The organism is Xanthomonas hyacinthi, assembly GCF_009769165.1.
GTDB lineage: Bacteria > Pseudomonadota > Gammaproteobacteria > Xanthomonadales > Xanthomonadaceae > Xanthomonas_A > Xanthomonas_A hyacinthi.
In genome coordinates this window covers 1,918,381-1,976,051 of sequence record NZ_CP043476.1, presented here as the reverse complement: position 1 = coordinate 1,976,051, position 57,671 = coordinate 1,918,381, and the positions used below count along the sequence as shown (strand labels likewise).

Sequence of the window (57,671 nt, the reverse complement as noted above, 5' to 3'; positions counted from 1 at the left end):
CGGGTGTGGCTTCGCCGATGCCCGCGCCGGCGAAGCCGGCAGCGTCGACAGGCCGCTCGACGCTGCTGCGCAAGCCGCCGCGCGGTCCAGACGCAGTGCCCGCCGCGCCTACGTCACGCGCCACGTCGCAACCTGCGTTGCCTGCGCGCAACGGCAGTACCGCGGTCGCCGTGGCGCCGCCGATCGCGATCGAACCGTTCGCCCAGCGCGGCGCCGACGTCGCCTCGCTGCGGCGCCTGCTCGGGATGCGCGAACGCGCGGTGGCGCCGGCCGCGGCGCCACGCACGCCGCAGGCCGCCGACCGCCATCTGCCCGGCGTGGAGATCGCACCCGGCCTGCAGCTGATCGAGGCGTTCCTGCCGCAGCCGATCCCCGCCGCGGCGCTGTCGCTGGCCTTCGCCCGGCGCGAGGACGCGGTGCAGCCGTCGGACCTGCTGTTCTTCGACACCGAGACCACCGGCCTGGCCGGCGGCACCGGCACCCGCGCCTTCATGATCGGCGCGGCCGACTGGTACCTGCATCCCGTCGAAGGTCCCGGCCTGCGCATCCGCCAGCTGATGATGGCCACGATGGGCGCGGAAAAGGCCATGCTCGAAGCGTTCCGCGCATGGCTGGCGCCGACCACGGTGCTGTCCAGCTACAACGGCCGCTGCTACGACGCGCCGCTGCTGAAGACCCGCTACCGGCTGGCGCGCAGCGCCGACCCGCTGTCGGCGCTGGACCACGTGGACCTGCTGCATCCCACCCGGCGCCGTTATCGCGGCAGCTGGGAGAACTGCAAGCTCGCCACCATCGAACGCCAGCTGCTGCGCATCGTGCGCGAAGACGACCTGCCCGGTTCCGAAGCGCCCGCCGCATGGCTGAGCTACCTGCGCGGCGGCAGCGCGCGCAACCTGCGCCGCGTCGCCGCGCACAACCACCAGGACGTGGCGACCCTGGCGCTGCTGCTGCAGCGCCTGGTCGATGCCCAAGCCGAGGAGCGCGAGGTGGCGCCGTTCGTGGAAGCGCCGTAGCGCAGCGTGCATGGCCCCTCTCCCCCGGGAGAGGGGTTGGGGTGAGGGTAACCGGCCCTGCGGGCCACCACGAACGGCGACACCGAACCCTGCAAGGTCTTCTCGACGAAGCTGCCGACCGCGCTGCGCACCACGTCGTCCTGTCCGGCGGTGGCCGCGTAGCGGTACACGCCCTGCACCTGGCGCCGGCGCAGATAGGCCTTGGCGCGCAGCCGCTCCATCATCGTCAGCACGGTGGAGCGGGTCGCCGATGGTCTTGCGGCGCATGTTCGCCCCCTTGAGGACAGATGTCGTCAGGCGCTGCGCGCCGCAGCCGCCGGACCGATCCGGGGCAACGTCGTGCAGCACACGCGCCGCTTGCCTGCACCGCAGCGACATGGCGCCGCCGCTACTCCTTCGGCTCGGTCTGCTTGGCCTGCTCGTTGAGATAATGGCTCACCGGCGCACCGCGATAGCGGTCGGTCAGCAAGCCCAGCGCTTCGGCATCGTCGTCGATGGCCTTGCGTGCCGCCGCGTCCTGCAGCGGCGGCTCGTTTCGATCCAGCGTTGCGCCGCGACGTGCGGCCTCGACATGGGCCTGGTTCGGCGGCTGCTTGGCGTCCATGAACTGCTGGCGGCGCTCCTGGACAATGGCCGCATCGCGGCTGCGATCGAGCGCAGCATCCGGCGGCACGTCCAGCTCCAGCCCGGTATGCCCGCGTGGCAGCGTGCGATTCTCGCGCAGCGCCAGCACTTCTTCGTCCGGCTGGTCGGTGAGCACGCTTTCGCCACGATCGCGAAACGCGCCGGCGGTCCCGCGCAGCGGCTCGAAGCCGCTCCTGGGAACCGGATTGATCTCGCCGAATACGCCCCAGGTGAAATAGTCGCGGTTGCCGCCAGAACGCGGGATCGAGAAATCCTCATAGCGGTACGCGGAGCTGAAGGCCGCCTTTTCGTAGCCTGAGTCCGGCTGTTGCAGGCGTTTTTGCGCCAGTTGCATCGCCTTGCCGGCGTCGCTGCCGCGATCCATGATCATCATCTCAGCGATGATCGGGCGCATGCGGTTCCAGCTCTGCATCCAGTGGGTGGCGGTATCGGCCAGTCCTGCCGCGTCCTCGGCACCAGGGAAGAACCTGCGCAACTGCGTGTCCTGGAGCGTATCCTCGATCAGCAGCGGCACCACGCTGATCGCGCTCAGATCACGCCGCAATTTGGCGCGGCGCGGCTGATCTTGGGAATGCAGCGGATTGATCTGCAGCTTCTGGCACATATTGGAAAAGAACTCGTCGAAACCGCCCTTGTAGGCGCAGGAGTACAGCTTGAGCGCGGTGATCGGGCGCAGCTGCGGGCGCCGGATCAGCAGCAGCGCCACGTTCTCGGCAATGTGCTCCTTGCAGTCCAGCACGACCGACATGCCGGGCTTGGTGCGCAGCACGTTCTCCAACACCGGTTCGATGCCGGCGATGCGCTGCTCGGTACTGACGAAATTGCCGTCCATCGGATTGCGGATGACCAGGCGCTTGCGCTGCAATTCGGCATATCCCACCTGCGTGGCCAGGCGATTGTCGGGGTCGTCCGTCGTGCGTCCGATCGCGAAGTCGTGCAGCAGCACCGGTACGCCCTCAGCGCTCACCTGGACATCGAGTTCGAGCGTGCGATAGCCCTCGGCATAGGCGCGTTCGATCGCGGCGAGGGAGTTTTCCGGGATGCCGGCATGGGTGTCGAACAAGCCGCGATGCACCATCACGTCCTTGCCCAGCGCCATGGTGCTTTCTGCCTGGAAGTAGTTCGCATGCACGAACTCGGGGAGTTGCTTGCGCACTATTTCGCGCTTGTCGGCGAGCAGGCGATGGTCGTTGGCCTTGTAGAAACCGGCACCGCCGTTTTGTGCGGGTATCGCGTGGCCTTTGTAGCGCGGGGCCGTTTTCAGGCTTCGACGCGGCGTGGCGGGCTGAAGCCATTCGGGGGTCTGCAGTCCCTGGCCCGGCAGATCGAGCGCCTTGACCAGCGCGGCGACCGCCGCATCGCTGAGGCGGTCACCGGAGACGAAGGCGCGCTGCAGGTCGAACACGATGCGCTGGCCGTGCCTGTCCACCAGCAGCGGACCCGTCTTCCGGCCCGCGCCCTGGCCGGGCAGACTCTTTGCCATCGCGCGGAATGCGGGCGTATCCAGATAGACCGGGGTCAATTTCTGTGCGGCAAACTGCGCCGCGACGCTGCCCGGTTTCAGCGCCACCCCGGATTCCGCGCACAGTGTTCCCAGCCTGGTCTGCAGCGCTTGCACGGTGATCTGCCGCGCGTCTATTTCAGCCCGACGATCCTTGGAGAAATCGCCATCCAGCGCGACCAGCACCGCAGCGGTTTGTTTGTTGCCCGAATCCGGCGGCGGCAGCGGCAGCAGCGGCGGAGCTCCCGCGTTGGGCGGGCGCGGCCGCGGCCGCGCAGTCAGCTCGGACTGCGCGGCGGCGATCGGCGTGGACACAAAGGTTTCGGCGAAAGGAACATCGGCGGTTTTGACCGCAGTCGGTGCCGCAGCAATGGAAGAAACGCGCATGACGACCTCAGCAGGATGACGGGCCGCCAATACACCTTATGCAATATGACAATTCACGACAGAGGCGAAGCCGCGCGCACCATCTGCGAAGCGAGCCTGCAGCGCCGCGTTCAGCGGGCTTCGGACCCCGCAGCGACGCACCCGTCGGTGAGCGCTGAGCGTCCTGTGCCGCTGCTGATGCTGGACGCCGGCCGGGTCGGCCGGCTTGCCGGCGTCGCTGTCTTCATGCCGCGCAAACATCCGCCGCGACACCCTCGCGCTATCCGCAGAAGGAGACCGCCCATGATCCGCCACCCGCTCGCCCTCGCCATTGCGCTCGCCGCCAGCTCGCTGCTCGGCGCCTGCAGCACCACCCAGATCGCCCAGGTGCAGCCGATCGACGGCGTCATCTCCGGCCAGTGCCACATCGACAAGGTCCGCGGCGCGGCGGGCCTGGCCGCCGCGCAGACCACGGTGGAACGCGCCCGCGTCGACAGCGACAGCCTGAAGGTGCAGGTGGTGAACAGCAGCGTCGGCCACAGCGGCGCCACCTCCAGCGGCGTGGACAGCGCGACCCGCGGCGCCGGCGAGAGCGGCGGCGAGCGCCTGACCATCGAGATCGGCGCCTACAACAACATCACCACGCTGTATTGCGGTTGATGCCGCGCGCCGCCGGTCGAGCGGCGGACGCGGCGCGGTTTTGCCACGACCGCGGCGCGATGTGCCGTGATGGCGCAGCCGCGCCAGCGCTCCGATCAGGCGCGGCCGCGTGAACGCGCAGCGTTGCCGGTCGCCACGCCGCCGCCGGCCCGACGTGGCGCGGTGACGGTGCGGGACGCGTTGGACATTGCGACGCCCGCGGGTGAGGAGCCGGGATTGTCGGCAGCGAAGCGCCTGGGGCGTGTCCACAACGGACCGGTTAACGTGCGGCGAACACGGCTTGTCCGATTCTTCTGCGCTTATGCTGGACCCGTCTTCCCTGCCCCACCAGGAGCCCCGATGAGCACTTTCCTTTCTTCTCGTGCGTCCGCGCGTGCCGGCCTGCTCGGCACGGCCTGTCTGGCGCTGGCATTGGCCGCGTGCACCGCGCCGCCGCCGGACGAGCAGGAACGGGTGGCGGCCAAGGCCCAGGCTGCCGCGCAGCAGGCCGCCGCGCCGGCTCCGGCCAGCGCGCCGGAGCCGCCGCCGGTGGGCAGTTGCGACGCCTCGCAGGCGCAGGGCCTGGTCGGCCAGGCCGCCGAACAGGCGCTGCTGGAGCAGGCGCGCAGCGACACCGGCGCCAGGAGTCTGCGCGTGCTCAAGCCGAACCAGGCGGTGACCATGGAATTCGACGGCGAACGGCTCAATATCGAGGTCGATGCCAAGAACCAGATCACCGGCGTGCGCTGCGGCTAAGGCCCGTCCGGCGCCGCCTGCGGGCGGCGCACACGGCAACCGCGGCAAGACCGCTGCCGCCGCTACGGTTGCATATGCAACTTTGTGTTGCGGCACCGCACCAACATGTGCTTTAGTCGATGTTCCGGTGACCTCACGATGCGCTCCAGGATAGAGCGGGGGCGAGTATCGCCGCGTTCCTTCGGATCGCTTTCTCAGAGGCAGACATGGCCCCCCGCAACCGCCACGGGCTCTACGACCCCCAAGACGAGCGCGATGCCTGTGGTTTCGGCATGGTCGCGCAACTCGATGACCAACCCTCGCGGGCCTTGGTGGATACCGCCATTGCCGCGCTGTCGCGGATGACCCACCGTGGCGGCGTCGCCGCCGATGGCCTGACCGGCGACGGCTGCGGCCTGCTGATCCGCAAACCCGATGCGTTCCTGCGCGCACTGGCGCGCGACGCCGGCATCGCGGTGGGCGCGCGCTTCGCCGCCGGCCAGGTGTTCATGCCGCGCGACGCCGCCGCTGCCGCCGCGCGCTGCCGCCAGGTGCTGGAAGAGGAACTGGTCCGCGCCGGCGCGCAGCCGCGCGGCTGGCGCGTCACCCCCACCGACGATGCGGTGTGCGGGCAGCTGGCCAAGGACAGCTTGCCGCACATCGAGCAGGTGTTCGTCGATGCCGGCGCCGAGCAGGACGACGATGGCTTCGCCCTGGCCCTGTTCCTGGCGCGCCGCCGCGCCGAACAGCGCCTGCGCGACGTCGCCGACTTCTACGTCACCACGCTCTCGCCCAACGGCATCAGCTACAAGGGCATGGTGCTGCCGGACAAGCTCAGCACCTTCTACCCGGACCTGCAGCGCAGCGACCTGGCCTCCAGCGCGATCGTGTTCCACCAGCGGTTTTCCACCAACACGCTGCCGCGCTGGCCGCTGGCGCACCCGTTCCGGCTGCTCGCGCACAACGGCGAGATCAACACCATCGAGGGCAACCGGCACTGGGCGCAGGCGCGCAGCAAGGTGTGGAAGACCCCGCGCTTCGACATCGCCGAGTTCGATCCGGTGATCTCGATGCACGGCTCGGACTCGCAGAGCCTGGACAACATGCTCGAGTTGCTGGTCGCCGGCGGCATGGACCTGCTGCAGGCGCTGCGCATCCTGGTACCGCCGGCGACCCAGTCGCTGGAGTTCAAGGACGCCGACCTGGCCGCGTTCTACGAGTTCTACGGGCTCAACACCGAGCCGTGGGACGGTCCGGCCGGCATCGTCGCCTGCGACGGCCGCTATGCGGCGTGCATGCTCGACCGCAACGGGCTGCGCCCGGCGCGCTGGATGCTGACCTCCGACCGCCATTTCCTGGTCGCCTCCGAGGCCGGCGTGTGGGAACTGCCGGCCGAGCGCGTGACCCGCAAGGGCAAGCTCGGCCCGGGCGAGATGATGGCCATCGACCTCAAGCGCGGCGACCTGCTCGACTCGGATGCGATCGACCGCATCAACCGCGGCCGCGCCCCGTACAAGCAGTGGCTGCAGCAGGGCGTGACCTACCTGCAGACCGAACTGATCGACCCCTCGCTGGTCGAGGAGCCGTTCGACGAGCGCACGCTGCGCAGCTACCACAAGCTGTTCCAGCTCAGCACCGAGGAAGTGGAGCAGGTGCTGCGGCCGCTGGCCGAGACCGAGCAGGAAGCCACCGGCTCGATGGGCGACGACACCCCGATGGCGGTGCTCAGCCGCCACACCCGGCCGCTGTACGACTACTTCCGCCAGGCGTTCGCGCAGGTCACCAACCCGCCGATCGATCCGCTGCGCGAAGACTGCGTGATGTCGCTGACCACCCAGCTCGGCAAGGAGACCAACATCTTCCACGCCGGCCCGGAGACGGTGAACCACGTCATCCTCAATTCGCCGGTGCTCAGCCAGCGCAAGCTGCGCCAGCTGCTGAAGATGGAGCAGTACCAGACCCGCAACGCGCAGATCGACCTGTCCTACAGCGTCGAGGAAGGGCTCAAGGCCGGCCTGGAACGGATCTGCGCCGAGGCCGAACAGGCCGCGCGCGACGGCAAGGTCATGCTGCTGCTGACCGACCGCTACCCGGTACCGGAACGGCCGATGGCGCATGCGCTGCTGGCCACCGGCGCGGTGCACCATCATCTGTCGCGGGTCGGCCTGCGCTGCGACGCCAACCTGATCATCGAGACCGGCACCGCGCGCGACCCGCACCACATGGCCTGCCTGCTCGGTTTCGGCGCCACTGCGGTGTATCCGTACCTGGCCTACCAGACCCTGTTCGATCTGGGCCGGCGCGGCATCCTGCTGCTGAAGAAGGGCGGCGAACAGGCGCAGATCGGCCGCAGGTACCGCAAGGGCGTCTACAAGGGCCTGTCCAAGATCATCTCCAAGATGGGCATCTGCACCATCGCCAGCTACCGCGGCGCGCAGCTGTTCGAGATCGTCGGGCTGGATCCGGACGTGGTCCAGCTCTGCTTCCCGGACACCGCCTCGCGCATCGGCGGGGTCGACCTGGCGCGGCTGGACACCGAGGCGCGGCAGCTGACCGCACGCGCCTGGAACGACCTGCTCAAGCCGGAAGTGGGCGGGCTGCTGAAGTACGTGCACGGCGGCGAGTACCACATGTACAACCCGGACGTGGTCATGACCCTGCAGCGCGCCACGCGCAGCGGCGAGCAGGCCGACTGGGCCGCGTACGCCGAGGCGGTGCATGCGCGCCCGCCCTCGGCGCTGCGCGACCTGCTGCAGCTCACGCGCGCCGAGGTGCCGACCCCGCTCGACGAGGTCGCCCCGGCCGCCGACCTGCTGCGCCGCTTCGACACCGCCGCGATCAGCCTGGGCGCGCTGTCGCCCGAGGCGCACGAGGCGCTGGCGATCGCGATGAACCGCCTCGGCGGGCGCAGCAACTCCGGCGAAGGCGGCGAAGACCCGGCGCGCTACGGCACCGAGAAGCGCTCCAAGATCAAGCAGGTGGCCTCCGGCCGCTTCGGCGTCACCCCCGAATACCTGGTCAACGCCGAAGTGCTGCAGATCAAGGTCGCGCAGGGCGCCAAGCCCGGCGAAGGCGGCCAGCTGCCCGGGCACAAGGTCAACGAGCTGATCGCGCGGCTGCGCTACGCCAAGCCGGGCATCGGCCTGATCTCGCCGCCGCCGCACCACGACATCTATTCGATCGAGGACCTGGCGCAGCTGATCTACGACCTCAAGCAGGTAAATCCGACCGCGCTGGTGTCGGTGAAGCTGGTCAGCCATGCCGGCGTGGGCACCATCGCCGCCGGCGTGGTCAAGGCCGGCGCCGACCTGATCACCGTGTCCGGCCACGACGGCGGCACCGGCGCCAGCCCGGTCAGCTCGATCCGCTATGCCGGCGTGCCGTGGGAACTGGGCGTGGCCGAGTCGCACCAGGCGCTGGTCGCCAACAACCTGCGCGACCGCACCATCCTGCAGACCGACGGCGGCCTGAAGACCGGCCTGGACGTGGTCAAGGCCGCGATCCTGGGCGCCGACAGCTTCGGCTTCGGCACCGGCCCGATGATCGTGCTCGGCTGCAAGTACCTGCGCATCTGCCACCTCAACAACTGCGCCACCGGCGTGGCCACGCAGGACGAGCGGCTGCGCGCCAACCACTTCGTCGGCCTGCCCGAACGCGTGGAGAACTTCTTCAAGCTGCTCTCCGAAGAGGTGCGGCAGTGGCTGTCGTATCTGGGCGCGCGTTCGCTGGACGCGATCATCGGCCGCACCGAGCTGCTGCAGCAACTGGACGTGTCGCCGCGCGCAGGCGTGCGTGTGGACCTGTCGCGGCTGCTCAAGGACATGCGCTACGACGGCGGCCACTGCGCGGCGCAGCGCCTGTACGAATCGCCGGACAGCCTGGCCACGCAGATGGACGGCCTGCTCGCCGACGCGATCGCCAACAAGCGCGGCGGCGAGCATCGTTTCCTGATCCACAACACCGACCGCTCGATCGGCGCGCGCCTGTCCGGCGCCATCGCCCGCGCGCACGGCAACCACGGCATGGACGATGCGCCGCTGACCCTGCGCTTCCGCGGCTCGGCCGGGCAGAGCTTCGGCGCGTTCAACGCCGGCGGCCTGCAGCTGGAGCTGGAGGGCGAGGCCAACGATTACGTCGGCAAGGGCATGGCCGGCGGCCGCCTGGTGGTGCGTCCGCCGCGCGGCGCGCGCTTCGAGGCGCGCAGCACCGCGATCATCGGCAACACCTGCCTGTACGGCGCCACCGGCGGCGAGCTGTACGCCGCCGGCCGCGCCGGCGAGCGCTTCGGCGTGCGCAACTCCGGCGCGCTGGCGGTGATCGAAGGCGCCGGCGACCACTGCTGCGAGTACATGACCGACGGCATCGTGCTGGTGCTGGGCAAGGTCGGGCTGAACTTCGGCGCCGGCTTCACCGGCGGGCTGGCCTACGTGCTCGACGTGGACCGCGATTTCGTCGACCGCTACAACCACGAACTGATCGACATCCATCGCATCTCCGCCGAAGGCTTCGAGAGCCACCGCCAGCACCTGCACAAGCTGATCAGCCGCCACCGCGAACTGACCGGCAGCATCTGGGCGCAGCAGATCCTCGACGAGTTCCGCGACTACGTCGGCAAGTTCTGGCTGGTCAAGCCGAAGGCGGCGAGCATCGAGTCGCTGACCGAGTCGTTGCGGCGCGCCGCCTGATGGCTGCGCCGGGAATCGGGAATGGGGAATCGGGAATGGTCACAGCCCGGCTCCCCCGGTTCCCTACCGCGCACGCAGATCCGCTCTTGCCATTCCCCATTCCCCATTCCCGACTCCCAGCCCTATGAGCCGCAAGCAAGCCTTCCAGTTCCTCGACCTGCCCCGGCAGATGCCGCAGCGCATCCCGGTGGAGCTGCGCACGTCCGGCGACTGGAACGAGCTGTACGGCAAGTTCGACAAGGCCGACGCGCAGTACCAGGCCGGGCGCTGCCTGGATTGCGGCAATCCGTACTGCAGCTGGAAATGCCCGGTGCACAACGCGATCCCGCAGTGGCTGCAGCTGGTGCAGGAAAACCGCATCGAGGAAGCCGCCGCGCTGTGCCACAGCACCAATCCGCTGCCGGAAGTGTGCGGCCGGGTGTGCCCGCAGGATCGCCTGTGCGAAGGCAGCTGCACGCTGGAGGAATTCGGCGCGGTCACCATCGGCGCGGTGGAGAAGTACATCGTCGATACCGCGCTCAACAACGGCTGGCGCCCGGACCTGAGCCAGGTCCAGGCCACCGGCAAGCGCGTGGCGGTGGTCGGCGCCGGCCCGGCCGGGCTCAGCTGCGCCGACCGCCTGGCCCGCGCCGGCATCCATGCGGTGGTGTACGACCGCTACGAGCAGATCGGCGGCCTGCTGCAGTTCGGCATCCCCAGCTTCAAGCTCGACAAGAGCGTGATCGGCAAGCGCCGCGAGGTGCTCGAAGGCATGGGCGTGGAGTTCCGCCTGGGCGTGGAAATCGGCCGCGACGTGAGCCTGGAGCAGTTGCTCGGCGAATACGATGCGGTGTTCCTCGGCACCGGCGCCTACCGCTACACCGACGGCGGCCTGGCCGGCCAGGATCTGCCCGGCGTGCTGCCGGCGCTGCCGTTCCTGGTGCAGAACAGCCGCATCGTCGGCGGCAACGACCCGTGGGGCCGGCCGATCGCCGGCTGGGAAGACACCATCGCGCTGCCGGACCTGAGCGGCAAGCGCGTGGTGGTGCTCGGCGGCGGCGACACCGGCATGGACTGCGTGCGCAGCGCGATCCGCCTGGGCGCGGCCAAGGTCACCTGCGCCTATCGCCGCGACGAAGCCAACATGCCCGGCTCGGCGCGCGAAGTGGCCAACGCGCGCGAGGAAGGCGTGCGTTTCCTGTTCAACCGCCAGCCGCTGGCGGTGGAAGCCGATGCCGCCGGCAAGCTGGCCGGCGTGCGCGTGGTGCAGACCCATCTGGGCGAACCCGATGCGCGCGGCCGCCAGGCCGCGGTGCCGATCGAAGGCAGCGAATCGCTGCTGGACGCGGACGTGGTGATCATCGCCTTCGGCTTCACGCCGAGCGTGCCGGAATGGCTGGCCGCGCAGGGCGTGGAAGGCACCGCCAACGGCCGCATCCTGGCCGGCGGCAGCGATCCCGACGGCAGCGGGCGCCTGCCGTACCAGACCAGCAACCCCAAGCTGTTCGCCGGCGGCGATGCGGTGCGCGGCGCGGATCTGGTGGTGACCGCGGTAGCCGAAGGCCGCGACGCAGCCGCCAGCATCGCCGAATGGATCGGCAACCGCCTGCCGGCGACCACCCAGGCCGCGGCCTGAGCGAGATCGACCGCATCCAAGCAACGTCGTTGCATGCCCGGCGGCGAGCGGCCGGGCAGAGGGTTGCGCGGGTTGACGGCAATACAGCGGCATTCGCCCTGGGGACAGCATCCGTCGAACTCAACGGCGCCGGCATGGTCGGGTCGGGGCTGAAGCCCCTCCTACAAGTGCACTATCGGGCATAGAAGACCCCCTGTGGGAGCGGCTTCAGCCGCGACGAGCGGAGTCGGAACCCGCGTGGTTTCGGCTACCTGTCGGGGCTGAAGCCCCTCCTACAAAAGCCCCCAGTGAGTGGGGCCTCGGCTGCTCACGTAAGCAATTCGGACCACGCCAACCCCCCATGCGCCGCGGAGCGGCGATTGCACCTGAATCGCCACCCGCGCAACGCCTTTTTTGCGCGGGTGAATGCGGCGCTAACGCGCGAGCGCCTAGGCTGGCCGAGCGGGGTGCGATCCGCACACCCTCGCACCGCCGGCTGCTTCCCCCGATGGCAAAACGGCATCCTCCCCTCCCTCCAGGAAGCTCCCCCATGTCGCTTTCCTCTCTCTGGTCCTCGCGGCTGCGCCCGGTCGCTCCCGCCGTGTTGCTGCTCGCCGCCGCCTTCAGCGCGTCCGCCCAGGACGGCAAACGCGTGCTCAAGTACGCCGGCGTCAACCTGTCGGGTGCCGAATTCAATTCCGGCAAGAAGCCGGGCACGCTGTACAAGGACTACATCTATCCGGCGCCCTCGGACTACAGCTACTTCGCCGGCAAGGGCATGAACATCGTGCGCCTGCCGTTCCTGTGGGAGCGCCTGCAGCCCACCGCCAAGGGCGCGTTCGACCCCGCGCAGCTGGCGCAGATCAAGAAGGCGGTGGCGCAGGCCAAGGCCAGCGGCGTGCAGCTGATCCTGGACCCGCACAACTACGCCAAGTACAACGGCGCACTGATCGGCAGCGACGGCGCACCGGCGGACGTATTCGCCGACCTGTGGCGGCGCCTGGCCACCGAGTTCAAGGGCGACGACACGGTGATCTTCGGCCTGATGAACGAACCCAACGCGGTCTCCGCCACCGATTGGGCCGCGGCGGCGCAAGCGGCGATCGACGCGATCCGCAAAGCCGGCGCCAAGAACCTAGTGCTGGTCCCCGGCACCGCCTACACCGGTGCGCACAGCTGGCGCAGCACCTACTACGGCACCTCCAATGCGGTGGCGCTGCAGCCGCTGAAGGATCCGGGCAAGCGCATGGCCTTCGAAGCGCATCAGTATCTGGACAAGGACAACAGCGGCACCAAGGGCGAATGCGTCAGCGCCACCGCCGGCGCCGAGAAACTGGCCGGCTTCGTCAGCTGGCTGCGCGAGAACAAGAAGGTCGGCTTCATCGGCGAGTTCGCCACCGCCGATACTCCCGTCTGCAACCAGGCGCTGGAGGGCATGCTCAGCTACATCGAGCAGAACAACGACGTGATCGTCGGCTGGACTTGGTGGGCGGCCGGTGCGTGGTGGAAGAACGACTATCCATTCAACGTGCAGCCGAACAAGGACGGCAGCGACAAGCCGCAGATGTCGATCCTGTCCAAGCACGCACGCAAGATCACCGGGAAGTAAGCCATCAGGTGCGCCGGGCGGCACGACACACACGGCATCGCGCAAGTCGCCGCATCCGGCACCGCGGCGATGGCCGAGAGAGAACCAGCTCGCATTAGCATTGAAAAACCCTTCACAGATCCGCGCGTGCACGCATGTTGGCCTTGGGGGCGGAGCCGAGAATGCATTAGGGTGCGGGCAAGCACACCGTTTGCAATCAGCTCGACCAGCCCGCGATTCGCCTGGTCGGGCCTCCCCCCGCTGACGCACAAGTAGGCTCACCATGATCCGTTCGTTGCCGTGCCTGCACGCGCTGCGTCTGGCGCTGCTGCTTTCCCTGTTCGCCGCGCTGCCGCAGCTGCACGCACAAGGCGCGCTGAAATTCGCCGGCGTCAATCTGTCCGGCGCGGAGATCAGCTCCAGCAAGAAACCCGGCGTGCTCAACGTGGACTACGTCTATCCGCGCGATGCCGACTACGCTTATTTCGCCAGCAAGGGCATGAACATCGTGCGCCTACCGGTGTCGTGGGAACGCCTGCAGTCCAGCGCGCAAGGCCGGCTGGACGTCGCGCAGCTAGCGCTGATCAAGACCGCGGTGAAGCAGGCCAAGGCGCATCGGATGCACCTGATCGTGGACATCCACAACTACGGCAGCTACAACCAGGCCAAGATCGGCAGCGCGAACGTGCCGATCAAGACCTTCAGCGACCTGTGGCAGCGCCTGGCGCTCGAGTTCAAGAACGACAACGCCGTGGTCTTCGGCCTGATGAACGAGCCGAACAACATCTCGCCCGCGCTGTGGGCTAGCGCCGCGCAGGCCGCAGTGGACGCGATCCGCGCCACCGGCGCGCGCAACCTGATCCTGGTGCCGGGCGCGTTGTGGAGCGGCGCGCACAGCTGGTATGCGACCGTGGGCGGCGAATCCAACGCCGTGGCGCTGGCCTCGCTGTACGACCCGCTCGGGCGCACCGCCATCGAAGTGCACCAGTATCTGGACGGCAATTCCAGCGGCACCAGCCGCGCCTGCGTCAGCGGCAGCATCGGCGCCGAGCGCCTGGCCGCTTTCACCGGCTGGCTGCGCGAGACCCGACACATCGGCTTCCTCGGCGAGTTCGGCGCTGCCGACAACGCCACCTGCCGGCAGGCGCTGAACGGCATGCTCGGCTACCTCGAGCAGCACAGTGCGCTGTGGCTGGGCTGGAGCTGCTGGGCCGGCGGCGCCTGGTGGCGGCAGGACTATCCGTTCAACCTGCAGCCCGACGCGGACGGCCGCGACAAGCCGCAGATGTCGATCCTGTCGGCCAGGGCGAAGCGCATCGCGCGCTGACACCGGCTTCGCTGCGCGAAGCGCGGCCGCGCCGCCGATTGAGTCCATACCGCGATCCGGCGCAGACTGTCGCTCCTTCTCCGCACGGATCGACGTATGCGCCTGGGCCTGGCCGCCAACCGACTGCACCACCAGTACAGGGACGCCGCCCTGTTGCGTTGGCGGCGGCCTGAGCGATGCGTGCGAGCGGTTTCTCTCAGCGGCTTGCAAGCTGTGGGAGCGGCTCCCGCGAGTGCCATCCCCGAATCAAAATGCTTCAGCTGAACGCCGCCGCGACCCAGCCCGGCCGCGCAGCTCCAGGAACGGACCCTCGGTCCCGGGTTGGGTGTGCCGTTCGCACTGGCGCTATCCAAGGGCGGGTTTTCATCGCGCGGGCGTGAGCGCTCCTTCATTCCCTTTTCGCTTCGCTCTCGCGCACATGCGACAGCGAGCAGGCCTGCGCAGGGTGGACGACACGCCTGGAGGCCCCATGAGACCAGCGCACGCACGATCGCCGCGCGTCGTGCGCCCCCCATACATCGCGTGGCCGCGCTCACAGTCACCGCCATGTCACGGCTGTCGCCAACACTGCCGCCTGTCCAGATCCTGGGGGATCCGATGTCCCGTTTCATCTTGCGCCTGCTGTTGGCCGGTGCGGCAGCACTGTGCGCCATCCCGTCGGCCGCCGCGCAGCAGGCCGAACGCCTGCGCGTGCATGGCTCCAATAGCATTGGCGCGCAGCTGATGCCGGCCCTGGTCGAATCCTGGCTGCACAGCATCGGCTATCGGCAGATCCAGCGCCGCCGTGTCGATGCGGCGACGCTGGAGATCTCCGCGCTGCGCGACGATGCGCCGCTGGTGGTCGAGATCGGCAGCGCCGGTTCGGCCGCCGGCTTCGCCGATCTGGTCCGCGGCGACGCCGAGCTGGCGATGCTGGCGCGCGCACCCGATGCGCGCGAACGCGATGCCGCCTGGCAGCTTGGCGATCTGTCCTCGCCGGACCAGAACTTCGTCGTCGCCCTGGACGGCGCCCGCGTGCTGGTCGCCGCCGACAATCCGCTGGCCTCGCTCAGCGTCGCGCAGCTGCGCGACATCCTGAGCGGGCGGCTGACGCGCTGGTCGCAACTCGGCGGCGCCGACCTGCCGATCGAAGTGCAGCGCAACGCCGAGCGCAGCGGATTGGGCGATTTTCTGCGCGAGCGCCTGCCGCTGCCGGCCACGGCACAGGCCGCCTCGCAGCGCCTCCATTCCAACCTGGTCGGGACGGCGCAGGCCGTGGCCGGGCACCCGGCTGCACTGGCGGTCGTCGCGCTGACCACGCCGCTCCCGGCCGGCACCCGTGCGCTCGCCATCGCCGACGGCGGCATCGCGGTCCTGCCCACGCCGGCCAGCATCCGTGGCGAGGACTATCCGTTGGTGCAGCGCTATAGCCTGTACGGCGGGCAGATGATGTCGGCGCTCGGCCGCAGCCTGGCCCTGTATTCGGTCGCTGCGCAGGCGCAGCAGGTCGTCGGCCGGATCGGGCCGATCCCGATGCGCATCGCCCCCGACCCGATGCCGCAGGCCCACGCGAGCGGCGACACGCGCCAGGCCGACGATGCCTACCTGCAGGCCGGCGCCGGCGCGCAGCGCCTGACCACCACCTTGCGTTTCAGCCTGCAGTCGCTGAACTCGATGTTCGAGGCGCGCAGCGCGCAGGACCTGGACCGACTGATCGCCTTCATGCATCAGCCGGCAATGCGCGGCCGGGCCTTGGCGGTCATCGGCTTCGCCACACCGGATACGGCCAACCGCCTGTATCCGACCATCGCCAGCAACGACCGCGCCGACGTGATCGCCGCCTATCTGTCCCAACGCGGCATCGTGGTCGAGCGCGCGCGCGGACTGGGCGCGGCGCGCCCTCTGGTCGGCGGCGAAGATACGCCGGCCAAGCTGCGCAACGAGCGCGTCGAGATCTGGCTGCTGGACGCCGGGCGCTGACAGCTGCGGCAAAAGCGGAATCCGACGCGAGCATATTCACTCGCTGCAGCCGAGTTTGCGCGCACGCGTATAGCAGCCGATTGCCTTGCCATATAATTCAGTTTCCGCCTCGTACATCAGCCCAAGGCGCTGTGCAACGCGCAGCGATGACGTATTTCCTGGATCGATGAGGGCTCGAATCTTCGGCTCGCGTCGAACCTCGAGCGCATAATCCAGGACTATTGCTGCCGCCTCGCTCGCGAATCCTCGGCCCCACAACGCACGATAAGTGTTCCAGCCGAGCTCCATCGTCGTTGCTCCTTCACGAAAGAATGCTCCAACATTGCCTACAAGTCGACCCGTCTGCCGAACCTCCACAGCCCACCAGCCAGCGCCTTGCAAGAGCCAGAGTCCGGCCTGTGAACTGAATATCCGCCACGCAGCTTCCCGGTCGACCAACGCGAGATGCGCTGCGCTCTCAGGATCCGCGAGGTGGTCTGCGAATGCATCAAAATCCTTCAGCCTGTATTCCCGGAGAGTGAGGCGCTCCGATTGAAGATACGGAATGGCGATGGTGAATGCACGATTCATCTGGCCTCTGCTCCTGTTTCGTTGTTCGTCGATGAACGCCATCATGGCGTGAGCCGGCGGTCGAGTTCGGCCTGGGCAAAATCCACCGACGCCTTGCGCAGGATCGCGTTGGCTTGCCGCAGCTCGCGGTTCTCCCGCTCGCGCCGCCGGATCCGCTCAAGCTCCGCGGCCGTAGCGCCGGACCGCTTGTGCTTGCCGTGCTCAGCTTGCCGCACCCAGCGCCGCAGCGTCTCGGGCGTACCGCCGATCCTGCCGGCGACCGCACCGATGGCCGCCCACTGCGCGCCGTGCTCGCCCTGGTGCTCCAGCACCCGCCGCACGCCCCGCTCCCGTCCCTCGGGGAAAACATCGCCGACGTCCTCACGGCTCCCTCCCTCAAGTGCAGCTGCCTGCGGGAAAGCCGGGGCGGTTCAGCTCCAAGCGGCCCGGCAGATGGCGGCCGGCGCCGCGTGCCTTGATGGCCGCGCTCATCGGCGCAGGCGACGCCGCGGCCGGCGTGGCCGCGGCGACCGCGCCGGAACGGCGCTGAATCTTTCAGCGCCACGCGCAGCCGCCGCGCCAGCCCCGTAGAATCCGCCGATGTTCGTATTCGCGACCCTGCAGAACACCTGGGACTGGCTCACCGGCATCCCCCATTTCGGCGCCTATGTCACCGCCGCCTATCTGCTGTACATCCTGTGGCTGAGCGGCTGGATCGTGCTGCAGAAGCGCGAGCCGGCGGCGACGCTGAGCTGGGTGCTGTCGCTGGCCGCGCTGCCGTACCTGGGTTTCGTCATCTACTACCTGCTCGGGCCGCAGAAGGTGAAGCGGCAGCGCCTGCGCCGCGGCCGCTCGCGCTCGGGCATGGAGCACTACAGCAGCGTCTGTCCGCCCGACGCCGACTGCACCGAGCTGGCCAAGATCGCCCAGGCCACCACCGGGCTGGCGCCGAGTTCGGCGACCACCGCGCAGTGGCTGGTGGATGGCGCGGCCACCTTCGACGCGATCGTGCGCGACATCGCCGCCGCGCAGCACCATGTGCACCTGGAGTACTACATCTTCAATCCCGACCGCAGCGGCACGCGCATCCGCGACGCGCTGGTCGAGCGCGCCCGCGCCGGGGTCAAGGTGCGCCTGCTGCTGGACGCGGTGGGTTCCTCGCAGGTGCGCAGGCGCTTCCTGCAGCCGCTGCTGGACGCCGGCGGCGAGGCAGCCTGGTTCCATCCCACCCAGCTGCTGCGCCCGTTCAAGTTCAAGCGGCCGTGGGTGAACCTGCGCACCCACCGCAAGATCGTGGTGATCGACGGCCGCATCGGCTTCACCGGCGGCATCAACATCACCGACGAAGAGAACGAGGCGCTGCGCCCCGACGCCTACCGCGACCTGCACGTGCGCTGCGAGGGCCACGTGGTGCGCAGCCTGCAGCTGGTGTTCGTCGAGGACTGGCTGTACGCCACCCGCCAGGGCCGCGACACCTTCGACGTGGCGCAGATCTGGCCGCACGACATGCCCGGCCGCGACGCGGGCGCGATCCAGGCGCAGGTGCTGGCGTCCGGCCCGGATTCGTCGTGGGAGAGCATCCACCGCATGCAGGTGGCGGCGATCTACGAGGCGCAGCGGCGGGTGTGGCTGGTGACGCCGTACTTCGTCCCGGGCGAAGCCGCGCGCATGGCGCTGAGCTCGGCCGCGCTGGGCGGACTCGACGTGCGCCTGCTGGTGCCCAAGCGCAGCGATTCGCGGCTGGTGACGCTGGCCGCACGCTCGTATTTCGACGAATTGCTGCAGGCCGGGGTCAAGGTCTACGAATACGGCCCGCGCATGCTGCACAGCAAGGCGCTGATCATCGACGACGCACTGTGCATCGTCGGCAGCGCCAACTTCGACAACCGCAGTTTCCGCCTCAATTTCGAGGTGGCGGCGATGTTCCGCGACCGCCAGCTGACCCAGGAACTGGCCACGCTGGTCGGCCGCGAGATCGCCGATGCGGTGCAGGTACGCGACGACCGCAAGCGCTCGCTGTGGCGCTACCGGCTGCCCGAGGCGATGGCACGGCTGACCTCGCCGCTGCTGTAGGACGTGTCGTCAATCCCCAAGCAGATCGCGCCGCGCTTGCGCGAGCCAGGGGTAGGGAAGTAGGGAAGACCGGGGAAGCGGACGGTGCGTCAACGCCCGGGCGTTGACGCGGCCGCGGACGCACGCAGGCGTGCCCTGCGGGTCCGGCGTGGATGGCTGCGCCACGCCCGTCCTGGCGGTTCACCGTGGAACCGGTCGCCCGGGCGGCGCTACACTGCGTCCATCCTTGGGGAGGTCGTCATGTACTGGCTTTTTCTGCCGCTCGCGCTCGCTGCCTTCGTCCTGGCGTTCTCCACACCGCACATGTCGTTGCTGGTGCTGGCTTTGTTGGCGGCGCTGGGATTCCTGCTGGCCTGGGCGCGCGGCTGGTCCGTGGCCAAGATCGGCGACGCCAGCCAGCGCGATGCGGCGCCGATGATCGATCCGGCCGAGCTGCGCCGGCTGCGCGAACACGCCGAGGCGCGGCGTGCCGCGGCGGCCGCAGCCAGCGACGACGCGATCTCGTCGTGAACGCGTGCGGCCGATGACCCGGCTCAGCGTCAACGTCAACAAGATCGCGGTGCTGCGCAATTCGCGTGGCGATGCACTGCCGAGCGTGCTCGATGCGGCGCGCGCCTGCCTGGATGCCGGTGCGCACGGCATCACCGTGCATCCGCGCCCGGACCGGCGCCACATCCATGCCGAGGACGTGCTGGTACTGGCCGCGCTGACCCGCGCGCGCGGTGTCGAATTCAACATCGAGGGCAATCCGTTCGCGCCGCCGCGGCCCGGCTATCCCGGGCTGATCCCACTGTGCGCGCAGGCGCGCCCGGCGCAGGCCACCCTGGTCCCGGACGGCGACGGCCAGCTGACCTCCGACCATGGCTTCGACTTCGGCCGCGACAGCGAGCGGCTGCGCCCGTTGATCGCCGAACTGAAGGCGCTGGGCTGCCGGGTCAGCCTGTTCGTCGATGCCGACAACCCCGAGCTGGCACGCGCCGCCGAACTCGGCGCCGACCGCGTCGAGCTGTATACCGGCCCGTACGCAGAAGCGTTCGACCGCGGCGACGCCGCAGCGCCGGCCGCCTTCGCCGCGGCCGCGCGCCGCGCGCAAGCCGCCGGACTCGGCGTCAATGCCGGCCACGACCTGGCCCAGGCCAACCTCGGCGCGTTCCTGGCCGCGGTGCCGCAGGTGCTGGAGGTGTCGATCGGGCACGCGCTGATCGGCGAAGCGCTGTATGCCGGGCTGGACGCCACGGTGAAGGCGTATCTAGGGATACTGGATGCTGCGCGCTAGCGCGCGTTCGCGTTAGGCGGCGACCGGCGCTCGTGCGCGAGCGGGACCGGCGGTTCGCCTTCGGCCAGCAGCCGCGACAGAGGACGTCGATTGCAGCGTCGCGGCTGAAGCCGCTCCCACAACGGGGGCCGGCGCCGCACTGCCGAACCTGGAGGCGGTTGCATGCGACGCCGCGCCAAAAAAAACGCCACCGTTACCGGTGGCGTTTGCAGTCGCGTCATGACTGAGGTGTTGCGGTAAAGCTTATTGCTGCACGAAGCCGATCTTTTTCATGTCCGAATTCTTGGCGGCGGCCAGCACCTTGGCCATCACTTCGTATTCGGAATCCGGATTGGCATCGATGCGCAGTTCCGGCTGGTTGGTCGGATCGCGCTGTACTTCGTTTTCCATCATCTGCGGAAGCACCGTCACCGCCACCGGGCTGTTGTTCCAGAAGATCTGGTTCGACGCATCGATGCGCAGATCGATCGGCGGCGGCGGATCGCGCAACTGCGGCGGCGGGTTGATCACCCGCTGCGGCAGATCCACGTCGATCGGGTAGGTCATGATCGGCGCGGTCACGATGAAGATGATCAACAGCACCAGCATCACATCGACCAGCGGCGTGACGTTGATGTCGGCCATGGGACCACGGCCGCCTCCTGAGCTGAATGCCATGGCTCAGTTCCCCTTCTCTTTGGTCGCAACGAAACCGACGTCCAACATGCCCTGACCCTGCGCGATCTTGGTGATCTCGTTGATCGTACGCATCTTGGTGGTGCGGTCGCCACGCAGGTTGAGCGGCGGCTGCGGGGTCTGCTGGGCAGCGGTGGAGAAGCGCGATTCCAGGGCTTCCTTGGAGATCGGCTCGTCGTTCCAGTACAGCGACCCGTCTTCCTTGACCGCCAGCGTGATCGGATTGGCGCGTTTTTCGTCCTTATCCGGATCCTGCTTCAGGTTGGCTTGGGGCAGCTCCACCTTGACCTTGTGGGACATCAGCGGTGCCGTGATGATGAAGATGATCAGCAGCACCAACATCACGTCCACGAGGGGCGTGACGTTGATGTCGGCCATGGGGCCGCCGCTGTTACCACTACTGAAAGCCATAACGGGCTCCGTTAATCGTTGCGTGGACGACTCGACCGCGGATCAGCGAACGCGCGAACCAGTGGCGAAGAAGTCATGCAGGTCGTGGGCGAACGTATCCAACTTGGCGATCGTCGAGCTGTTGACCTTGCTGAAGAAGTTGAACGCGAACACGGCCGGGATCGCGACGAACAGACCGATCGCGGTCATGATCAGCGCTTCACCGACCGGGCCGGCGACGGCGTCGATCGAGGCGGAGCCGGTGGCACCGATCTTGATCAGCGCGCCGTAGATGCCCCACACCGTACCCAGCAGACCGACGAACGGCGCGGTCGCACCGACGGTGGCCAGCAGGGTCATGCCGGACTGCAGCTTGGTGCTTTCGCGGGTCACGGCCTGGCGCAGCGCGCGGTCGACGAACTCCGAACGGCTCAGGGTCTCGCCCAGGCCGGTACCGGCGCCGGCTTCGGCACGCTGGTGGTGCGCAGCGGCCTGTGCGGCGTCGAGCGCGATCTTCGAGAACGGCTCGCTGGCCGGCTGCTCTTCCATCGCACGGATGGCGTCCTGCGCGTTCGGCGTATCCCAGAACAGGCTGGTGACGCGGTCGGCCTGACTCTTCAGACGGGTGGCGCGGAAGATGTTGATGACGGTCCAGTACCAGGACGACGCCGACATGATGATAAGGGTGATGAGCACCACCCAGGAGACGGCGAAGTCACCCGGCTTGGAGGTCATCTCGGTGATCAGGTGCTCGAAGCCCATCTGCGACAGGGCGTTCGATGCGTTGTTGCCCCCCGCAGCAGCGGCGATGAAAATTTCCTGCAGCATGACGCTTACCTTTGTTGTGTGTGGTGATGAGGGTGGTGCAAAGAGTAGACAGGGCCCGCAGACCGGCGGGTGCGCCGGCCTGCTGCCTTTGTATCAGTTCAGCGCGAAGTTGACCGGTACGCGGACGCGGCCGGCGGTCTTCTGTCCATTGACGACAGCGGAATTGAACCGCCACTTGCGCGCTGCTTCCATGGCGGCGCGGTCCAGATCGCGATTGCGGCTGGATTTCTCGACGGCGACGTTGGTGACGTTACCGCTTGCATCGACGTCGATGATCAGGATCACCTCGCCTTCCACGCCAGCCCGGAACGCGGACGGCGGGTACTTCGGCGGGTTCATGGCTCTCGACGAAATATCGACGCTGGCGCCGATGTCGGTCGCCGCGGCAGGCGGCGCAGGCGGCGACGGCGGCGTGGCGATGTCGCTCGGGCGCGGCTCCGGCACGTCGATCACCGGAGCTTCCGGCGGCGGCGGCAACGGGGTCGGCTTCGGCGGCGCCAGGTTCTTGACCGGCGGCGGCGGCGTCTCCGGCGGCTTCGGCGGCGGTGGCGGCGGCGGTGGCGGCGGTGGCGGGGCGTCGACCAGGGTGACGACGATGTTGCGTTCCTTCTCCGCTGCCGCCTTCGGCGCAACGGCTGGAATCAGCAGCAACATCAGCGCTGCCAGATGCAGCGCGATTACGAAGGCAATACCGATGATGCGCGGCCAGCTGAGGCTGGAAGCTTCATCTTTTTCGTAATGCCGATTGATGACCAGTTGTTCCGTCATGCGCCAATGACTCGATTTAGGGGGGCGGGGATTCGCGGAGAATCTGAATCCCAGTTCACGCGGCTTGATACCGCAGTAACCTCCAAGCTTATACCAATCCCTGCGACCTGCACTACTTTAAGCACTGGTTTTCGGGGGCTTTTTTTGCGTCTTACTTCAGATTGATGATCTTCTTGGCGTCTTCCGGCTTCTTGACGCCCTTGGCGAGCGCCTGCTGCGCAGCCTGCTTGGCTTCCGGGATGCGGCCTTCCTGGTGCAGCACCTTGGCCAGGTTCAGATAGGTCTCGCCGTCCTTGGACAACGGCGCAGCCTTCTGCCAGTTCTCGATCGCCTGCGGCACCTGGTCGGTGTAGTAGTAGGACTGGGCCAGCGCCAGATAGGTCTGGTAGTCGGGCTTGAGGATGCCCTTCTGCATGCCTTCGGTGATGACCGCGATGACGTCCTTCTCCTTCTTGTCGGTGTTGGCGTAGATCGAGTACAGCTGCTTGTACTCCTTCTCATCGGTCAACTGCCCGGCCGCACGCAGCTTCTCCATCACCGCGGCGGCCTTGTCCATCTGCTCGGCCTGCATGTACATGCTGGCCAGGTTGAGTTGGGCCTTCTTGTCGTTCGGCGTCTTGGCCGCCAGCGCTTCGGCCGCCTTGACCGCTTCGCCGGTCTGGCCGGCCTCGGCGTAGGACGCCATCAGCAACTGGTTCCAGTTGTCCTTGGGCTGCGGCGAGGCGGCGATGGCCTGCTGCAGCACCGGGATCGCCTCCTGGTAGCGCTCGGCCTGGTACAGCGCCTGGCCCTTGAGAATCAGATCTTCCGGACGGGTCGACTTGGATTCGGCCAGGTACTTGTCCAGCGAGGCCAGGCCTTCTGCGCTCTGGTCGTCCTGCAACTGCAGCTGCGCCAGCATCAGCATCGACTGGAAGTGGCCGTTGTTGTCCAGGCCATTGAACTGGATCGCCTGCTGCAGGTACTGCTTGGCCGCCTTGCTGTCGTCGAGGTTGTAGGCGGCCTGCGCGGCCAACTGCGCGGCGATCGACTTGTCGTAGTCGTTGGCCGCGCTATTGGCCAGGATCTCGTCGGCCTGGCTGCGCACGCCAGCGTAGTCCTCGCCCTTGTTGTAGGTGTCGATCAGCTTCTGCAGCTTGCTGCCGAGCTTGGCCGACGGCTTGCCGGTCGGCTCCTGGCGGGTGGCGTTGGGAAACATCACCGCGGCCTTTTCGTTTTTGGACTTGCGCGAGGAACGCTGCTCGGAACGGTCGGCCTGCGCGGCGGCGTCGGTCACCACCGCGCCGCCGAGGGCAGCAGCGATCACCAGGGACAACAGCGCTTGCTTGCGAATATTGAATTTCATGGGTCACCTCGGTGGAACCGCCCGGAGCGGCACGGAAGACGAAACGGCCATCCAGGGCCAAGCCAGCAAAACTAACAGAAACCTGTAGGCCATGAAAACGTTTTTAGGACGCATTGCCACGCATCCGGCACGCGCACGGCACGCGCATGCGCGGCGGCGCCGATGCGCTCAGCCGCACCTCGGCGTCCGCCCGGCGCTGCGCGCCTGCGCATACACCGGTTCGAGCGCGGCGACATCGCGCTGCAGTTCGCCGATGCGGGCGCTGGGATCGGGGTGGGTGGACAGCCATTGTGGCGGGCGCTGGCCGCCGGCAGCCATCATGTTCTTCCACAGGTCCACCGCCTGCGCCGGGTCGAAGCCGGCCTGCGCCATCAGCCGCTGGCCAACCACGTCCGCCTCGCTCTCCTGGGTCCGCGAGCCCGGCAGCAGGAACGCGGCCTGCGCGGTCATGCCGCCGACCTGGTCGACCGTATCGGCGGCGGCACCGCCGTAACGCGCGCCTGCCAGGGCGCCGAGCACGCTGAGCCCGGCCTGGGTGCCGAGCTGGCGGGTGATGCGTTCTTCGTGGTGGCGCGCGATCACGTGGCCGATTTCGTGGCCGAGCACTGCCGCCAGCTGATCCTGGTTCTTGGCCACGCTGAAGATGCCGCTGTTGACGCCGACCTTGCCGCCGGGCAGCGCGAACGCGTTGGCTTCCTTGTCGTCGAACAGGGCGGTTTCCCAGGCGGTGCCGCGCCATTGCGCCGGCAACTGCGCGACCAGGGCATCGACCACGCAGCGCACGTAGGCATTGCGCTTCGGGTCCTTGTCGATCGGCTCCTTGGCCTTGGTTTCGACAAAGGCCTTCAGCCCGAGCTGATCGAGCTCCTGCTGCGACACGCCGCCCACGACCTGGGTCCGGCCGGTCGGCGATGTGGTCGTCGCGCACGCTGCCAGCAGCACCGCGAGCGATGCCCCCAGTACACCATTCTTCATGCAATCCCCCTATGACACGCATCGCAGTGTGGTGGGATGCGTCTTAACTTTTCGTCAAACAAATCTTCACGTTGTGCCAAACCAGTACAGCGCGGCGACGGCGACGGCGTTGTTCAGCCCGTGCGCGGCAATCGGCGCCCACAGCGTGCCGGTGCGCTTGTACAGCCATGCGAACGCCGCGCCCATGCTGCCGTAGACCAGCCACAGCTGCAGGGTCTCGGCCACGCCATTGCCGGTGGTGCCGGGCAATTCGTGCACCAGCGCGAACGCCGCGCCGCTGAGCGCCATGCCCAGTCGCGGTCGCCCGGCCTCCCACAGGCGCCCGAACAACACCCGGCGGAACAGCAGTTCCTCGTAGGCCGGCGCGATCAGCACCGCGAACACGAGCAGGAACAACGGCATCTGCGTCATTGCCTCGCGCATCAGCGGCAGGTTGGTCGGCACCGGCTTGATCCCCAGCTGCGCGCCGAGGTTGGAGAGCACGGTACTGCCCACGAACACCGCCACCGCGACCAGCAGCACCCAGCCCCAGGTTGCCGGCACGCGCGCGGCCTGCCAGGAGCGGCGGCGTTCGGCGGCACCGGCCGGACGGCGCAGGAAATACAGCAGCAGTGCCGCGGACAAGGTGCTGACCAAGGCGATCAGCAGCTGCGCCAACGCCCCGGGTTGGCCGAGATGGGAGGCGACGGTCGCGGCGAGCCGATCGCCGGGAAGACCCTGTGCACGCAGTTCCATGGTGACCTGGACGCCACGCACCACGCCCCAGACCAAGCCGGACAACACGCTGACGGCCAACAGCACGACGGCGGCGAGCAGCACGTCGAGAACGAAGCCGAGCAGCGGCTTGCCCCAGCCGGACGGCGGCGCGGCACTGGTCAGCGGGGGCGGGGCGGGCGGGTACGACGGCAGCGAGGTCATCGCGATCCTGGGCGAGAGCAGGCTAGGGGAGCGGGACGATGCCGGCCCCCAACGCGGGCCGGGGGCGGCGATGCCGCGTCAGATGTCGAGGTTGGCGACCTTCAGCGCGTTTTCCTCGATGAAATCGCGGCGCGGTTCGACCACGTCGCCCATCAAGGTGCTGAAGATCTGGTCGGCAGCCACCGCGTCCTCGATGCGCACCTGCAGCAGGCGGCGCGTATCCGGGTTCACCGTGGTTTCCCACAGCTGCTCGGCGTTCATTTCGCCCAGGCCCTTGAAGCGCTGGATCTGCCGGCCCTTCTTGGCCTCGTCGAACAGCCACGCATGCGCCTGCGCGAAGCTGGCGACCGCCTGGGTCTTGTTGCCGCGCACGATCTGCGCGCCATCGCGGACCAGCCCGTTCAGGGCCAGCCCGACCTCGCGCAGCGGGCGCAGTTCGCCGCTCTCGAACACCGCCATCGGCAGCACCTGGGTCAGCTCTTCGCCCATGTGGCGGCGCACCGCGATCAGCGTCGCCGGACGCTGTTCGCTGCCCGGCTCGAAACGCAGCAGATAGCGGGCGGTGCCCAGGCTGCCGCGGTTGAGCACGGCCTGCAGCGCGTCCAGGCTCGGGTGCTGGTCGCCCTCGGCCTCCAGCTGCGCCACGTCCAGCGGCGGCAGGTCGATCAGCGCGGTCAGCAGCGCCGGATCGTAGCGGTGCGCATTGCGCGCCACGGCATCGTTGGCGCTGGCAAACAGCAACAGCAGCTTCTCCAGCGCGCTGCCGGTGATCGGCGGCTCGTCGCTGGCCGGGATCAGCGCGGCACCTTCGACCGCGCTGTTGGCCAGATAGGCGTTGAGCGCATTGTCGTCCTTCAGGTACAGCTCCTGCTTGCCCTGCTTGAGCCGGTACAGCGGCGGCAGGCCGATGTAGATGTAGCCGCGCTCGATCAGCTCCGGCATCTGCCGGTAGAAGAACGTCAGCAGCAGGGTGCGGATGTGCGCGCCGTCCACGTCGGCGTCGGTCATGATGATGATGCGGTGGTAGCGCAGCTTGTCCGGGTTGTATTCGTCGCGGCCGATGCCGGTGCCCAGCGCGGTGATCAGCGTGCCGACCTGATCGGAAGCCAGCATGCGGTCGAAGCGCGCGCGTTCCACGTTGAGGATCTTGCCGCGCAGCGGCAGCACCGCCTGGTTCTTGCGGTTGCGGCCCTGCTTGGCCGAGCCGCCGGCCGAGTCGCCCTCGACGATGAACAGTTCCGACAGCGCCGGATCCTTTTCCTGGCAGTCGGCGAGCTTGCCGGGCAGGCCGGCGATGTCCAGCGCGCCCTTGCGGCGGGTCAGGTCGCGCGCCTTGCGCGCGGCCTCGCGGGCGCGCGCGGCATCGACGATCTTGCCGGCGATGGCCTTGGCCTCGTTGGGGTTTTCCTGCAGGAATTCCTGCAAACGGGCGCCGAACGTGTTCTCAACGGCAGGCTTGACCTCGGAACTGACCAGTTTCTCCTTGGTCTGCGAGGAGAAGCTCGGGTCCGGCACCTTGACCGACAGCACCGCGATCATGCCTTCGCGCATGTCGTCGCCGGACAGGGTGATCTTGGCCTGCTTGGCGATGCCGTTCTGTTCGATGTAGTTGGATAGGGTGCGGGTCAGCGCGGCGCGGAAGCCAGCCAGGTGGGTGCCGCCGTCCTTCTGCGGGATATTGTTGGTGAAGCAGAACATCGTTTCCTGGTAGGCGTCGGTCCATTGCAGGGCCACGTCCACGACGATGCCGTTCTGCTCGCCGGTCACCGAGATCACGTTCGGGTGCAGCGGGGTCTTCAGCTGCGCCAGATGCTCGACGAAGCTGCGGATGCCGCCTTCGTACTCGAACACGTCCTGGCGGCCTTCGCCGCGCTCGTCCTGCAGGGTGATCTTGACCCCGGAGTTGAGGAAGGACAGCTCGCGCAGGCGCCGCGCCAGGATGTCGTAGTGAAATTCGACGTCGCTAAAGATCTCCACCGCCGGCTTGAAGCGCAGCGTGGTGCCGCGCTTGTCGGAAGGCTCGAGCTGCTTGAGCGGGTATTGCGGCTCGCCCAGCTTGTATTCCTGCTGGTAGTGGTGGCCATCGCGCCACACATCCAGCCACAGGTGCTCGGACAGGGCGTTGACCACCGACACGCCGACGCCGTGCAGGCCGCCGGACACCTTGTAGCTGTTGTCGTCGAACTTGCCGCCGGCATGCAGCACGGTGAGGATCACCTCGGCCGCGGAGACGCCTTCTTCCTTGTGGATATCCACCGGAATGCCGCGGCCGTTGTCGGACACCTGCACCGAGCCATCCATCATGATCTTGACCAGCACGTTGTCGGCATGCCCGGCCAGCGCTTCGTCGATCGAGTTGTCGACGACCTCGAACACCATGTGGTGCAGGCCGGTACCGTCGTGCACGTCGCCGATGTACATGCCGGGACGCTTGCGGACCGCTTCCAAGCCACGCAGCACGGTGATCTTGCTGGAGTCGTAGGTGGTGTTGACGGGCGAGGTTGGCGGATTGTGTTCTTCGGTCATGCGCTTGCCGTAGGCTCCACGAGTCGGACGACGGCGGGCAGGAGCCCGGTCGCGCCGATGGATAGGGGATTGCGGCGAATTATAGCAGCCCCGGCCCTCCCGCCCCGCGGCGGCTAGGAACGGGCCAGGGCCTGCCCATGTTCCACGTGGAACCGCGCAATCGGCAACGCCATGTCGGCCAGCGCCTGCGGGGTCTCGGTCGCAGTGACGAACACCTGCGCCGGCCCGGACTGCAGCCGCTGCAGCACGCGCCGCTGGTGATGCTGGTCCAGTTCCGAGGCCAGGTCGTCCAGGGCGATCACCGGCCACTCGCCGCGCTGCTCGGCGTAGTCCTCGGCCTGGGCCAGCAGGCAGGCCAGCGCGGTCAGCTTGGCCTGGCCGCGCGACAGCGCGTCGCGGCCGGGGATGGTCGCGAACTCCAGGCTCCAGTCGGCGCGGTGCGGTCCGACCGAGGTATAGCCGTACTGGCGGTCGCGCTCGCGGTTGAGCAACAGCGCATCGGCCAGCGGCACTTCGTGGCGGCGCCAGCCCGGCGCGAACTGCAGGTGCTGGATCTCCAGCGACGGCGCCAGTTCCGGTCCCAGCGCCAGCAGGCGCTGCAACAGCCGTTCCAGATACTGCTCGCGGCGCGAGGTCAGCGGTTCGCCGGCCTCGGCCAGCTCATGGTCCCAGGCATCCAGTGCCGCACCGCCGCCGCCGCTTTTGAGCAGGGCGTTGCGCTGCCGCAGCGCCCGCGCATAGCGGCGCCACAGGGACAGGAAGTCAGGTTCCACGTGGAACAAGCCCCAATCGATGAAGCGGCGGCGCGGTTCGCCGCCACCGCTGACCAGCACATGGCTGCCCGGCTCGAAGGTGACCACCGCCAACGCGGCGCAGAGCGTGCCCAGGTAGGCCACGTCCTCGCCATCGAGCCGGCCACGCCAGTCCTGGCCGCTATGGCGCAGTCCGGCACGGCGTCGGCGTGGCTGCTGCGGCTCCGCGCCGCGTTCCTGCCACTCGACGAACACATCGAGTGCGTCCTGGCCCTGCCGGACCAGGCCATCGCGGACCCGTCCGCGGAAGCTGCGGCCGTAGGCCATCAGGTGCATGGCCTCGAGGATCGTGGTCTTGCCGGCCCCGTTGTCGCCGGTGATCAGGTTCAGGCCGGGCGCAGGCGCCAGCTCCAGCGCGGCGAAGCGGCGCAGGTGATGAAAGTCGAGGCGAGAGACATGCATGCAGGACTCGGGGGCGGAGGCGCTCGCACCGGGCGCACGCGGGTCGGCTCATCAGGGCAGGGCGGCAGCATACCCAAACCGGCTGCGAACGTCCTGTGGTGGCGCGGACGATTGAGGAGTGCCGGAAGCCAGCGGTAGCAAACGCCCCATGGATCGATCGACAGCGATGCCGATCCGGCTGTCGCGGAGATGGAGCGGCGTCGGTAAAGCCCGTCGCGACTGAAGTCCCACAGGAGCATTTGAGGATCAGGAAACATGCGCAATCCCGCCCAAAAGAAAACCCGGCGCGAAACCGGGTTTCTTCACTGTGTTCCACGTGGAACACGCCCTGCTTGCGCCGGTCAGAGACGCAGCGGCATCACCACGTGGCGCGAGCGGGCGCTGCTGGCCTCGCGCACCAGGGCCGAGGAGTTGGCGTCGCGCAGCTGGATCACGATGAACTCCTCGCGCAGCGCCGACAGCGCGTCGAGCAGGTAGTTCACGTTGAAGCCGATCGCCAGGTCGCTGACCTTGGTGTCGGCCTCGATCTCTTCCTGCGCCTCTTCCTGCTCGGGGTTGTGCGCGCTGATCTTCAGCTGGCCCGGCGAGACTTCCACGCGCACGCCGCGGTACTTCTCGTTGGACAGGATCGCCGCACGCTGCAGCGCGGCGCGCAGCGCTTCGCGATCCAGCTTGACCTCGCGGTCGGCGCCGATCGGGATCACCGCTTCGTAATCGGGGAAGCGGCCGTCGATCAGCTTCGAGGTGAAGGTGACATCGTCGCGCTTGACCCGCACGTGGCTACGACCGACTTCCAGCTCGACCTCGCGATCGCCGCCGTCCAGCAGACGCTGCAGCTCGGTCACGCCCTTGCGCGGCACGATGATCTGGCGTTTGGCGCCGCTGGCGTTCTCCAGTGCGGTCTCGCACAGCGCCAGGCGGTGGCCGTCGGTGGCCACGCAGCGCAGGGTCTGGTCGTGCAGATCGAACAGCAGGCCGTTGAGGTAGTAGCGCACGTCCTGCTGCGCCATCGCGAAGGCGGTGCGCTCGATCAGTTCCTTCAGTGCCGCTTCCGGCACCAGCACCCGCTCGGTGGCTTCGACCTCGTCCACCGACGGGAAATCGTTGGCCGGCAGCGTGGCCAGGGTGAAGCGGCTGCGCCCGGCCTGCACGGTGATCTTGTCGCCGGTCTGCAACACGGTGATCTTGCTGCCATCGGGCAGCGCTCGAATGATCTCGAACAGCTTGCGTGCCGGGATCGTGGTTTCGCCGTCCTGCGCATCGTCGACCGCGATGCGCGACACCATTTCCACTTCCAGGTCGGTACCGGTCAGCGACAGCTGCCCATCGTGCACCTGCACCAGGAAGTTGGCCAGAACCGGCAAGGTCTGGCGGCGTTCGACCACATTGACGACTTGCGCCAGTGGCTTGAGGAAGGCTTCGCGCTGCAGTGTGAAACGCATGTGGTTCCGTGCCCCTATGCTTTAAAAGATGTGGAATAAATCAAAAGCTTGGTGGTGATGGTAGCGCGAATTTCGGTGCAAAGGTAGCTTAACTATTTGGAATCAAAGGGTTTTTCGCACCTTCAATCCCGGGTATTACTGCCCCTGGAGGGGTGGGGAAACCTGTGGATAGTTTTGCCGGCGCCGCCGCGCTGCACTTTATCCACAGTTTCTCCCGGATTTGTCGCGAAGTCATGCACCGTTTTATCAAAGCGTCGCCGGCATGCCGTCCCGGGGCCGCTCGCGCGCCTGCGGATCGCGTGTTTCCGCGGCCCGGCTTACTCGCTCAACTTGCGGATCAGCTTGTCCCAGTCCTCGCGCAGCTTGCCGTCGGCCTCCATCAGGTGCTTGATCTGGCGGCAGGCGTGCAGCACGGTGGTGTGGTCGCGGCCGGCGAACGCATCGCCGATCTCCGGCAGGCTGTGTTCGGTCAGCTCCTTGGTCAGCGCCATCGCCACCTGCCGCGGCCGCGCCAGCGAGCGGGTGCGGCGCTTGGACAGCAGGTCCTTGATCTGCAGGCCGTAGTAGTCGGCCACGGTCTTCTGGATGTTGGGGATGCCGATCGCCTGCTGCTGCGCGCGCAGCAGGTCGCGCAGCGTCTCCTGGGCGAACTCGGTGGTGATTGCGCGGCCGGTGAAGTTGGCGCGGGCGGCCAGCGTGTTGAGCGCCCCTTCCAGGTCGCGCACGTTGGAGCGCATCTTCTTGGCGATCAGGAACGCCACGTCGTCGGGGATGTCGGCGCCGCGCTCGCGCGCCTTGGCCAGCACGATCGCCGCACGGGTCTCGAAGTCGGGCGGGTCGATCGCCACCGACAGGCCCCAGGCCAGGCGCGACTTCAGCCGCGGCTCCAGGCCTTCGACCTCGCGCGGGTAGCGGTCGCAGGTCAGGATGATCTGCTGGCGGCCGTCGAACAGCGCGTTGAAGGTGTGGAAGAACTCTTCCTGGGTGCGGTCCTTGCCGGCGAAGAACTGGATGTCGTCGATCAGCAGCGCGTCCACCTGCTGGAACTGGCGCTTGAACTGGTCCATGGTCTTGTCCTGCAACGCGCGGATCATCGCGCTGAAGAACTGTTCCGAGCGCAGGTACATGACCCGCGCGTTGGGGTTCTGCTCGCGCATCGCGTTGCCGGCGGCGAACATCAGGTGGGTCTTGCCCAGGCCGGTGCTGCCGTACAGCAGCAGCGGGTTGTGCGCGCGGTCGCCGGGCTTCTGCGCCGCCTGCGTGGCCGCGGCCAGGCCGAGCTGGTTGCTGCGGCCTTCGACGAAGTTGGCGAAGGTGTAGTGCGAGTCGAGATTGCCGGCGAACGGCTCCAGCAGCGGCGCCGGCGGCGTGCGCGCGGCGGCGGCATCGCTGGCGGCCACTGCCGCCGGTTCCGGCGCGCGCGGACGCGAGCCGACCTGCAGGGCCACTTCGCCGCTGCCGGCGAAATAGGTCATCAGCTCGCGGATCCGCGCCAGGTAGCGCTCGCGCACCTGTTCGACGATGAAGGCGTTCGGGGCGTACAGGACCATGCTGTTGTCATGGCGCTGTTCGGCTTGCAGCGGTTTCAACCAGGTGTGAACGTCCTCGGCTGGAAATTCAGCTTCCAGACGTTCCAGGCAACGGGGCCAAGCATCCATCAGATGTAATTCATTGAGAGACCAGGCGTGAGGCGCGAAACATCGCGGCGCACTCGGCCGGTGAAAAGAGGAAAGCGGATGGGCCAGACTACCATCGGCGCGCAGGGTCGGGAATGGTTTTCCCGCATCTATTCACAGATCCATCCACAGGCTGGGCATACCGGCCGTGTCGACACCGGATAGATGGCAGTTGACCGCACCCCGGTCGGATCTATAGAATTTCCGGTTCTTTCCGCCTCATCCAGACAGAGCGCCCCGATGGCCACCAAGCGCACATTCCAGCCCAGCAACCTCAAGCGCAAGCGCGACCACGGCTTCCGTGCCCGGATGGCCACCGCCGACGGCCGCAAGATCCTGGCCCGTCGCCGCGCCAAGGGCCGCAAGCGCCTTAGCGCTTGATTGCTTCGCCGCCCCAGGCGGCGCCTGCAATCCGGACCGTGAATCATCCCGACCCGCGTAGGCGATTTCCTCGCTCTGCGCGGGTTCGCACGTCTGCGGAATACCGCGTCGTGTTCGATGCCGCGCGCCGCTGCTCCGAACCGCTGATGAGCCTGCACTGGCGCAGCGCCGATCACCCCGCGCGGCTCGGCCTGGCCGTGTCGCGCAAGGTCGACAAGCGCGCCGTGGTGCGCAACCGTATCAAGCGCGTGCTGCGCGAGGCCACCCGGCAGCTGCTGCCATGGCTGGCGCCGGGCGATTATGTGGTGGTGGCGCGCAGCGCCGCCGCCCAGGCCAGCGGCGAACAGCTGCGCCAGGCCTATCTGCGCCTGCTGCGCCGTGCCGGCGCATTGCCGGCCCCGGCTGCGGACGGCACAATGCCGCCGCCTCTCTCTCCTTCTTCCCCCACTTCCAAGTCAGAACCTGTTTCTGGCTGAGCCGAGCTTGCCTGTCCGATGAACCAGACCCGCCTTTTCCTGATCTTTGCCTGGCTGATGGTCGCGGCCCTGTTGTGGATGGAGTGGAACAAGGAGCACGCCGCGCCTGCGGCCGATGCGACCGCCATTGCGGCCGCGACCACGGTGCCGCCCGCGCAGGACGCCGACGCCGGCGCCAGCGGCGCTCCGGCCGTGCCGCGTGCCACCCAATCCGGCGCTGCGGCCGTACCCGGCGCCAGCAGCGAGACTGCCGCGCCGGTCGCCGCCGCCGCCGCGCCGCGGGTCACCATCACCACCGACGTGCTGCGCCTGACCCTGGACGGGCGCAGCGTGTTCGATGCGGATCTGCTGCTGTTCCCGCAGACCAAGCAGCCCGGCAGCCCGCCGGTGGCGTTGCTGACCGAGGACCCGCTGCATCCGTACACCGCCACCAGCGGCTGGGTCGGCGAGCACAACGCGCCGTCGCCGGGTCCCGGCGGCTTCCGCCCGGAGCAGCCGGGCAAGGACTACGTGCTGGCCAAGGGCCAGGACGCGCTGCAGGTGCCGTTCGTGTGGAACGGCCCGGACGGGATCAGCATCCGCCGCGTCTACACCGTGCAGCGCGGCCACTACGCGGTGCAGATCAAGGACGAGATCGTCAACCAGGGCAGCAAGCCGTGGCAGGGCTACGTGTTCCGCAAGCTGAGCCGGGTGCCGACCATCGTCAGCCGCGGCATGACCAACCCGGATTCCTTCAGCTTCAACGGCGCCACCTGGTTCAGTGCGCAGGACGGCTACCAGCGCCGCGCGTTCAAGGATTTCCTGGAAGACGGCCCGGTCAACCAGACCATCAAGGGTGGCTGGATCGCACTGCTGCAGCACCACTTCTTCACCGGCTGGATCCCGCAGGCCGACCAGGACGCGCTGTACGTGCTGTCCAACGACGGCCCGCGGCATGTGATCGAAGCGCGCGGCCCGGGCTTCACCGTGGCCCCGGGCGCGCGTGCCAGCAGCGAAGCGCGGCTGTGGGTCGGCCCCAAGCTGGTCAACCAGATCGCCAAGGAAAACGTGCGCGGCCTGGACCGCGTGGTCGACTACAGCCGCTTCTCGCTGATGGCGATCCTGGGCCAGGGCCTGTTCTGGGTGCTGAGCCACCTGCACACCCTGCTCGGCAACTGGGGCTGGTCGATCGTCGGCCTGGTGGTGCTGCTGAAGCTGGTGCTGTATCCGCTGTCGGCCGCGCAGTACAAGAGCATGGCCAAGATGCGCAAGTTCCAGCCGCGCATCGCGCAGCTCAAGGAACGCTACGGCGACGACAAGCAGAAGTTCCAGACCGCGATGATGGAGCTGTACAAGAAGGAGAAGATCAACCCGATGGGCGGCTGCCTGCCGGTGCTGGTGCAGATGCCGATCTTCTTCGCGCTGTACTGGGTGCTGGTGGAATCGGTGGAACTGCGCCAGGCGCCGTGGTTCGCCTGGATCCAGGACCTGACCGCGCGCGATCCGTACTTCATCCTGCCGGTGATCAACGTGGCGGTGATGTGGCTGACGCAGAAGCTGACGCCGTCGCCGGGCATGGACCCGATGCAGGCGCGGATGATGCAGTTCATGCCGCTGGTGTTCGGCGTGATGATGGCCTTCGTGCCGTCGGGCCTGGTGCTGTACTGGGTCACCAACGGTTCGCTGGGCCTGCTGCAGCAGTGGTGGATGACCAAGCGCCACGGCGAGCCGGCCACGGCGGCGGCCGTGGGCGGCGCCAAGGCGCCGGCCAAGGTCAAGAAATAAACCCGACAACGCCCGCCGCAAGGCGGGCGTTGCGTATGCGGCGGCGATGCGCCGTCGTGTGTCCTGCCACTGTCCTTGTGAGTCCCGGGCCATGCTCGACCGCCGTTCCGCCTCCCTGGTCTCCGTCGCCGCCTCGTGCCTGATCGCGCTTGCGCTGGCCGGCTGTCAGCGCACGCCATCGTCCACGGCCACCGCTGCTGCGCCGGCCGCGCACGCGCCGGACAACGCACCGATGCCGGGCCCGCCCGCCCTGCAGGCGCAGGCCACGGCGATCCAGGCGCAACTACAGGAACAGCTGGCGGCGCAGCGCAAGATCATCGTGCTGCTGGCCGACGAGGCCAAGCAGTCGCCGGCCGCGCGGCAGACTTCCAGCGGCGTCGGCCAGCAGCTGTTCCACGAGGGACTGGAGCGGCGCGACGCGTTGGCCAAGCAATTCGATGCGCTGCTGGCGCAGCCGGACGCGCAGCGCTTCGCCGCGGTCGGCGCGCTGCTGGACTACGTCGAATCGGCGCCGGACCTGTACGACGCCGACCGCCTGGCGTTCCGCGAGATCCTGGCCGACTGGCAGGCGCGCATCGGCAAGGATTCCTCGCTGCCGGCGATCAAGCTGCACCAGCGCATCGGCGAGGACCTGGAGGCGCTGGACGAGATCGAGCGCAGCTACAACCGCGAGATCACCGCGATCTTCAGCCGCTTCGACCGCACCCGCGCGATCGTGCAGAAGCGCGAGAAGTGGGAGGACTACCTCGCCCACCTGGGCACGCTGTACACGCGCGAGCGGATCCTGCGCGACTACGGGGTGATCACCCCGTATCCGATGTCGATGCAGGACAGCGATCGCGAGGTGTTCGGCCGCGACCTGCCGCCGAAGACGGTGGTGCTGAGCTTCGACGACGGCCCGCACCGCGAGTACACCGACGAGATCGTCGCCATCCTCAAGCGCTACGACGTGCCGGCCACGTTCTTCGAGGTCGGACGCAACCTGGGCAAGCTCGATGCCGACGGCAAGGTCGAACTGGCGCCGCTTGCCAGCGTCAGCCGCGAACTGATGGAGCAGGGCTACACGGTCGGCAACCACAGCCTGACCCATGCGCAGCTGTCCAAGGAAACCGGCGCCGCGCTGCGCAGCCAGATCCTGGACACCGACCGCATGCTGCGCGCGGTCGATGCCAAGCGCGCGCCGCTGTTCCGCTTCCCGTACGGCGCGCGCAACGCCGAGGGCATGCAGATCCTCGGCGAGGCCGGGTTGAAGTCGGTGATGTGGAACGTGGACTCGCTGGACTGGGCGGACCCGGTGCCGGAATCGATCGTGCAGCGCGTGCTCGAGCAGGTCGGCCGCGAGCAGCGCGGCATCCTGCTGTTCCACGACATCCACGCACGCACGGTCAAGGCGCTGCCGCAGATCCTGGACCGGCTCAGCGCCGACGGCTACCAGTTCGCCGCCTGGAACGGGCGCGACTTCAGCGTGGCGCGCGCGGCGGCCAACGCGGCCGCGCCGGCGGTGACCAGCGGCTACGACAATTCGTGGGCGGTCGTGATCGGCATCGACGACTACGCGCGTTGGCCCAGGCTGCAGTACGCGGCCAACGATGCGCAGGCGATCGCGCAGACGCTGACCGGCAGCTTCGGCTTCCCGTCCTCGCAGGTGATCGTGCTGAGGAACCAGGAGGCCACCCGCAACAACATCCTGGCCGCGTTCCACGACCGCCTGGCGCACGGCGGGGTGGGCAGGAACGATCGCGTGTTCGTGTTCTTCGCCGGGCATGGGGCCACCCGCAAGCTTGCCTCCGGGCGCGACCTGGGCTACATCGTGCCGGCCGATTCGGACCCGGCGCAGTTCGCCACCGATGCGATCCCGATGACCGAGATCCAGGACATCGCCGAGAGCCTGGAAGCCAAGCACGTGCTGTTCGTGATGGACGCCTGCTACAGCGGCCTGGGCCTGACCCGCGGCGGCGGCGGCACCGGCGCCTACCTGCGCGAGAACGCGCGGCGCGTGGCGCGGCAGATGCTCACCGCCGGCGGTGCCGACCAGCAGGTCGCCGACAGCGGCCCCAACGGCCATTCGGTGTTCACCTGGGTATTGCTGCAGGCGCTGTCGGGCAAGGGTGACCTCAATGGCGACGGCCTGATCACCGGCACCGAACTGGCCGCGTACGTGGCCCCGGCGGTGTCGAGCATCTCGCCGCAGACGCCGGCGTTCGGCAGCCTGCCCGGCTCGCAGGGCGGCGAGTTCGTGCTGCAGGTGCCGGAGGGCGAGGAATTCCTGACCGCCGATACCCAGCAGCTGTCCTCGGCGGCGATCGCGATGAACGACCGCGTCGACGCCGCGGCACCGGCGGCCAGGCCGACCGTGCTGGTCAAGGACCTGCAGGGCGGCGAGCGGCCGCTGGCGGTGCCGGTCGCGGCCGGGCCAATGTCCGATCGCCAGCGTGCGCAGCGCGCCAACGACCGCGGCCTGCAGCTGTACAAGGAAAAGCGCTACGACGAGGCCGCGGCGCAATTCACCGAGGCGCTGAAGCTGCGTCCGGATTTCGCGCTGGCGGCCAACAATCTCGGCTTCATCTACTACCGCCAGGGCAAGTACGCACAGGCCGCGCGCTGGCTGGAGAACACGCTGAAGATCGATCCCTCGCGCGCGGTGGCCTACATCAACCTCGGCGACGCCTACCGGCAGATGGGCGATGCGGCCAAGGCCAGGCACGCGTTCCAGACCTACCTGGAACTGCAGCCGAGCGGCGCCTCGGCGGCGTACGCGCGCGCGCAGCTGCAGACGTTGTAGCCTGCAACGCCGCCGGGACGTTCGCCATGCCGCACTCCACCGCCGACACCATCGCCGCCATCGCCACCGCTCCGGGGGCGGGCGGGGTCGGCGTGGTGCGCGTGTCCGGGCGCCTGGCCGCGGCGATCGGCGCCGGTCTCGGCCTGGGCGCGCTGCTCCCGCGTACGGCGCGCTACGCACGCTTCCGCGATGCGCAGGGAGAGACCCTCGACGACGGCATCGCATTGTGGTTCCCGGCACCGCGCAGCTTCACCGGCGAGGACGTGCTGGAACTGCAGGCGCACGGCAGCCCGGTGCTGCTGCGGCAACTGGTGGCGCGCTGCTGCGAGCTCGGCGCGCGGCCGGCGCGGCCGGGCGAGTTCAGCGAGCGCGCCTTCCTCAACCGCAAGCTGGACCTGGCCCAGGCCGAGGCCATCGCCGACCTGATCGCCGCCGGCGACCTGCGTGCGGCGCGCGCGGCACGCAGGTCGCTGGATGGCGTGTTCTCGCGCCGGGTCGAAGCCCTGGCCGAGCATTTGGTCCGGCTGCGCATGCACACCGAGGCGGCGATCGATTTCGCCGACGAATCGCTGGACACGCTCGGCGGCGACCAGGTTCGCGCCGGCCTGGAGCAGGCGCGTGCGGACCTGGCGCAACTGCTGCTGGAGGCCGAGCGCGGGCGGCGCCTGCGCGACGGCCTGCACGCGGTGCTGGTGGGGCCGCCGAACGCCGGCAAGAGCTCGCTGCTCAACGCGCTGGCCGGCAGCGAACGCGCCATCGTCACCGACATCGCCGGCACCACCCGCGACACCTTGCGCGAGACCGTGCGCCTGGATGGGGTCGAACTGACCCTGGTGGATACCGCCGGCCTGCGCGAGGGCGGCGACGCGATCGAGCGCGAAGGCATGCGCCGCGCGCGGCTGGAACTGCAGCGCGCCGACCTGGCGTTGATCGTGCTCGACGCGCGCGCCGCGGACGCCGGTCGCGCCGCCATCGCCGAGGCCATCGCCGAGGTGCCGCAACGGCTGTGGATCCACAACAAGAGCGACCTGCTTGAGGCCGTGCCCGAAGCGACGGCCGACAGCGTATACGTCTCCGCCAGCACCGGCAGCGGTCTCGAACGGCTGCACGCGCAGCTGCGCGCGATCGCCGGGCATGCCGCCGGCGACGGCAGCGACGGCGAATTCTCCGCGCGCGCGCGCCACGTGGAGGCCTTGCAGCGCGCCGCCGAGCACGCCGCCGCCGCGGCCGCCGAACTGGGCGACGAGCGGCTGGAACTGGCCGCCGAGGAACTGCGCCTGGCGCACGCCGCGCTCGGCGAGATCGTCGGCCATCTCAGCGCCGACGACTTGCTGGGGCGGATCTTCTCCAGCTTCTGCATCGGCAAGTGAGCCCCGGCCCGTGGCGGCGTCCGGAGCAGGCAAGCCAACCCTGTTCAAGGGCATGACGCCGCCAGGCTGGACGCAGCGAGGTGGTGTTGCGGATGCACCATCGGAATCGGAGCGTGCGTTGGCGCTGCGTGGCATGCGCATTTTGTAGACTATGCCGATCCTGCAGTTCGGCGGTGTCTTCAGCTTCGGACGATTTCCAGATCAAGCGCATGTGGCCATGACCAAAACCAAACGTTCTCCCCGCCTCGAGAAAGCGACGCCCCGCAAGAAGAAAGAACTCCGCCTGTCGCCGCATAGCGCACCTGAGGGCATGCGCATGGAGGATTGGCAGCGCGCGTTGCGCCGCCAGTTCGGCCGGGAGCAGGCGTTCGAGGTCGAAAATGTCGGCAGTCAGGCGCTGTTTTCCGAATTCCGGGTGCATAACCGCGAATCCGGCGGCGCCTACCGGGTGCGGATCCGCGGCCTGCAGCTGGGCGACAACCAATGCGACTGCGCCGACTTCCGTACCAACGAGCTGGGCACGTGCAAACACATCGAGTGCGTGCTGATGCAGCTGGAAGGCAGGCGCGGCGCCAAGGCCGCGCTAGGTCGCGGATTTCGGCCGCCGTACAGCGAGCTGTTCCTGCAGCCAGGCAACCCGCGCATGCTGCGTCTGCGCCTGGGCAGCGAGGCGCCCGAACCGGTAGTGGAATCGGCACGCGAAGTCTTCCGCATCGAATCCGGCGAGGATGCGCCTCAGGGGTTGCTCGGTGCGGATCGGATCAAAGCAGTGCAGCGCTTCGCCGGGGTCTGTGCCAAGCATGGCCACGGACTGCAGATCGACGCGGCCGCGCGCGATCATGTGGCCGGTCTGCGCGATGCCGCTCGGCGCCGCGCCGTGCTGTCCAAGGCGTTTCCGCGCGGGGCGGCCAGCCCGGCGTTGGCGAAGCTGGTCAAGGTGCCGCTGTACCCATACCAGGCCGAAGGAGCGCTGTTCGCCGTCGCTGCCGGGCGCGCGCTGATTGCCGACGACATGGGCCTGGGCAAGACCATCCAGGCCATTGCCGCGGCCGAAGTCTTCGCCCGCCACTTCGGCGTGCGCCGCGTGCTGGTGATCTGCCCGACCTCGCTCAAGTATCAGTGGCAGCGCGAGATCGCACGCTTCGCCGGACGCCAGGCGCAGGTGATCGATGGCGGCCGCCAGGCGCGGCGCGCGCTCTTCGAAGCCGATGACTTCTGCAAGATCACCAATTACGAGAAGCTGCGGACCGACCTGGACCTGATCCAGGCCTGGGCGCCGGAGCTGGTCATCGTCGATGAGGCGCAGCGGGTCAAGAACTGGAACACCATCGCCGCGCGCGCGATCAAGCGCATCGACAGCCCGTATGCGATCGTGCTTACCGGCACGCCGCTGGAGAACAAGCTGGAGGAGTTGATCTCCATCGTGCAATTCGTCGACCAGCATCGCCTCGGGCCGACCTGGAAGCTGATGCACGAGCATACCGAGCGCGACGAGCGCGGCCGCGTGACCGGCTACATCGGACTGGACCGCATCGGACGCACCCTCGCCCCGATTCTGATCCGGCGGCGCAAGGCGCAGGTGCTGGCGCAGCTGCCGGCGCGCACCGATCAGCAGGTGCTGGTGCCGATGACCGAACTGCAGGCGACCCTCCACGAGGAGAACGCGCAGATCGCCGCGCGGATCGTGCAACGCTGGCGCGGCAGCGGCTTCCTGTCCGAGTCGGATCAGCGGCGGCTCACCTGCGCATTGCAGAACATGCGGATGGTCTGCGACAGCAGTCATCTGCTCGACCCGGAAACCGATCATGGTGTGAAGGCCGACGAACTCGCCGCGCTGCTCGACGAACTGCTCGCCGATTCCAACGAGAAAGTGGTGGTGTTCAGTCAATGGCTGCGCATGCACGCGGTGCTGATTCGCCGGTTCCAGGCGCGTGGATGGGGACATGTGCTGTTCCACGGCGGGGTGCCGTCGAACCAGCGCCAGGCGCTGGTCGACCGCTTCGGCAACGATCCGCAGTGCCGTATTTTCCTGGCCACCGATGCCGGCAGCACAGGACTCAACCTGCAACACGCCGCCACCCTGGTGAACATCGATCTGCCGTGGAATCCGGCCGTGCTCGAACAGCGCGTGGCACGCATCCACCGTCTCGGTCAGCAGCGTCCGATCCGGGTCGTCAACTTCGTCGCGCGCGGCACCATCGAAGAAGGCATGTTGTCGGTACTGGCCTTCAAGCGTTCGCTCGCCGCAGGCATCCTCGATGGCGGCGATGCCGAGGTCGCGCTCGAGGGGACCCGTCTGTCGCGCTTCATGAAGGAAGTCGAGTCGGTGACCCGTGCGGTCCAGCCCACCGTGCCGATCGCCCCGCTTGAGGAAATGGCCGCCGTCGCCGCCGCGCCGCAGGAGACCGACGAGCGGCTCGCTGAGCAGGACGATGCCAGCCAGCCGGGGCGCGGAAGTACCGCAGCAGCGGATGCGCCATCCGCTGCCGTCTCGGCCCCGCCGCCTGATCCGTGGGCGGCGTTGCTTGGCGCGGGGACGCGCCTGGTCGAAGCGCTCGCGGCCGCCGGACAGCCGGCGGGAGCCGCGCCGGATCACCCCTGGATCCAACGCGACGCGCAAACCGGGCGGACCCATCTCACGCTGCCGCTACCCGAAGCGGACACCGTCGGCCGGATTGCTGACATGCTCGTCGGCCTGGCGGGCGCACTGGCGCAGCGCCGCTGACGTGCGCTCCGTGCCGCGGCGCGTCACCCGACGGCGCGCTGGCGGCGCCGATCCGGACGCACTTGCGCGCACGCGGCCAGGGGCGTGCCGTGCGCCCAGCGCGCCCGCGCTCAGGGCGCCAGTGCGGCGAGCTGCGCGCGGTTGACCTGCAGCCACTGCTCGAACGGCTGCGGTGCCTGGCCGGTCAGCGCCTGGTAGTCGCCGGTGACGCCGGCCACGCGACCGGCGGCGGTGTTGCTGTCGAACGAGGCCAGCATGCGCGCGACCGGCTCGGGCAGGCCGGCCGCCACCATGCCCTGGATCAGGCCTTCCACCGGCACCTGGATCACCTGGATCGGCGTGCCGACGGTCTGCGCGACCAGTGCGGCGATCTCGGCGGTGCTGTAGGCGCGGTCGCCGCTCAGGGTCAGCGTGCGCTTGGCCGCGCCGCCGCCGGCCAGGGCCGCCGCCGCGGCGCGCGCCAGGTCGTCGCGCGCGATGTGGGCGCTGCGGCCGTCGCCAGTGGCGCTGTACCAGCGCCCGGAGGCCAGGATCGACGGCAGGCTCAGGAATAGGTTCTCCAAGTACCAGTGGTTGCGCAGCACGGTCCAGCCGGGCAGGGCGCTGGCCGCCAGTGCATCCTCGGTCCCGGCGTGATCGGCGGCGATCAGCAGCGGCGAATCGTACGGTTCGGGGCAGGAGGTGTAGACCACGTGCTGGACGCCGCTGCGTACGGCGGCGGCGATCGCCGCCTGATGCTGCACGAGCCGGTGGCCGGGGCGGTCGAACGCATCGGTGCTGATCAGCAGCAGCCGGCCCACGCCTTGGAAGGCGGCGTCCAGCGAGGCGGGGGCGTCGAAGTCGCCGGGGCGCACCTCGACGCCGCGTGCCGCCCAGGCAGCCAGGGTCTCGGGGCGGCGGGTCAGGGCCACGATGCGCGCCGGCGGCAGCTGCAGCGTGTCGAGCAGATGGGCCAGCACACGCTGGCCGAGCTGGCCGCCGGCGCCGGTGACGAGCAGGGATTGGGGATGAGCGGACATGCGGGTTTCCTGGGTGAGTGCGGTGCCGGCGCTTGCGAAGCGCGCTGCCGCGGGGCCGACCGAAGTGGTCTGCAAAAGGGACCTGGTGCATAGTAGAGATCGCCGCAGCAGTGTAAATACGGCACTTTCCCCGCCCCTGATTACGTCGAGGTAACCATCATGTCCGTCACCGCGGCGCCTGCCGCCACGCCCGCCGACCCGCCGCTGAGCCAGAAGCTGCGCGACTACCGCGGCGAGGGCATGCCGATCGACCAATGCCCGGTACGCGACGTGCTGGCGCAGATCGGCGACAAGTGGAGCACGCTGTTCCTGCTGCTGCTGGCCGAGCGCCCGCACCGTTTCGGCGAATTGCGCCGCGCGGTGCCGGACATTTCGCAGCGCATGCTGACCCAGACCCTGCGCGACCTGCAGCGCGAAGGCCTGGTCGCGCGCGCGGTGCTGCCGCTGGTGCCGCCGGGCGTGGAGTACCGGCTGACCCCGCTGGGGCAGTCGTTGGCCGTGCCGCTGGCGCAGCTGGTGCGCTGGGCCGAGGCCAATCACGCCGTGGTGCGCGCCGCGCGTGCCGCCTTCGAAAACGCACTGCCGGGTGTGACGGCCATGGCCAACGACAGCCGCCGCCGCGCGTAGCCGGCGCCGCGCCGGCGGGCGCATGGCGGCGCAGGACCGCGCCAATTTCCAATACGCATTCCCCGTGCTCGCGCAGCATGCCGTTGCCGGCGCATCGCGTGCCGGTTGCCTGCGCCGCTGCCGCGGCGCCGGTCTTCGCTGCAGCCCAGCCGAGGAAGTTTCCGCATGCGTTCGAAAATCGTTGCCGCCCTGCTGTCGTCGAGCCTGCTGTCGCTCAGCGCGTTCGCCGCGATGGCCGCGCACTCGCCGCCGGCGGCCGCGCGCTCCGCCGCCACGCCGCCGGTCGCGGTCGCCCCGCAGTACGACACCACCCATGTGTACGTGGCGCCGGCCGACGTGGACCGCTTCGTCGCCAGCTTCCTGGCCACCTTCGGCGGCACCAGTACGCGCCAGGTGGTGGCGACGGTGACGCCGACCCCGAGCAGCACCACCTCGCAGCTGTTGCAGACGCCGGTCGGCACGGTGTCGCTGTTCGGCTTCACCACGCCGATCCCGCATCCGTTCGGCGCCGAGCGCAACGGCCTGCTGGTGCGCGACCTGGACCAGGCCGTGGCCGCGGCGCGCGCCGCCGGTGCCGACGTGCTGGTCGCGCCGTTCCCCGATCCGATCGGCCGCGATGCGGTGGTGCAGTGGCCGGGCGGGGTCAACACGCAGCTGTACTGGCATACCACCGCGCCGTCGTACGCGGCGTTCCGCACGCTGCCGGAGAACCGCGTGTACCTGTCGCCGGACCGCGCCGACGCCTTCGTGCGCAGCTTCCTCGCCTTCTCCCATGGCAAGCTGGTGGACGATGCGCGGCAGGCGCCGGGACAGGAGATCGGCCGTCCCGGCGAACATTACCGGCGCATCCGCCTGCGCTCGGATTTCGGCAAGACCACGGTGGCGGTCAGCGATGGCCACCTGCCGTATCCGTATGGGCGCGAGACCACCGGCTACGAGGTCGAGGACCTGCAACAGACCCTGGACAAGGCCAAGGCCGCCGGCGTGCAGGTGCTGGTGGCGCCGTTCGCCAGCCAGGACCGGCGCAGTGCGGTGGTGCAATTCCCGGGCGGCTACGTCGCCGAGATCCATGGCCCGCTGGCGCATTGAGCGGGTGCATGCACGGCGCCGGGCGCATGCGGCACGGCGCGTTGCTGGCGCTGGCGTGCACGATCGCGTTCGCGGTGCCAGCCCGTGCCGAAGAGCAAGCGCTGCAGCCGCCTGCGCCTGCGACGCGGCCGTTGCCGAGCACCAATCGCTGGCAGGAAGACTGGTCGGCGCTGGCCGATCCGGTCTTGCGGCAAGCGCCGCTGGATCGCTTGAAGTACCTGCCATTGGACGTGGACGATGCGCAGCGCTACCTGTCGCTGGGCGCCAACCTGCGCGAGCGCGTCGAGTCCAACGACGCGCCCGGCCTGGGCACGGGCACCACCGCCGATGCCTACCTGCTGCAGCGGCTGCAGCTGCATGCCGACCTGCATCTGGGCAGTCACTGGCAGGCGTTCGCGCAGCTCGAGGACGTGCGCGCCTACGCCAAGCGCGTGCGTTCCGGCGCCGACCAGAACCGGCTCGACCTGCGCCTGGCCTTCCTCGCCTACCAGCATCGCCTCGCGGCCGGCACGTTCAAGGCGCGTGTCGGGCGCCAGGATTTCGCCTTCGACCTGCAACGCTTCGTGTCCTCGCGCGATGGCCCCAACCTGCGCCAGTCGTTCGATGCGGTGTGGGCCGATTGGGAAACCGCGCGCTGGCGCGTGCTCGGTTTCGTCAGCCAGCCGGTGCAGTACGCCGACGCGCGCGCCTTCGACGACCGTTCCAGCCGCCGCGTGCGCTTCAGCACGCTGCGCGCCGAGCGCAAGGTGTTCGGCGACAACGAACTGTCCGCCTACTACGCGCTGTACGCACGCGACCAGGCGCATTACCAGGACGGCAGCGGCCGCGAGCGCCGCCACGTGTTCGACCTGCGTTTCGCCGGCGCCGCGCGCGGCGCGGACTGGGACCTGGAGACGATGGTGCAGCGCGGCCGCGTCGGCCCGCAATCGATCCATGCCTGGGCGTTCGGCGCGCGCGCCGGCTACACACTGGAGCGGTTCGCCGCGCAGCCGCGGCTGGGCCTGCAGCTGGATGCGGCCTCCGGCGACGCGCATGCCGGCGATGGCCGCGTGGACACGTTCAATCCGCTGTTCCCGAACGGCTACTACTTCGCGCTCGCCGGCTACACCGGCTACAGCAATCTTGTGCACCTGAAGCCGTCGCTGCAGTGGCAGGCTGCGCCGGCGCTGACCGCGACGCTGGGGGTGGGGTTGCTGTGGCGGCAGACCAGCGCCGATGCGGTGTACCTGCAACCCAATGTGCCGGTGGCCGGCAGCGCCGGCCATGGCGGGCGCTGGACCGGCCGCTACACGCAACTGCGGCTGCAGCGCACGTTGTCGCCGCAGCTCACCGCGGCGCTGGAAGCGGTGCGCTATGAGGTCGGCAGCGCGCTGCGCCAGGCCGGTGCGCGCGACAGCGACTATGTCGGCGTGGAACTGCGTTGGGCCTGGTAGACGGCGGCTGGTCGGAGCGGCCTGCACTTGGCGCACAGAGCCACACGATTCTCCAAGACGCGGCCGCGGCGGCACGCCAGCATCGTGCTCTCCCTCGCACCAGGATCAGGATATCGCCATGCCGCTCGCCGCTCTGCCCGTTCCGGGCGCCTCGTTGCTCGCCCCGGGCGACCACACCCTGATCATGATCGACTTCCAGTCGCAGATGGCCTTCGCCACGCACTCGATCGACGCGGGCGCGCTACGCACCAATGCCGCATTGGTGGCCAATGCGGCCGCCAGCTTCGGCGTGCCGACGATCCTGACCACAGTGGCGGAAAAGAGCTTCTCCGGACCGATGTTCGACGAAGTGGTGGCGCCGTTCCCGGGCCAGGCGCTGCTCGACCGCACCTCGATGAATACCTGGGAAGACGCGGCGGTGATCCAGCGGGTCAACGAAATCGGCAAGCCGCGGATCGTGCTGGCCGGATTGTGGACCAGCGTGTGCATCGTCGGCCCGGCGCTGTCGGCGCTGGACCAGGGCTTCGAGGTCTACGTGATCGCAGACGCCTGCGGCGACGTGTCGGCCGAGGCGCACAACCGCGCGATCGAGCGCATCGTGCAGGCCGGCGGCCGGCCGATGACCGCGCTGCAATACCTGCTGGAGCTGCAGCGCGACTGGGCGCGCACCGACAGCTACGCCAGCACCACCGAGGTGGCGCGCAAGTACGGCGGCGCCTACGGCCTGGGCATCGTCTATGCCCGCAGCATGTTCGGCGCCCACGAAGGCTGAGCGGAGCACGTTGATGAAGACCTATCTGGTATCGCTGGGCCTGGGCCTGCTGGTCGGGGTGATCTATGCGCTGTTCAAGGTACGTTCGCCGGCGCCGCCGGTGATCGCGCTGGTCGGCCTGCTCGGCATCCTGCTCGGCGAGCAGTTGCCGCCGCTGCTGCAGCGCCTGTTGCGCAGCGACCCCCACCCGACCTCGTGGTTCCACCACCAGGTCAAGCCGCACGTGTTCGGGCAATTGCCGCAACGCACGCCGCCGCCGGCCGCAACCGCGCAGGGGGAGCACGACAATGGCTGAGTCGCATGCAGCGGACGCAACCCCTGACCTGATCCTGTACCGCGGCCGCTTCACCACGCTGGACCGTGCGCGTCCCAGTGCTGAGGCGGTGGCGATCAAGGACGGCCGCTTTCTGCAGGTCAGCAGCGATGAGGAGATCCTGGCGCTGGCCGGCGCGCGCACCCGGCGCATCGACCTGCACGGCCGCTGCGTGCTGCCGGGCCTGATCGACAACCACCTGCATCTGATCCGCGGCGGCCTCAACTACAACCTGGAGCTGCGCTGGGACGGCGTGCGCAGCCTCGCCGACGCGATGGACATGCTGCGCCGGCAGGTGGCGATCACCCCGGCGCCGCAATGGGTGCGCGTGGTCGGCGGCTTCAGCGAGCACCAGTTCGCTGAGAAGCGCCTGCCGACCATCGCCGAACTCAACGCGGTGGCGCCGGACACGCCGGTGTTCCTGCTGCACCTGTACGACCGTGCGCTGCTCAACGGCGCCGCGTTGCGCGCGGTGGGCTACGGCAAGGACACGCCGGCGCCGCCGGGCGGGGAGATCGTGCGCGACGCCGAGGGCAACCCGAGCGGATTGCTGCTGGCCAAGCCGAACGCGTCGATCCTGTACGCGACGCTGGCCAAGGGGCCGAAGCTGCCCTACGCCTACCAGGTCAATTCGACCCGGCAGTTCATGCGCGAATTGAACCGGCTCGGCGTCACCGGCGCGATCGATGCCGGCGGCGGCTTCCAGAACTATCCCGACGACTACAAGGTGATCCAGGAACTGGCCGACGCCGGCCAGCTGACCATCCGCCTGGCCTACAACCTGTTCACCCAGAAGCCGCAGCAGGAGAAAGAGGACTTCCTCCACTGGACCGCCAGTTCGCGCTACCAGCAGGGCGACGACTACTTCCGCCACAACGGCGCCGGCGAGATGCTGGTGTTCTCCGCCGCCGACTTCGAGGACTTCCGCCAGCCGCGGCCGGACATGCCGCCGCAAATGGAAACCGAACTGGAGGACGTGGTCCGGATCCTGGCGCAGAACCGCTGGCCGTGGCGCCTGCATGCCACTTACGACGAGACCATCAGCCGCGCGCTGGACGCGTTCGAGCGCGTGGACCGCGAGATCCCGCTGCAGGGGTTGCACTGGTTCTTCGATCACGCCGAAACCATTTCCGAAAAGTCCATCGACCGCATCGCCGCGCTCGGCGGCGGCATCGCGGTGCAGCACCGCATGGCCTACCAGGGCGAGTATTTCGTCGAGCGCTATGGCATGGGCGCGGCGCAGGCCACGCCGCCGGTCAAGCGCATGCTGGAGAAAGGGGTCAAGGTCTCGGCCGGCACCGACGCCACCCGCGTCGCCTCGTACAACCCGTGGGTGTCGCTGGCGTGGCTGGTCAGCGGGCGCACCGTCGGCGGCCTGCGCCTGTATCCGCAGCGCAACTGCATCGATCGCGAGACCGCGTTGCGGATGTGGACCGAGCACGTCACCTGGTTCAGCAACGAGGAAGGCAAGAAGGGCCGCATCCAGGCCGGCCAGTTCGCCGACCTGGTGGTGCCGGACCGCGACTTCTTCGGCTGCGCCGAAAGCGACATCGCCGACACCACCGCGCTGCTGACCATGGTCGGCGGCAAGGTGGTGTGGGCCAGCGGTGCGTTCGCCGACTACGACGAGGCGCCGCCGCCGCCGGCGCTGCCGGACTGGTCACCGGCGCGCAGCTTCCGCGGCTACGGCGCCTGGGGCGAGGCGCCGAAGGCGGCGCTGTCGCAACAGACCGCGGCCAGCTGCGGCTGCGCCCACGACTGCACGATCCATGGGCACCAGCACGCCACCGCGTGGAGCAGCCAGCTGCCGATCGCCGACCTGAAGAGCTTCTGGGGCGCGCTGGGTTGCGCGTGCTGGGCGATATGAGCGCGGCGAGCGCGATCGGCACCCAGGCGGGCGCAGGCCCGCGGAGCGTGCGCCATGCATGACACGACCAACGCGCTCGGCACGCGCCTGACCCCGGCGTGGCTACGCTGGGTGGCGCTGCTCGGCCTGTGCGCGGCCTATCTGCAGGGCGGGCTGGTCAAGGCCTTCGCCTTCGACGGCGCGGTGGCGGAGATGGTGCATTTCGGCATGGCGCCGGCCGCGCCGCTGGCGGCGGCGGTGATCGTGCTGGAACTGGGCGCGTCGCTGCTGATCCTCAGCGGCGCGTATCGTTGGCTGGGCGCGCTGGCCCTGGCCGGGTTCACCCTGGTGGCCGCGTGCACGGCCAATCGCTATTGGGAGATGAGCGGCATGCAACGCTTCGCGGCGATGAACGCGTTCTACGAGCACCTGGGCCTGGTCGGCGGCTTCGTGCTGGTCGCCTGGCACGACCTGCGCGAGCGTGCGCATGGCTGAGTCCAGCGCACCCGCGCCGGCGAGCGGCAGCTTCGCCCCGCTGCGGCATCGTGTGTTCGCGGTGCTGTGGGCGGCCACCGTGCTCGGCAACGTCGGCAGCTTCATGCGCGACGTCGCCAGTTCCTGGCTGGTCACCGACCTGTCCAACAATCCTGCCGCAGTGGCGCTGATGCAGACCGCGGCGACGCTGCCGGTGTTCCTGCTGGCGATTCCCGCCGGGGTGCTGTCGGACATCCTCGACCGGCGCCGCTTCCTGATCTGCGTGCAGCTGCTGCTGGCCAGCGTCAGCGCCAGCCTGCTGCTGCTGTCCAGGAGCGGCGCGCTCACCGTCGAATACCTGATTGCGCTGACCTTCGTCGGCGGCATCGGCAGCGCGCTGATGGGGCCGACCTGGCAGGCGATCGTGCCGGAGCTGGTGCCGCGTGCGGACCTGAAGAACGCGGTGGCGCTGAACTCGCTGGGCATCAACATCGCGCGCGCGCTGGGCCCGGCCGGCGGCGGCCTGCTGCTGGCCAGCCTGGGCGCGGCCGCGGCCTACGCCAGCGACGTGCTCAGCTACGTGTTCGTGGTCGCCGCGCTGCTGTGGTGGCCGCGCGCCAAGGCCGCCGACAGCGGCCTGTCCGAGCAGTTCTTCGGCGCCTTCCGTGCCGGCCTGCGCTATGCCCGCGCCAGCCGCGAACTGCACGTGGTGCTGCTGCGCGCGGCGGTGTTCTTCGTGTTCGCCAGTTCGGTGTGGGCGCTGCTGCCGCTGGTGGCGCGGCGCATGCTTGGCGGCAGCGCCGGGTTCTACGGCGTGCTGCTCGGCGCGGTCGGGGTCGGCGCGATCCTCGGCGCGATCGTGCTGCCGCAGTTGCGCAAGCGCCTGGATGCCGATGGGCTGGTGCTGCTGGCCGCGCTGCTGACCGCGGCGGTGATGGCGGCGCTGGCGGCCACGCCGTCGCAGACCGTCGCGGTGCTGCTGTTGCTGGTGCTGGGGGTGGGCTGGATCGTGGCGCTGACCACGCTCAACGGCGTTGCGCAGGCGGTACTGCCGAACTGGGTGCGCGGCCGCGGCCTGGCGATCTACCTGACCGTGTTCAACGGCGCGATGGCCGGCGGCAGCCTGGGCTGGGGTTTGATCGCCGCGCAGCTCGGCATCGCCGCCACGCTGCTGCTCGGTGCCGGCGCGCTGCTGCTGGTCGCGCTGGTGTTCCATCGCCTGCGCCTGCCCAGGGGCGAGGCCGATCTGCAGCCATCCAACCATTGGCCCGAGCCCCTGCTCAACGCGCCGGTGGCGCACGACCGCGGCCCGGTCATGGTGCAGATCGAATACCGCGTGCGTGCTTCCGACCGTCCTCCGTTCCTGCATGCCTTGCGCGCACTGTCGCAAGAGCGGCGCCGCGACGGCGCCTACGCCTGGGGCATCACCGAGCACAGCAACGAACCGGAGCGGGTGATGGAATGGTTCCTGGTCGAATCCTGGGCCGAGCACCTGCGCCAGCACCAGCGCGTGTCGCATGCCGACGCCGACCTGCAGGACGCCGCGCTGCGCTACCACATCGGGCCGGAGCGGCCGGCGGTGCATCATTTCCTGGCGCTGGACCTGCATCAGGCGCAGCCGCCGGCGGCCGCTGGGCGTGGCGGCTAGCGCGTTTTCAACGTGGGTTTTTACCGTTGACGAAGTAGAGGCCGCAGACGAAGCAATGTTGTGGGAGCCACTTCAGTCGCGACGGGCTTTACCGAGAACACCGTTGCGATTGGTCGCCCGAAGCCATCCGTCGCGACAAACGACGTGATCGAGTCGCCGGATCGAAGTGGGCGTCGGCGCCGATGCTCCGATGGCGGTTCATCTCGCACACCACACCGGGCCTCGAAAGGCCATCGTCGACGGTATGTGCAGACAAGAAGCGCTCCATAGGCCCATGCCGCCGCTCACTCTACCTCGGCCACGCTCGCGCTATAGCTCGCACCATCGCGACGCACCCGCACCGGGCCGCCGAACACCGCCGACAGCGGCGCATCGGCCAGCAGTTCCTCGCGCCCGCCGTCGGCGTAGACGTGGCCGCCGCGCAGCAGGATCACCCGCTCGATCTCCGGCACGATCTCCTCGATGTGGTGGGTCACCAGCACCAGGGTGATGCCCTGGCGGGCGAGGCCGCGCATCGTGGTCAGCAGGTGCTGGCGCGCGATCAGATCCAGCCCGGTGCCGGGTTCGTCCAGCAGCAGCGCCTGCGGCCGGTTGACCAGCGCCCGCGCGATCAGCACGCGCCGGGTCTCGCCGGCCGACAGCTCCGCATACGGCCGCTGCAGCAGCGGCAAGGCCTGCGCCAGCTGCAGCGCCGCGCGCACGCGATCGCGCATCGCGTCGGTCACCTCGCGGTGCGGCGGCACCACGTAGCTGGCGAAGAACCCGGACAGCACCGCGCTCTCCACGTCCAGCCCGGGCATCTCGGCGAGATTGACGCTGAGGTCGCCGGTGACGATGCCCAGCTGGCTGCGCAGCCGGTCCACCTGCCAGCGGCTCTGGCCCAGCACCCGCACCGGCGCCGCTTCGCCGGCGCGCGCCAGCGGATACAGCTCGCGCGTGATCAGCTTGATGAACGAGGACTTGCCGCAGCCGTTCGGGCCGAGCAGCGCGGTGTGCTGGCCGAGCGCGATGTGCAGGCTCAGCTCGTGCAGCACGCGCACCTGGCCGCGCACCACGCTGGCGCGGTCCAGCTCGATCAGCGGCGCGGCCGCTGGCATGGGGGTTGCATCGGGGATGGCGACGGACATGGAAATGAAACCGTTCTGTGATCAAGAGCGCGCAGCGGCTGAATACCGTACGCAGGCGATGGGTGAAGTTTGCCGCCACTGGCCCCATCATGTCTCCTATAGCAACCTGGCGCACGCCTTCACCGGCCTGGAGTTCTGGCAATGTCCGACGCGATCCTCGACTTCCTCCGCACCGGCCTGCTCGACGTCGGCTGGTGGGGCATGCTGGCGGTGCTGCTGCTGTTCACCCAGCTGACCATCTTCGCGGTGACCTTGTACCTGCACCGCAGCCAGGCGCACCGCGGCGTCGACTTCCATCCGCTGCTGTCGCACTTCTTCCGCTTCTGGACCTGGTTCACCACCTCGATGATCACCAAGGAGTGGGTGGCGATCCATCGCAAGCACCACGCCAAGGTGGAGACCGAGGACGACCCGCACAGCCCGCAGACCAAGGGCATCGGCCGCGTGTTCTGGCGCGGCGTGGAGCTGTACCGCGAAGCGCGCGCCATGCGCGGCGACATCGAACAGTACGGCAAGGGCGCCCCGGACGACTGGATCGAACGCCGCGTGTACACCGCGCATGCGAACTGGGGGCCGATCGCGCTGTTCGCGGTCAACCTGCTGCTGTTCGGCCTGCCCGGCATCGCGCTGTGGGCGCTGCAGATGGCCTGGATCCCGTTCTGGGCCGCCGGCGTGGTCAACGGCCTCGGCCACTGGTGGGGCTACCGCAACTTCGAGTCGGCCGATACCTCGACCAACCTGACCCCGTGGGCGCTGTGGATCGGCGGCGAAGAGCTGCACAACAACCACCATGCCTTCCCCAGCTCGGCGCGTTTCTCGATGCGGCGCTGGGAACTGGACATCGGCTGGGTCGCGATCCGCGCGCTGGCCGCGCTGCGCCTGGCCAGGATCCTGCGCGTGGCACCGACCCTGGACGTGCGCCCGAACATCGCCGTGCCCGATGCCGACACCCTGCGCGCGCTGCTCTCGCACCGCTTCCAGGCGATGACTGACTACCAGCGCAACGTCTTCACCCCCGCGCTGAAGGAAGAAGCCGCGCAGGCCGGCGCCAAGCTGCGCAAGCTGCTGCCGCGGCGCCTGCGCAAGGGCCTGGTCGACGACGGCCGCTGGCTCAAGCCGGATGCGCGCGAACAGCTGCAGCACTGGGTGGCGCAGCGCCCGCGCATGCGCACCCTGGTCGAACACCGCGCGCGCCTGGCGGTCCTGCTGGAAGCGCGCAGCCACGACGCCAGCGAACGCCTGAAGCAACTGCAGGCCTGGTGCCACGACGCCGAGGCCAGCGGCATCGCCGCCCTGCAAGCCTATGCCGCGCGCCTGAAGGGCTACGCGTTGGCATGAGCCGCGGCGTCCCGCAGTTTCCACGCGAACGCCGCCTCGTGCGGCGTTCGTCGTTCATGGCGCTGCTCGTGCTGCTGGCCGCGCTGAGTGGGGTGATCGCCGCCGCCAGCGCGCAAGTCGTCGATACCGGCAGCTACCTGCAGCGCATGGATAAAGACGGCGACGGCCGCGTCAGCCTGGACGAATACCTGGCCTGGATGAGCTACGCCTTCGACGCGCGCGACCTCGATCACGACGGCGTGCTCAGCGCCGCCGAACTGCCCGGCGGCCGCGGCAAGCCGATCGCCCGCGGCCAGCACCAGGCCACCTTGACTGCGCGCTTTCGCAAGCAGGACAGCAATGGCGATGGGGACTTGAGCGCCAGGGAGCTGGCGGCGCCGCCGCGGTGACGCCGCAACGCTCCTTCTCAGCTCCGTTTCCTTCTCATTTCCAATCGATGCCGCAATGTCATCGCCCGTCTGCGATACGAAATCGACAACGTATTGCCATGGCTGGCGCAGAAGGAAGGCAGCGCTTTCTTTGCGCGATCCACTCGCGCCCTGCGCTGCCGCGCGCTCAGTCCGCGCCGGGAAAGCCCAGCTGCCGCCACGCCTCGAACACCACCACCGCCACCGCGTTGGACAGATTGAGGCTGCGGTTGTGCGGGCGCATCGGCAGGCGCAGGCGCTGCGTGGGCGGAACCTGCTCCAGCACCTCGGCGGGCAGGCCGCGGGTCTCCGGGCCGAACAGGAACGCATCGCCGTCGGCGAAGGCGGGCGCATCGTAGCGGGTGCTGCTGCGGGTGCTCAGGGTGAACAGGCGGCGCGGGGCGACGGCCTGCAACGCGGCGTCCAGCGAAGCGTGGACCTGCAGGCGTGCGTACTCGTGGTAGTCCAGGCCGGCGCGTTTGAGCTGTTTGTCGCCGAGGTCGAAGCCGAGCGGCTCGATCAGGTGCAGCTGCGCGCCGGTGTTCGCGCAAAGGCGGATGGCATTGCCCGTGTTGGGCGGTATTTCGGGTTGGAACAGCAGGACGTGCAGCGTGGGCGTGGCGGTCATCGGCGCAGTTTACGCGCCGGCTCCGGCCCGCGCCGGCGAAGCGTGCGCCGGCTCAGCGCGCCAGGCCGGTGGTCAGGTCCTGGCTCAGGTTCTGCAGGCTCGGCTGCAGTTGCAGCATCGCGTTGTCCAGGGCGCCGCTGACCACGCTGCCGATCGCGAACACGCGCTGGGTGTCGGCGCTCGGGCGCACCTGCACCGCGGCCAGGGTGACCACGCGCTGGCTCGTCGCCTGCTCGGCATCGCGCTGGGCGAGCTGCTCGGCGGACGGACGCACCTGCACCGACGCCAGCGTGGCGATGCCGCTGTTGCGCTCGAAGCTGCGCTGGGCGATCTGATCGGCCGACGGGCGGACCTGCACGGTATCCAGCGTGGCGATGTTCGGCGCGGCGATCGCCGGCGCGGCGAGCAGCGCGGTGCTGGCGAAGGTCAGGGCGAAGGAAGCGGTTTTCATGGCGGGCCTCGTTGGTGTTGTTGATAGGTGGTGTGGTAGTAATGTAGTACACATAATCAGGAGCTGCAAGCACTCCCTTCTGCTTTTTCTTTTCATTAAGCATTTGTTCATTTTTCGGCTGGACTGCTTGTGCTGCAGAGATGCACAGCAGATCCTGTGCCAACTGCATATCTTTGATATTCATGGAATTTCCTGTTGGCGCAGTGTCCGCGGGCGGACACCCGGTCGCTTGCGTACGTCCGTCTGCGGGCTGTCGGCCACGCCGCCGCCGGTGATACCGGCGCAATGCGTTGGGCACCGGACCTGCGGGCAATGGCAGGAAACGGGCCGAAAGGCATACGCGGGCGCGGGTGCGGGCCGTTACGATCGAGGCCTCGCTGTGTTTCCACTCATTACCCAAACCCAAAAGGAACTTGCATGACCGTGTCGATCCGCCCGCGTGGGGCGCTGCTGGCCATCGCCCTGTCCACCGCGCTCGGCGCGCTGAGCTACGCGCCGCCGTCGAGCGCGGCCAGGCAGCCGGCTGCGGCGAAGGTGGACATCGCATTCGAGCAGTTCACCCTGCCCAACGGCCTGCGCGTGGTGGTGCATACCGACCGCAAGGCGCCGATCGTGGCGGTCAACCTCTGGTACCACGTCGGCGCCAAGGACGAGCCGGCCGGGCGCACCGGCTTCGCGCACCTGTTCGAGCACCTGATGTTCCAGGGCAGCGAGAACCACAGCGGCGAGTTCTTTGAACCGTTCAAGCAGGTCGGCGCCACCGACCAGAACGGCACCACCAACAGCGACCGCACCAACTATTTCGAGAACGTGCCGACCACCGCGCTGGACATGGCGCTGTGGATGGAGTCCGACCGCATGGGCCACCTGCTCGGCGCCATCGACCAGGCCGCGCTCGACGAGCAGCGCGGCGTGGTCCAGAACGAGAAGCGGCAGGGCGAGAACCAGCCCTATGGCCAGGCCTGGGACAAGCTGAGCCGCGCGCTGTATCCGCCGGGCCACCCGTACCACCACGGCGTGATCGGCTCGATGAACGACCTCAACGCCGCCTCGCTGGCCGACGTGAAGCAGTGGTTCCGCACCTGGTACGGGCCGAACAACGCGGTGCTGGTGCTGGCCGGCGACATCGACGTGGCCACTGCGAAAGAGAAGGTGGCGCGCTACTTCGGCGACATCCCGGCCGGGCCGAGCATGGCGCAGCCGCCGGTCGACGTGGCCCCGCGCGCCCAGTCCACCCGCGAGACGATGACCGACAAGGTGCCGCAGGCGCGCATCTACCGGATCTGGAACGTGGCCCAGACCGGCACCGCGGACATCGACCGCCTGCAGCTGCTGGCGCAGGTGCTGGGCGGGGCCAAGTCGTCGCGGCTGGACCGGCGCCTGCTGCACGAGGACAAGCTGGTCGACCAGGTCAGCGCCGGCGCCTGGCCGTCGCAGCTGGGGTCGAGCTTCGGCATCATCGCCACGGTGAAGCAGGGCGTGGATCCGGCCAAGGTCGAGGCGGCGATCGACGAGGAACTGCGCACGCTGCTCGACAAGGGCCCGGACAAGGACGAACTGCTGCGCGCCAAGACCGCGTTCCGCGCCGGCTTCGTGCGCGGCATCGAGCGCATCGGCGGTTTCGGCGGCAAGGCCGATGCGCTGGCCGAGTGCGCGGTGTTCACCGGCGACCCGGGCTGCTTCCGCACCTCGCTGGCCACGATCGAATCGACCCGCGCGCGCGACCTGAAGGCGGTGGGCCGCAAGTGGCTGGGCAAGGGCGACCACACCCTGGTGGTGGCGCCGGGCGAGCGCGTGGCGCTGGCCGAGGAGCCGGCGGTGCAGCCGGCTCCGCTGAACCCGCCGCCGGTCGATCCGAAGTACCGCGCGCTGCCCAGCGTCGTCGATCGCAGCGCCGGCCCGCCCAGGACCGCCCAGTTCCCGCAGCTGAAGTTCCCGGCGTTGCAGCGCGCCACGCTGAAGAACGGCACCCGGCTGATCCTGGCCGAGCGCCACGACGTGCCGGTGGTGCAGTTCAGCTATGAATTCCCGGGCGGCTTCAGCGCCGACCAGGGGCGCAAGTCGGGCACCGCCAACTTCACCATGGGCATGCTCGACGAAGGTGCCGGCAATTACGATTCGCTGGGCTTCGCCGATGCCGCCGATACGCTGGGCGCCACGCTCAGCGCCGGCGCCTCGCTGGACGGCAGCAACGCCTACCTGTCGGCCTTGAAGGAGAACCTGGCGCCGTCGCTGGCGCTGTACGCCGACCTGCTGCGGCGCCCGCGCTTCGAGCAGAAGGAGATCGAGCGGAT

The 57,671-nt window shown here is 68.9% G+C and carries 45 protein-coding genes and 2 pseudogenes (2 of these 47 only partly in view); 28 read left to right on the top strand and 19 right to left on the bottom strand.

Annotation, left to right across the window (positions count from 1 at the left end; translation table 11 throughout):
• On the top strand, window positions 1–1,013 hold the 3' portion of the coding sequence (locus FZ025_RS22325; protein ID WP_244292495.1) for a ribonuclease H-like domain-containing protein. 118 nt of this gene lie to the left of the window's left edge; the window shows 1,013 of its 1,131 coding nt (coding positions 119–1,131); its start codon lies beyond the left edge, outside the window; its stop codon occupies window positions 1,011–1,013.
• Between the two features lie 68 nt (window positions 1,014–1,081).
• Here the strand turns inward: FZ025_RS22325 and FZ025_RS08870 are convergent.
• Together FZ025_RS08870 and avrBs2 are read right to left on the bottom strand one after the other, a co-directional pair.
• A pseudogene (locus FZ025_RS08870) lies at window positions 1,082–1,255 on the bottom strand (BlaI/MecI/CopY family transcriptional regulator); the annotation flags it as partial.
• Window positions 1,256–1,401: 146 nt separating this feature from the next.
• Window positions 1,402–3,546: a type III secretion system effector avirulence protein AvrBs2 gene (gene avrBs2 / locus FZ025_RS08865; RefSeq protein WP_104558374.1), complete on the bottom strand. Its 2,145-nt coding sequence runs from the start codon at window positions 3,544–3,546 to the stop codon at window positions 1,402–1,404.
• A gap of 282 nt (window positions 3,547–3,828) precedes the next feature.
• Between avrBs2 and FZ025_RS08860 the strand changes: the two genes are divergently transcribed.
• From FZ025_RS08860 to FZ025_RS08830, 7 genes are all read left to right on the top strand, one after another.
• Window positions 3,829–4,185, top strand: a complete 357-nt coding sequence (locus tag FZ025_RS08860; protein ID WP_046977361.1) for a hypothetical protein — start codon at window positions 3,829–3,831, stop codon at window positions 4,183–4,185.
• Between the two features lie 339 nt (window positions 4,186–4,524).
• Window positions 4,525–4,920 carry an I78 family peptidase inhibitor gene (locus tag FZ025_RS08855; protein ID WP_046977360.1) on the top strand — a complete coding sequence of 132 codons (396 nt, stop codon included), beginning with the start codon at window positions 4,525–4,527 and terminating at the stop codon, window positions 4,918–4,920.
• Between the two features lie 206 nt (window positions 4,921–5,126).
• Window positions 5,127–9,584 carry a glutamate synthase large subunit gene (gltB, locus tag FZ025_RS08850; RefSeq protein ID WP_046977359.1) on the top strand — a complete coding sequence of 1,486 codons (4,458 nt, stop codon included), beginning with the start codon at window positions 5,127–5,129 and terminating at the stop codon, window positions 9,582–9,584.
• Between the two features lie 124 nt (window positions 9,585–9,708).
• Window positions 9,709–11,199 carry an FAD-dependent oxidoreductase gene (locus FZ025_RS08845; RefSeq protein ID WP_046977358.1) on the top strand — a complete coding sequence of 497 codons (1,491 nt, stop codon included), beginning with the start codon at window positions 9,709–9,711 and terminating at the stop codon, window positions 11,197–11,199.
• A 529-nt stretch (window positions 11,200–11,728) separates the two neighbouring features.
• A complete protein-coding gene (locus tag FZ025_RS08840) occupies window positions 11,729–12,787 on the top strand; it encodes a glycoside hydrolase family 5 protein (RefSeq protein ID WP_046977357.1) in 1,059 nt (352 codons plus the stop codon).
• 262 nt (window positions 12,788–13,049) lie between these two features.
• Entirely contained in the window at window positions 13,050–14,093 is a 1,044-nt protein-coding gene (locus FZ025_RS08835) for a glycoside hydrolase family 5 protein (RefSeq protein ID WP_046977356.1), read from the top strand.
• Between the two features lie 597 nt (window positions 14,094–14,690).
• Window positions 14,691–16,052: a substrate-binding domain-containing protein gene (locus FZ025_RS08830; RefSeq protein WP_046977355.1), complete on the top strand. Its 1,362-nt coding sequence runs from the start codon at window positions 14,691–14,693 to the stop codon at window positions 16,050–16,052.
• Between the two features lie 36 nt (window positions 16,053–16,088).
• Here FZ025_RS08830 and FZ025_RS08825 read toward each other — a convergent pair whose 3' ends face one another.
• A complete protein-coding gene (locus FZ025_RS08825; RefSeq protein ID WP_046977362.1) occupies window positions 16,089–16,622 on the bottom strand; it encodes a GNAT family N-acetyltransferase in 534 nt (177 codons plus the stop codon).
• A gap of 18 nt (window positions 16,623–16,640) precedes the next feature.
• Window positions 16,641–16,942, bottom strand: a pseudogene (locus FZ025_RS08820) (transposase); the annotation flags it as partial.
• Between the two features lie 259 nt (window positions 16,943–17,201).
• Between FZ025_RS08820 and cls the strand changes: the two are divergent.
• From cls to FZ025_RS08805, 3 genes are all read left to right on the top strand, one after another.
• Entirely contained in the window at window positions 17,202–18,674 is a 1,473-nt protein-coding gene (cls, locus tag FZ025_RS08815; protein WP_046977353.1) for a cardiolipin synthase, read from the top strand.
• Between the two features lie 240 nt (window positions 18,675–18,914).
• On the top strand, window positions 18,915–19,184 hold the full coding sequence (locus tag FZ025_RS08810; RefSeq protein WP_046977352.1) for a hypothetical protein: 270 nt from the start codon (window positions 18,915–18,917) through the stop codon (window positions 19,182–19,184).
• Between the two features lie 13 nt (window positions 19,185–19,197).
• Window positions 19,198–19,950, top strand: coding sequence for a pyridoxine 5'-phosphate synthase (locus FZ025_RS08805; protein ID WP_046977351.1), 753 nt, complete (start codon window positions 19,198–19,200; stop codon window positions 19,948–19,950).
• 243 nt (window positions 19,951–20,193) lie between these two features.
• On the opposite strand, the gene FZ025_RS08800 is transcribed toward FZ025_RS08805, so the two are convergent.
• The 11 genes from FZ025_RS08800 to dnaA form a co-directional block, all read right to left on the bottom strand.
• The gene (locus FZ025_RS08800) at window positions 20,194–20,607 is read right to left on the bottom strand and encodes an ExbD/TolR family protein (RefSeq protein ID WP_046977350.1); all 414 of its coding nucleotides are present in this window, start codon (window positions 20,605–20,607) and stop codon (window positions 20,194–20,196) included.
• A 3-nt stretch (window positions 20,608–20,610) separates the two neighbouring features.
• Window positions 20,611–21,036: an ExbD/TolR family protein gene (locus FZ025_RS08795; protein WP_046977349.1), complete on the bottom strand. Its 426-nt coding sequence runs from the start codon at window positions 21,034–21,036 to the stop codon at window positions 20,611–20,613.
• Window positions 21,037–21,078: 42 nt separating this feature from the next.
• Window positions 21,079–21,843: a TonB-system energizer ExbB gene (gene exbB, locus FZ025_RS08790; protein WP_104558375.1), complete on the bottom strand. Its 765-nt coding sequence runs from the start codon at window positions 21,841–21,843 to the stop codon at window positions 21,079–21,081.
• Window positions 21,844–21,936: 93 nt separating this feature from the next.
• On the bottom strand, window positions 21,937–22,611 hold the full coding sequence (locus FZ025_RS08785; RefSeq protein WP_104558376.1) for an energy transducer TonB: 675 nt from the start codon (window positions 22,609–22,611) through the stop codon (window positions 21,937–21,939).
• A gap of 151 nt (window positions 22,612–22,762) precedes the next feature.
• Complete coding sequence (locus tag FZ025_RS08780) at window positions 22,763–23,956, bottom strand: tetratricopeptide repeat protein (protein WP_046982066.1); 1,194 nt, start codon at window positions 23,954–23,956, stop codon at window positions 22,763–22,765.
• A 168-nt stretch (window positions 23,957–24,124) separates the two neighbouring features.
• Window positions 24,125–24,931, bottom strand: coding sequence for a M48 family metallopeptidase (locus tag FZ025_RS08775; protein ID WP_104558377.1), 807 nt, complete (start codon window positions 24,929–24,931; stop codon window positions 24,125–24,127).
• A gap of 66 nt (window positions 24,932–24,997) precedes the next feature.
• Window positions 24,998–25,849: a CPBP family intramembrane glutamic endopeptidase gene (locus tag FZ025_RS08770; RefSeq protein WP_104558378.1), complete on the bottom strand. Its 852-nt coding sequence runs from the start codon at window positions 25,847–25,849 to the stop codon at window positions 24,998–25,000.
• A gap of 78 nt (window positions 25,850–25,927) precedes the next feature.
• Entirely contained in the window at window positions 25,928–28,375 is a 2,448-nt protein-coding gene (gyrB, locus tag FZ025_RS08765) for a DNA topoisomerase (ATP-hydrolyzing) subunit B (RefSeq protein ID WP_104558379.1), read from the bottom strand.
• A gap of 113 nt (window positions 28,376–28,488) precedes the next feature.
• The gene (gene recF, locus FZ025_RS08760) at window positions 28,489–29,589 is read right to left on the bottom strand and encodes a DNA replication/repair protein RecF (RefSeq protein WP_104558380.1); all 1,101 of its coding nucleotides are present in this window, start codon (window positions 29,587–29,589) and stop codon (window positions 28,489–28,491) included.
• 341 nt (window positions 29,590–29,930) lie between these two features.
• Window positions 29,931–31,031, bottom strand: a complete 1,101-nt coding sequence (dnaN, locus tag FZ025_RS08755) for a DNA polymerase III subunit beta (protein ID WP_046978023.1) — start codon at window positions 31,029–31,031, stop codon at window positions 29,931–29,933.
• Between the two features lie 317 nt (window positions 31,032–31,348).
• Window positions 31,349–32,689: a chromosomal replication initiator protein DnaA gene (gene dnaA / locus FZ025_RS08750; protein ID WP_046978024.1), complete on the bottom strand. Its 1,341-nt coding sequence runs from the start codon at window positions 32,687–32,689 to the stop codon at window positions 31,349–31,351.
• Between the two features lie 258 nt (window positions 32,690–32,947).
• Here dnaA and rpmH point away from each other — a divergent pair, with 258 nt between their 5' ends.
• From rpmH to FZ025_RS08720, 6 genes are all read left to right on the top strand, one after another.
• Window positions 32,948–33,088 carry a 50S ribosomal protein L34 gene (gene rpmH, locus FZ025_RS08745; RefSeq protein WP_003469983.1) on the top strand — a complete coding sequence of 47 codons (141 nt, stop codon included), beginning with the start codon at window positions 32,948–32,950 and terminating at the stop codon, window positions 33,086–33,088.
• Window positions 33,085–33,564 carry a ribonuclease P protein component gene (gene rnpA / locus FZ025_RS08740; protein WP_386268454.1) on the top strand — a complete coding sequence of 160 codons (480 nt, stop codon included), beginning with the start codon at window positions 33,085–33,087 and terminating at the stop codon, window positions 33,562–33,564. The genes rpmH and rnpA overlap by 4 nt, the downstream gene beginning before the upstream one ends.
• An 18-nt stretch (window positions 33,565–33,582) precedes the next feature.
• A complete protein-coding gene (gene yidC / locus FZ025_RS08735; protein WP_046978026.1) occupies window positions 33,583–35,328 on the top strand; it encodes a membrane protein insertase YidC in 1,746 nt (581 codons plus the stop codon).
• A gap of 91 nt (window positions 35,329–35,419) precedes the next feature.
• Window positions 35,420–38,110 carry a polysaccharide deacetylase family protein gene (locus FZ025_RS08730; RefSeq protein ID WP_046978027.1) on the top strand — a complete coding sequence of 897 codons (2,691 nt, stop codon included), beginning with the start codon at window positions 35,420–35,422 and terminating at the stop codon, window positions 38,108–38,110.
• 26 nt (window positions 38,111–38,136) lie between these two features.
• On the top strand, window positions 38,137–39,480 hold the full coding sequence (gene mnmE / locus FZ025_RS08725) for a tRNA uridine-5-carboxymethylaminomethyl(34) synthesis GTPase MnmE (RefSeq protein ID WP_046978028.1): 1,344 nt from the start codon (window positions 38,137–38,139) through the stop codon (window positions 39,478–39,480).
• A gap of 151 nt (window positions 39,481–39,631) precedes the next feature.
• Entirely contained in the window at window positions 39,632–42,205 is a 2,574-nt protein-coding gene (locus FZ025_RS08720; protein WP_208803751.1) for a DEAD/DEAH box helicase, read from the top strand.
• 110 nt (window positions 42,206–42,315) lie between these two features.
• Here FZ025_RS08720 and FZ025_RS08715 read toward each other — a convergent pair whose 3' ends face one another.
• On the bottom strand, window positions 42,316–43,224 hold the full coding sequence (locus FZ025_RS08715; protein WP_046979480.1) for an SDR family oxidoreductase: 909 nt from the start codon (window positions 43,222–43,224) through the stop codon (window positions 42,316–42,318).
• Between the two features lie 159 nt (window positions 43,225–43,383).
• On the opposite strand from FZ025_RS08715, the gene FZ025_RS08710 reads away from it, so the two are divergent.
• From FZ025_RS08710 to FZ025_RS08675, 8 genes are all read left to right on the top strand, one after another.
• Window positions 43,384–43,851, top strand: a complete 468-nt coding sequence (locus tag FZ025_RS08710; RefSeq protein ID WP_053057247.1) for a winged helix-turn-helix transcriptional regulator — start codon at window positions 43,384–43,386, stop codon at window positions 43,849–43,851.
• Between the two features lie 165 nt (window positions 43,852–44,016).
• Complete coding sequence (locus tag FZ025_RS08705) at window positions 44,017–44,940, top strand: hypothetical protein (protein WP_046979481.1); 924 nt, start codon at window positions 44,017–44,019, stop codon at window positions 44,938–44,940.
• An 8-nt stretch (window positions 44,941–44,948) separates the two neighbouring features.
• The gene (locus tag FZ025_RS08700; RefSeq protein ID WP_053057248.1) at window positions 44,949–46,373 is read left to right on the top strand and encodes an alginate export family protein; all 1,425 of its coding nucleotides are present in this window, start codon (window positions 44,949–44,951) and stop codon (window positions 46,371–46,373) included.
• 118 nt (window positions 46,374–46,491) lie between these two features.
• On the top strand, window positions 46,492–47,145 hold the full coding sequence (locus FZ025_RS08695; RefSeq protein ID WP_046979482.1) for an isochorismatase family protein: 654 nt from the start codon (window positions 46,492–46,494) through the stop codon (window positions 47,143–47,145).
• A 13-nt stretch (window positions 47,146–47,158) separates the two neighbouring features.
• Window positions 47,159–47,440 carry a DUF1427 family protein gene (locus FZ025_RS08690; protein ID WP_046979483.1) on the top strand — a complete coding sequence of 94 codons (282 nt, stop codon included), beginning with the start codon at window positions 47,159–47,161 and terminating at the stop codon, window positions 47,438–47,440.
• On the top strand, window positions 47,433–49,325 hold the full coding sequence (locus tag FZ025_RS08685) for an amidohydrolase (protein ID WP_046979484.1): 1,893 nt from the start codon (window positions 47,433–47,435) through the stop codon (window positions 49,323–49,325). The genes FZ025_RS08690 and FZ025_RS08685 overlap by 8 nt, the downstream gene beginning before the upstream one ends.
• 54 nt (window positions 49,326–49,379) lie before the next feature.
• Complete coding sequence (locus FZ025_RS08680; protein WP_046979485.1) at window positions 49,380–49,799, top strand: DoxX family protein; 420 nt, start codon at window positions 49,380–49,382, stop codon at window positions 49,797–49,799.
• Window positions 49,792–51,426, top strand: coding sequence for an MFS transporter (locus FZ025_RS08675; RefSeq protein ID WP_046979486.1), 1,635 nt, complete (start codon window positions 49,792–49,794; stop codon window positions 51,424–51,426). Before FZ025_RS08680 ends, FZ025_RS08675 begins: the two co-directional genes overlap by 8 nt.
• Before the next feature lie 284 nt (window positions 51,427–51,710).
• Here the strand turns inward: FZ025_RS08675 and FZ025_RS08670 are convergent, their stop codons facing one another.
• A complete protein-coding gene (locus FZ025_RS08670) occupies window positions 51,711–52,553 on the bottom strand; it encodes an ABC transporter ATP-binding protein (protein ID WP_046979487.1) in 843 nt (280 codons plus the stop codon).
• A 141-nt stretch (window positions 52,554–52,694) separates the two neighbouring features.
• Between FZ025_RS08670 and FZ025_RS08665 the strand changes: the two genes are divergently transcribed.
• Window positions 52,695–53,891 carry a DesA family fatty acid desaturase gene (locus FZ025_RS08665; RefSeq protein ID WP_046979488.1) on the top strand — a complete coding sequence of 399 codons (1,197 nt, stop codon included), beginning with the start codon at window positions 52,695–52,697 and terminating at the stop codon, window positions 53,889–53,891.
• 56 nt (window positions 53,892–53,947) lie between these two features.
• Complete coding sequence (locus FZ025_RS08660) at window positions 53,948–54,280, top strand: EF-hand domain-containing protein (RefSeq protein ID WP_244292520.1); 333 nt, start codon at window positions 53,948–53,950, stop codon at window positions 54,278–54,280.
• A 166-nt stretch (window positions 54,281–54,446) separates the two neighbouring features.
• Here the strand turns inward: FZ025_RS08660 and FZ025_RS08655 are convergent, their stop codons facing one another.
• Window positions 54,447–54,926 (bottom strand): tRNA (cytidine(34)-2'-O)-methyltransferase, encoded by a 480-nt coding sequence (locus FZ025_RS08655; RefSeq protein WP_046979490.1) that lies wholly within the window; start codon window positions 54,924–54,926, stop codon window positions 54,447–54,449.
• Window positions 54,927–54,978: 52 nt separating this feature from the next.
• Entirely contained in the window at window positions 54,979–55,377 is a 399-nt protein-coding gene (locus FZ025_RS08650) for a hypothetical protein (protein WP_046979491.1), read from the bottom strand.
• Between the two features lie 417 nt (window positions 55,378–55,794).
• Here FZ025_RS08650 and FZ025_RS08645 point away from each other — a divergent pair, with 417 nt between their 5' ends.
• On the top strand, window positions 55,795–57,671 hold the 5' portion of the coding sequence (locus tag FZ025_RS08645) for a M16 family metallopeptidase (RefSeq protein ID WP_046979492.1). 997 nt of this gene lie beyond the right edge of the window; the window shows 1,877 of its 2,874 coding nt (coding positions 1–1,877); it begins with the start codon at window positions 55,795–55,797; its stop codon lies beyond the right edge, outside the window.

Excerpts from the sequence above, each read along its gene's own strand:
- avrBs2 (WP_104558374.1), bottom strand. The coding sequence starts at position 3,546 with ATGCGCGTTTCTTCCATTGCTGCGGCACCGACTGCGGTCAAAACCGCC.
- FZ025_RS08860 (WP_046977361.1), top strand. The coding sequence starts at position 3,829 with ATGATCCGCCACCCGCTCGCCCTCGCCATTGCGCTCGCCGCCAGCTCG.
- FZ025_RS08855 (WP_046977360.1), top strand. The coding sequence starts at position 4,525 with ATGAGCACTTTCCTTTCTTCTCGTGCGTCCGCGCGTGCCGGCCTGCTC.
- gltB (WP_046977359.1), top strand. The coding sequence starts at position 5,127 with ATGGCCCCCCGCAACCGCCACGGGCTCTACGACCCCCAAGACGAGCGC.
- FZ025_RS08845 (WP_046977358.1), top strand. The coding sequence starts at position 9,709 with ATGAGCCGCAAGCAAGCCTTCCAGTTCCTCGACCTGCCCCGGCAGATG.
- FZ025_RS08840 (WP_046977357.1), top strand. The coding sequence starts at position 11,729 with ATGTCGCTTTCCTCTCTCTGGTCCTCGCGGCTGCGCCCGGTCGCTCCC.
- FZ025_RS08835 (WP_046977356.1), top strand. The coding sequence starts at position 13,050 with ATGATCCGTTCGTTGCCGTGCCTGCACGCGCTGCGTCTGGCGCTGCTG.
- FZ025_RS08830 (WP_046977355.1), top strand. The coding sequence starts at position 14,691 with ATGTCCCGTTTCATCTTGCGCCTGCTGTTGGCCGGTGCGGCAGCACTG.
- FZ025_RS08825 (WP_046977362.1), bottom strand. The coding sequence starts at position 16,622 with ATGAATCGTGCATTCACCATCGCCATTCCGTATCTTCAATCGGAGCGC.
- cls (WP_046977353.1), top strand. The coding sequence starts at position 17,202 with ATGTTCGTATTCGCGACCCTGCAGAACACCTGGGACTGGCTCACCGGC.
- FZ025_RS08810 (WP_046977352.1), top strand. The coding sequence starts at position 18,915 with ATGTACTGGCTTTTTCTGCCGCTCGCGCTCGCTGCCTTCGTCCTGGCG.
- FZ025_RS08805 (WP_046977351.1), top strand. The coding sequence starts at position 19,198 with ATGACCCGGCTCAGCGTCAACGTCAACAAGATCGCGGTGCTGCGCAAT.
- FZ025_RS08800 (WP_046977350.1), bottom strand. The coding sequence starts at position 20,607 with ATGGCATTCAGCTCAGGAGGCGGCCGTGGTCCCATGGCCGACATCAAC.
- FZ025_RS08795 (WP_046977349.1), bottom strand. The coding sequence starts at position 21,036 with ATGGCTTTCAGTAGTGGTAACAGCGGCGGCCCCATGGCCGACATCAAC.
- exbB (WP_104558375.1), bottom strand. The coding sequence starts at position 21,843 with ATGCTGCAGGAAATTTTCATCGCCGCTGCTGCGGGGGGCAACAACGCA.
- FZ025_RS08785 (WP_104558376.1), bottom strand. The coding sequence starts at position 22,611 with ATGACGGAACAACTGGTCATCAATCGGCATTACGAAAAAGATGAAGCT.
- FZ025_RS08780 (WP_046982066.1), bottom strand. The coding sequence starts at position 23,956 with ATGAAATTCAATATTCGCAAGCAAGCGCTGTTGTCCCTGGTGATCGCT.
- FZ025_RS08775 (WP_104558377.1), bottom strand. The coding sequence starts at position 24,931 with ATGAAGAATGGTGTACTGGGGGCATCGCTCGCGGTGCTGCTGGCAGCG.
- FZ025_RS08770 (WP_104558378.1), bottom strand. The coding sequence starts at position 25,849 with ATGACCTCGCTGCCGTCGTACCCGCCCGCCCCGCCCCCGCTGACCAGT.
- gyrB (WP_104558379.1), bottom strand. The coding sequence starts at position 28,375 with ATGACCGAAGAACACAATCCGCCAACCTCGCCCGTCAACACCACCTAC.
- recF (WP_104558380.1), bottom strand. The coding sequence starts at position 29,589 with ATGCATGTCTCTCGCCTCGACTTTCATCACCTGCGCCGCTTCGCCGCG.
- dnaN (WP_046978023.1), bottom strand. The coding sequence starts at position 31,031 with ATGCGTTTCACACTGCAGCGCGAAGCCTTCCTCAAGCCACTGGCGCAA.
- dnaA (WP_046978024.1), bottom strand. The coding sequence starts at position 32,689 with ATGGATGCTTGGCCCCGTTGCCTGGAACGTCTGGAAGCTGAATTTCCA.
- rpmH (WP_003469983.1), top strand. The coding sequence starts at position 32,948 with ATGGCCACCAAGCGCACATTCCAGCCCAGCAACCTCAAGCGCAAGCGC.
- yidC (WP_046978026.1), top strand. The coding sequence starts at position 33,583 with ATGAACCAGACCCGCCTTTTCCTGATCTTTGCCTGGCTGATGGTCGCG.
- FZ025_RS08730 (WP_046978027.1), top strand. The coding sequence starts at position 35,420 with ATGCTCGACCGCCGTTCCGCCTCCCTGGTCTCCGTCGCCGCCTCGTGC.
- mnmE (WP_046978028.1), top strand. The coding sequence starts at position 38,137 with ATGCCGCACTCCACCGCCGACACCATCGCCGCCATCGCCACCGCTCCG.
- FZ025_RS08720 (WP_208803751.1), top strand. The coding sequence starts at position 39,632 with ATGCCGATCCTGCAGTTCGGCGGTGTCTTCAGCTTCGGACGATTTCCA.
- FZ025_RS08715 (WP_046979480.1), bottom strand. The coding sequence starts at position 43,224 with ATGTCCGCTCATCCCCAATCCCTGCTCGTCACCGGCGCCGGCGGCCAG.
- FZ025_RS08710 (WP_053057247.1), top strand. The coding sequence starts at position 43,384 with ATGTCCGTCACCGCGGCGCCTGCCGCCACGCCCGCCGACCCGCCGCTG.
- FZ025_RS08705 (WP_046979481.1), top strand. The coding sequence starts at position 44,017 with ATGCGTTCGAAAATCGTTGCCGCCCTGCTGTCGTCGAGCCTGCTGTCG.
- FZ025_RS08700 (WP_053057248.1), top strand. The coding sequence starts at position 44,949 with ATGCACGGCGCCGGGCGCATGCGGCACGGCGCGTTGCTGGCGCTGGCG.
- FZ025_RS08695 (WP_046979482.1), top strand. The coding sequence starts at position 46,492 with ATGCCGCTCGCCGCTCTGCCCGTTCCGGGCGCCTCGTTGCTCGCCCCG.
- FZ025_RS08690 (WP_046979483.1), top strand. The coding sequence starts at position 47,159 with ATGAAGACCTATCTGGTATCGCTGGGCCTGGGCCTGCTGGTCGGGGTG.
- FZ025_RS08685 (WP_046979484.1), top strand. The coding sequence starts at position 47,433 with ATGGCTGAGTCGCATGCAGCGGACGCAACCCCTGACCTGATCCTGTAC.
- FZ025_RS08680 (WP_046979485.1), top strand. The coding sequence starts at position 49,380 with ATGCATGACACGACCAACGCGCTCGGCACGCGCCTGACCCCGGCGTGG.
- FZ025_RS08675 (WP_046979486.1), top strand. The coding sequence starts at position 49,792 with ATGGCTGAGTCCAGCGCACCCGCGCCGGCGAGCGGCAGCTTCGCCCCG.
- FZ025_RS08670 (WP_046979487.1), bottom strand. The coding sequence starts at position 52,553 with ATGTCCGTCGCCATCCCCGATGCAACCCCCATGCCAGCGGCCGCGCCG.
- FZ025_RS08665 (WP_046979488.1), top strand. The coding sequence starts at position 52,695 with ATGTCCGACGCGATCCTCGACTTCCTCCGCACCGGCCTGCTCGACGTC.
- FZ025_RS08660 (WP_244292520.1), top strand. The coding sequence starts at position 53,948 with ATGGCGCTGCTCGTGCTGCTGGCCGCGCTGAGTGGGGTGATCGCCGCC.
- FZ025_RS08655 (WP_046979490.1), bottom strand. The coding sequence starts at position 54,926 with ATGACCGCCACGCCCACGCTGCACGTCCTGCTGTTCCAACCCGAAATA.
- FZ025_RS08650 (WP_046979491.1), bottom strand. The coding sequence starts at position 55,377 with ATGAAAACCGCTTCCTTCGCCCTGACCTTCGCCAGCACCGCGCTGCTC.